General features: G+C 70.8%; 54 protein-coding genes (1 of these 54 running past the window's edge). 30 read left to right on the plus strand and 24 right to left on the minus strand.

From position 1 onward, the window contains the following. Positions 1-36: 36 nt before the first annotated feature. Together CQ045_RS17490 and CQ045_RS17495 are read right to left on the minus strand one after the other, a co-directional pair. Positions 37-1,521, minus strand: coding sequence for an APC family permease (locus CQ045_RS17490; protein WP_105726085.1), 1,485 nt, complete (start codon positions 1,519-1,521; stop codon positions 37-39). 232 nt (positions 1,522-1,753) lie between these two features. Beyond that, on the minus strand, positions 1,754-2,359 hold the full coding sequence (locus CQ045_RS17495; protein ID WP_105726087.1) for an NUDIX hydrolase family protein: 606 nt from the start codon (positions 2,357-2,359) through the stop codon (positions 1,754-1,756). 39 nt (positions 2,360-2,398) lie between these two features. Between CQ045_RS17495 and CQ045_RS17500 the strand changes: the two genes are divergently transcribed. After that, on the plus strand, positions 2,399-3,088 hold the full coding sequence (locus CQ045_RS17500; protein WP_105726089.1) for an alpha/beta hydrolase: 690 nt from the start codon (positions 2,399-2,401) through the stop codon (positions 3,086-3,088). A 72-nt stretch (positions 3,089-3,160) separates the two neighbouring features. Here the strand turns inward: CQ045_RS17500 and CQ045_RS17505 are convergent, their stop codons facing one another. Then, positions 3,161-4,915: a siderophore-interacting protein gene (locus CQ045_RS17505; RefSeq protein WP_105726091.1), complete on the minus strand. Its 1,755-nt coding sequence runs from the start codon at positions 4,913-4,915 to the stop codon at positions 3,161-3,163. Position 4,916: 1 nt separating this feature from the next. Further along, positions 4,917-5,909, minus strand: coding sequence for an ABC transporter substrate-binding protein (locus CQ045_RS17510; RefSeq protein WP_105726093.1), 993 nt, complete (start codon positions 5,907-5,909; stop codon positions 4,917-4,919). A gap of 157 nt (positions 5,910-6,066) precedes the next feature. On the opposite strand from CQ045_RS17510, the gene CQ045_RS17515 reads away from it, so the two are divergent. The 8 genes from CQ045_RS17515 (at position 6,067) to CQ045_RS17550 (ending at position 17,959) form a co-directional block, all read left to right on the plus strand. Next, positions 6,067-6,810 carry an AraC family transcriptional regulator gene (locus CQ045_RS17515; RefSeq protein ID WP_219844455.1) on the plus strand — a complete coding sequence of 248 codons (744 nt, stop codon included), beginning with the start codon at positions 6,067-6,069 and terminating at the stop codon, positions 6,808-6,810. Between the two features lie 55 nt (positions 6,811-6,865). After that, a complete protein-coding gene (locus CQ045_RS17520) occupies positions 6,866-7,915 on the plus strand; it encodes an iron chelate uptake ABC transporter family permease subunit (RefSeq protein ID WP_105726097.1) in 1,050 nt (349 codons plus the stop codon). Next, positions 7,912-8,961, plus strand: coding sequence for an iron chelate uptake ABC transporter family permease subunit (locus tag CQ045_RS17525; RefSeq protein ID WP_105726099.1), 1,050 nt, complete (start codon positions 7,912-7,914; stop codon positions 8,959-8,961). Before CQ045_RS17520 ends, CQ045_RS17525 begins: the two co-directional genes overlap by 4 nt. Then, positions 8,958-9,731, plus strand: coding sequence for an ABC transporter ATP-binding protein (locus CQ045_RS17530; protein ID WP_105726101.1), 774 nt, complete (start codon positions 8,958-8,960; stop codon positions 9,729-9,731). The genes CQ045_RS17525 and CQ045_RS17530 overlap by 4 nt, the downstream gene beginning before the upstream one ends. Before the next feature lie 243 nt (positions 9,732-9,974). Beyond that, positions 9,975-11,666 (plus strand): ABC-F family ATP-binding cassette domain-containing protein, encoded by a 1,692-nt coding sequence (locus tag CQ045_RS17535; protein ID WP_105726103.1) that lies wholly within the window; start codon positions 9,975-9,977, stop codon positions 11,664-11,666. A gap of 38 nt (positions 11,667-11,704) precedes the next feature. Continuing rightward, positions 11,705-16,309: an ATP-dependent helicase gene (locus CQ045_RS17540; protein WP_105726188.1), complete on the plus strand. Its 4,605-nt coding sequence runs from the start codon at positions 11,705-11,707 to the stop codon at positions 16,307-16,309. A 22-nt stretch (positions 16,310-16,331) separates the two neighbouring features. Next, the gene (locus CQ045_RS17545) at positions 16,332-17,186 is read left to right on the plus strand and encodes an EI24 domain-containing protein (protein WP_105726105.1); all 855 of its coding nucleotides are present in this window, start codon (positions 16,332-16,334) and stop codon (positions 17,184-17,186) included. Next, positions 17,186-17,959: a DNA-formamidopyrimidine glycosylase family protein gene (locus CQ045_RS17550; RefSeq protein WP_105726107.1), complete on the plus strand. Its 774-nt coding sequence runs from the start codon at positions 17,186-17,188 to the stop codon at positions 17,957-17,959. The genes CQ045_RS17545 and CQ045_RS17550 overlap by 1 nt, the downstream gene beginning before the upstream one ends. Positions 17,960-17,987: 28 nt before the next feature. Here CQ045_RS17550 and CQ045_RS17555 read toward each other — a convergent pair whose 3' ends face one another. Continuing rightward, positions 17,988-18,683: a YafY family protein gene (locus CQ045_RS17555; protein ID WP_105726190.1), complete on the minus strand. Its 696-nt coding sequence runs from the start codon at positions 18,681-18,683 to the stop codon at positions 17,988-17,990. 73 nt (positions 18,684-18,756) lie between these two features. On the opposite strand from CQ045_RS17555, the gene CQ045_RS17560 reads away from it, so the two are divergent. Then, entirely contained in the window at positions 18,757-19,497 is a 741-nt protein-coding gene (locus CQ045_RS17560; protein WP_105726110.1) for an alpha/beta fold hydrolase, read from the plus strand. Positions 19,498-19,677: 180 nt separating this feature from the next. After that, a complete protein-coding gene (locus CQ045_RS17565; protein WP_017829277.1) occupies positions 19,678-20,085 on the plus strand; it encodes a DapH/DapD/GlmU-related protein in 408 nt (135 codons plus the stop codon). A 38-nt stretch (positions 20,086-20,123) separates the two neighbouring features. Here the strand turns inward: CQ045_RS17565 and CQ045_RS17570 are convergent, their stop codons facing one another. Then, the gene (locus tag CQ045_RS17570; RefSeq protein WP_105726112.1) at positions 20,124-20,783 is read right to left on the minus strand and encodes a response regulator transcription factor; all 660 of its coding nucleotides are present in this window, start codon (positions 20,781-20,783) and stop codon (positions 20,124-20,126) included. Continuing rightward, the gene (locus CQ045_RS17575) at positions 20,776-21,984 is read right to left on the minus strand and encodes an ATP-binding protein (RefSeq protein WP_105726114.1); all 1,209 of its coding nucleotides are present in this window, start codon (positions 21,982-21,984) and stop codon (positions 20,776-20,778) included. The genes CQ045_RS17570 and CQ045_RS17575 overlap by 8 nt, the downstream gene beginning before the upstream one ends. 114 nt (positions 21,985-22,098) lie before the next feature. On the opposite strand from CQ045_RS17575, the gene CQ045_RS17580 reads away from it, so the two are divergent. Genes CQ045_RS17580 through CQ045_RS17595 form a run of 4 tightly spaced genes read left to right on the plus strand, consistent with a single transcriptional unit; the run spans position 22,099 to position 25,529 of the window. Further along, entirely contained in the window at positions 22,099-23,721 is a 1,623-nt protein-coding gene (locus CQ045_RS17580; protein WP_105726116.1) for a PspC domain-containing protein, read from the plus strand. After that, complete coding sequence (locus CQ045_RS17585; protein WP_105726118.1) at positions 23,718-24,026, plus strand: hypothetical protein; 309 nt, start codon at positions 23,718-23,720, stop codon at positions 24,024-24,026. Before CQ045_RS17580 ends, CQ045_RS17585 begins: the two co-directional genes overlap by 4 nt. Before the next feature lie 10 nt (positions 24,027-24,036). Next, positions 24,037-24,777, plus strand: coding sequence for a LysR substrate-binding domain-containing protein (locus CQ045_RS17590; RefSeq protein ID WP_105726120.1), 741 nt, complete (start codon positions 24,037-24,039; stop codon positions 24,775-24,777). Between the two features lie 35 nt (positions 24,778-24,812). Beyond that, positions 24,813-25,529 (plus strand): GMP synthase, encoded by a 717-nt coding sequence (locus CQ045_RS17595; protein ID WP_105726122.1) that lies wholly within the window; start codon positions 24,813-24,815, stop codon positions 25,527-25,529. A gap of 2 nt (positions 25,530-25,531) precedes the next feature. Here the strand turns inward: CQ045_RS17595 and CQ045_RS17600 are convergent, their stop codons facing one another. Together CQ045_RS17600 and CQ045_RS17605 are read right to left on the minus strand one after the other, a co-directional pair. Beyond that, positions 25,532-26,002 carry a glutaminase gene (locus tag CQ045_RS17600; protein WP_105726124.1) on the minus strand — a complete coding sequence of 157 codons (471 nt, stop codon included), beginning with the start codon at positions 26,000-26,002 and terminating at the stop codon, positions 25,532-25,534. Next, positions 25,999-27,213: a cation:proton antiporter gene (locus CQ045_RS17605; protein ID WP_105726126.1), complete on the minus strand. Its 1,215-nt coding sequence runs from the start codon at positions 27,211-27,213 to the stop codon at positions 25,999-26,001. Before CQ045_RS17605 ends, CQ045_RS17600 begins: the two co-directional genes overlap by 4 nt. An 86-nt stretch (positions 27,214-27,299) precedes the next feature. Here CQ045_RS17605 and purU point away from each other — a divergent pair, with 86 nt between their 5' ends. Continuing rightward, positions 27,300-28,151, plus strand: a complete 852-nt coding sequence (gene purU, locus CQ045_RS17610) for a formyltetrahydrofolate deformylase (protein ID WP_105726128.1) — start codon at positions 27,300-27,302, stop codon at positions 28,149-28,151. Here purU and CQ045_RS17615 read toward each other — a convergent pair. After that, complete coding sequence (locus tag CQ045_RS17615) at positions 28,148-29,194, minus strand: nitronate monooxygenase family protein (RefSeq protein WP_105726130.1); 1,047 nt, start codon at positions 29,192-29,194, stop codon at positions 28,148-28,150. The two genes, purU and CQ045_RS17615, sit on opposite strands and share 4 nt — an antisense overlap. A gap of 99 nt (positions 29,195-29,293) precedes the next feature. Here CQ045_RS17615 and CQ045_RS17620 point away from each other — a divergent pair, with 99 nt between their 5' ends. Together CQ045_RS17620 and CQ045_RS17625 are read left to right on the plus strand one after the other, a co-directional pair. After that, complete coding sequence (locus tag CQ045_RS17620; RefSeq protein WP_105726132.1) at positions 29,294-29,566, plus strand: DUF6412 domain-containing protein; 273 nt, start codon at positions 29,294-29,296, stop codon at positions 29,564-29,566. A gap of 63 nt (positions 29,567-29,629) precedes the next feature. After that, complete coding sequence (locus CQ045_RS17625; RefSeq protein ID WP_105726134.1) at positions 29,630-30,409, plus strand: membrane protein insertase YidC; 780 nt, start codon at positions 29,630-29,632, stop codon at positions 30,407-30,409. Here CQ045_RS17625 and CQ045_RS17630 read toward each other — a convergent pair. The 3 genes from CQ045_RS17630 to CQ045_RS17640 all read right to left on the minus strand — a co-directional run bounded on the left by CQ045_RS17630 (position 30,381) and on the right by CQ045_RS17640 (position 32,662). Beyond that, on the minus strand, positions 30,381-31,298 hold the full coding sequence (locus CQ045_RS17630; RefSeq protein ID WP_105726136.1) for a DMT family transporter: 918 nt from the start codon (positions 31,296-31,298) through the stop codon (positions 30,381-30,383). The genes CQ045_RS17625 and CQ045_RS17630 overlap by 29 nt on opposite strands. A gap of 50 nt (positions 31,299-31,348) precedes the next feature. Then, complete coding sequence (locus CQ045_RS17635; protein ID WP_105726138.1) at positions 31,349-32,233, minus strand: SDR family oxidoreductase; 885 nt, start codon at positions 32,231-32,233, stop codon at positions 31,349-31,351. 81 nt (positions 32,234-32,314) lie between these two features. After that, positions 32,315-32,662 (minus strand): ATP-dependent DNA ligase, encoded by a 348-nt coding sequence (locus CQ045_RS17640; protein ID WP_105726140.1) that lies wholly within the window; start codon positions 32,660-32,662, stop codon positions 32,315-32,317. A gap of 190 nt (positions 32,663-32,852) precedes the next feature. Here CQ045_RS17640 and CQ045_RS17645 point away from each other — a divergent pair, with 190 nt between their 5' ends. From CQ045_RS17645 to CQ045_RS17655, 3 genes are read left to right on the plus strand one after another with little or no spacing between them, the layout of a single operon-like run. Continuing rightward, the gene (locus CQ045_RS17645) at positions 32,853-33,332 is read left to right on the plus strand and encodes a hypothetical protein (RefSeq protein ID WP_105726142.1); all 480 of its coding nucleotides are present in this window, start codon (positions 32,853-32,855) and stop codon (positions 33,330-33,332) included. Beyond that, positions 33,329-33,742, plus strand: a complete 414-nt coding sequence (locus tag CQ045_RS17650) for a CBS domain-containing protein (protein ID WP_105726144.1) — start codon at positions 33,329-33,331, stop codon at positions 33,740-33,742. The genes CQ045_RS17645 and CQ045_RS17650 overlap by 4 nt, the downstream gene beginning before the upstream one ends. Beyond that, on the plus strand, positions 33,739-34,245 hold the full coding sequence (locus CQ045_RS17655; protein ID WP_258131148.1) for a CinA family protein: 507 nt from the start codon (positions 33,739-33,741) through the stop codon (positions 34,243-34,245). Before CQ045_RS17650 ends, CQ045_RS17655 begins: the two co-directional genes overlap by 4 nt. Before the next feature lie 20 nt (positions 34,246-34,265). Here CQ045_RS17655 and CQ045_RS17660 read toward each other — a convergent pair whose 3' ends face one another. From CQ045_RS17660 to CQ045_RS17685, 6 genes are all read right to left on the minus strand, one after another. Next, complete coding sequence (locus CQ045_RS17660; protein WP_105726146.1) at positions 34,266-35,354, minus strand: alcohol dehydrogenase catalytic domain-containing protein; 1,089 nt, start codon at positions 35,352-35,354, stop codon at positions 34,266-34,268. Between the two features lie 10 nt (positions 35,355-35,364). Continuing rightward, positions 35,365-36,072, minus strand: a complete 708-nt coding sequence (locus CQ045_RS17665) for an HAD family hydrolase (RefSeq protein ID WP_105726149.1) — start codon at positions 36,070-36,072, stop codon at positions 35,365-35,367. Continuing rightward, positions 36,069-37,202 (minus strand): TIGR03364 family FAD-dependent oxidoreductase, encoded by a 1,134-nt coding sequence (locus CQ045_RS17670; RefSeq protein ID WP_105726151.1) that lies wholly within the window; start codon positions 37,200-37,202, stop codon positions 36,069-36,071. The genes CQ045_RS17665 and CQ045_RS17670 overlap by 4 nt, the downstream gene beginning before the upstream one ends. Continuing rightward, entirely contained in the window at positions 37,199-38,974 is a 1,776-nt protein-coding gene (gene phnE, locus CQ045_RS17675; RefSeq protein ID WP_105726153.1) for a phosphonate ABC transporter, permease protein PhnE, read from the minus strand. The genes CQ045_RS17670 and phnE overlap by 4 nt, the downstream gene beginning before the upstream one ends. Then, positions 38,971-39,801 (minus strand): phosphonate ABC transporter ATP-binding protein, encoded by an 831-nt coding sequence (gene phnC, locus CQ045_RS17680; RefSeq protein WP_105726155.1) that lies wholly within the window; start codon positions 39,799-39,801, stop codon positions 38,971-38,973. The genes phnE and phnC overlap by 4 nt, the downstream gene beginning before the upstream one ends. Positions 39,802-39,910: 109 nt before the next feature. Beyond that, a complete protein-coding gene (locus CQ045_RS17685) occupies positions 39,911-40,840 on the minus strand; it encodes a phosphate/phosphite/phosphonate ABC transporter substrate-binding protein (protein ID WP_105726157.1) in 930 nt (309 codons plus the stop codon). 170 nt (positions 40,841-41,010) lie between these two features. Between CQ045_RS17685 and CQ045_RS17690 the strand changes: the two genes are divergently transcribed. Next, the gene (locus CQ045_RS17690) at positions 41,011-41,754 is read left to right on the plus strand and encodes a GntR family transcriptional regulator (RefSeq protein WP_258131150.1); all 744 of its coding nucleotides are present in this window, start codon (positions 41,011-41,013) and stop codon (positions 41,752-41,754) included. A 281-nt stretch (positions 41,755-42,035) separates the two neighbouring features. Here CQ045_RS17690 and CQ045_RS17695 read toward each other — a convergent pair whose 3' ends face one another. Further along, the gene (locus tag CQ045_RS17695) at positions 42,036-43,178 is read right to left on the minus strand and encodes a sensor histidine kinase (protein WP_105726161.1); all 1,143 of its coding nucleotides are present in this window, start codon (positions 43,176-43,178) and stop codon (positions 42,036-42,038) included. A 226-nt stretch (positions 43,179-43,404) separates the two neighbouring features. On the opposite strand from CQ045_RS17695, the gene CQ045_RS17700 reads away from it, so the two are divergent. Beyond that, positions 43,405-44,061, plus strand: a complete 657-nt coding sequence (locus CQ045_RS17700) for a response regulator transcription factor (protein ID WP_258131151.1) — start codon at positions 43,405-43,407, stop codon at positions 44,059-44,061. Here the strand turns inward: CQ045_RS17700 and CQ045_RS17705 are convergent, their stop codons facing one another. After that, entirely contained in the window at positions 44,062-44,925 is an 864-nt protein-coding gene (locus CQ045_RS17705; protein WP_105726163.1) for an EamA family transporter, read from the minus strand. A 268-nt stretch (positions 44,926-45,193) separates the two neighbouring features. On the opposite strand from CQ045_RS17705, the gene CQ045_RS17710 reads away from it, so the two are divergent. The 3 genes from CQ045_RS17710 (at position 45,194) to CQ045_RS17720 (ending at position 48,541) form a co-directional block, all read left to right on the plus strand. Further along, a complete protein-coding gene (locus CQ045_RS17710) occupies positions 45,194-46,477 on the plus strand; it encodes a M18 family aminopeptidase (protein ID WP_105726165.1) in 1,284 nt (427 codons plus the stop codon). Positions 46,478-46,544: 67 nt separating this feature from the next. Beyond that, a complete protein-coding gene (locus CQ045_RS17715) occupies positions 46,545-47,987 on the plus strand; it encodes a cytosine permease (RefSeq protein ID WP_105726167.1) in 1,443 nt (480 codons plus the stop codon). Beyond that, positions 47,984-48,541 (plus strand): cysteine hydrolase family protein, encoded by a 558-nt coding sequence (locus tag CQ045_RS17720; protein ID WP_105726169.1) that lies wholly within the window; start codon positions 47,984-47,986, stop codon positions 48,539-48,541. Before CQ045_RS17715 ends, CQ045_RS17720 begins: the two co-directional genes overlap by 4 nt. A gap of 93 nt (positions 48,542-48,634) precedes the next feature. Here CQ045_RS17720 and CQ045_RS17725 read toward each other — a convergent pair whose 3' ends face one another. After that, positions 48,635-49,345, minus strand: a complete 711-nt coding sequence (locus tag CQ045_RS17725; RefSeq protein WP_105726171.1) for an MBL fold metallo-hydrolase — start codon at positions 49,343-49,345, stop codon at positions 48,635-48,637. Between the two features lie 81 nt (positions 49,346-49,426). Between CQ045_RS17725 and CQ045_RS17730 the strand changes: the two genes are divergently transcribed. Both CQ045_RS17730 and CQ045_RS17735 read left to right on the plus strand, forming a co-directional pair. After that, complete coding sequence (locus CQ045_RS17730; RefSeq protein WP_105726173.1) at positions 49,427-49,951, plus strand: TetR/AcrR family transcriptional regulator; 525 nt, start codon at positions 49,427-49,429, stop codon at positions 49,949-49,951. 56 nt (positions 49,952-50,007) lie between these two features. Beyond that, positions 50,008-51,063 carry an alpha/beta hydrolase gene (locus CQ045_RS17735; protein ID WP_105726175.1) on the plus strand — a complete coding sequence of 352 codons (1,056 nt, stop codon included), beginning with the start codon at positions 50,008-50,010 and terminating at the stop codon, positions 51,061-51,063. A 40-nt stretch (positions 51,064-51,103) separates the two neighbouring features. Here the strand turns inward: CQ045_RS17735 and CQ045_RS17740 are convergent, their stop codons facing one another. Further along, positions 51,104-52,477 (minus strand): pyridoxal-dependent decarboxylase, encoded by a 1,374-nt coding sequence (locus CQ045_RS17740; protein WP_105726178.1) that lies wholly within the window; start codon positions 52,475-52,477, stop codon positions 51,104-51,106. A 10-nt stretch (positions 52,478-52,487) separates the two neighbouring features. Next, complete coding sequence (locus CQ045_RS17745) at positions 52,488-53,180, minus strand: TetR/AcrR family transcriptional regulator (RefSeq protein ID WP_105726180.1); 693 nt, start codon at positions 53,178-53,180, stop codon at positions 52,488-52,490. A gap of 65 nt (positions 53,181-53,245) precedes the next feature. On the opposite strand from CQ045_RS17745, the gene CQ045_RS17750 reads away from it, so the two are divergent. Then, positions 53,246-54,286 carry an agmatine/peptidylarginine deiminase gene (locus CQ045_RS17750; RefSeq protein ID WP_105726182.1) on the plus strand — a complete coding sequence of 347 codons (1,041 nt, stop codon included), beginning with the start codon at positions 53,246-53,248 and terminating at the stop codon, positions 54,284-54,286. 37 nt (positions 54,287-54,323) lie between these two features. Beyond that, positions 54,324-56,018 carry the 5' portion of an amidase gene (locus CQ045_RS17755; protein ID WP_105726184.1) on the plus strand. 18 nt of this gene lie beyond the right edge of the window, so only the first 1,695 of its 1,713 coding nucleotides appear in the window; its start codon is at positions 54,324-54,326; its stop codon lies beyond the right edge, outside the window.

Raw genomic sequence — 56,018 nt, forward strand, 5'->3', positions numbered from 1 at the left:
ATGTCCATCCTTCTTGTGCGGGGCGGGTGGCGAGGGTCAGGCGTTCTCGTCGAATCGGCGCACGATCTGGGCGTACGCCTCCGGTGCCTTCGCCCGCATGACCGCGGCCTGCACGAGGCCGATCACGGGGGCGATGACCACGACCCCGACCAGGGTGATGCTGATCGGGCCCCAGGCGGGATTCCCCTCGGCATCGACGTCGCTCACGAGCAGCGGGAAGTTCGCCGCGATGAGCACGGCGGACACGGCGAGGCCGAGGAAGCCGAGGATCGGTGCGATGACGGTGTGCCAGGGGCTGCGCAGCACCCGGGTGCGGGCGAAGTAGACCACGACGGAGAGGCACGTGACCGCCATCAGGATCACGATCGCGAGCGTCCCGATGCCGGCGAACCAGGAGAAGATGTTCTCCGGCGCGAAGCCGATCAGCGCGAGCACGATGATCGCGATGCCCGAGGTCGCCACCTGCACGATCGATGCGACGTGGGGCGAGCCGTGCTGCGCGTGGACGGTGCCGACGCGGTCGGGCAGCACCCGCGCGTTGGCCATGGCGTGGTGGTAACGGGTCAGCACGTTGTGCAGCGACAGCACGGCGGCGAACATGCTCCCGAGGAACAGCACCGCGACGGCGATCGAGCCGACCGGGCCGAGGTACTGCTCCGTGACGCGGGTGATCAGCGTGGTGGGGTCGGCGGCGGCCTCCTCGATGATCGCGCCCTCGCCGACGCCGACCACGATGGCCCAGGCGGCGAAGGCGTAGAAGACGCCGATCACGATCGCGGACGCGTAGGTGGCGCGCGGGATCGTGCGCTCGGGCGTGCGCACCTCGTCGCGGTAGACGACGGTCGACTCGAAGCCGATGAAGCTCGCGATCGCGAACATGAGGCCGAGGGCGGGGGCACCGGAGAGGACGTTCTGCAGCAGGAACGACCCGAAGGTCACTCCCTCCGCGCCGCCGGTGACGAGGATGACGACCCCCAGCAGCACCACGATGCCGATCTCGGCGAGCAGCACGACCACGAGGACGCGCGAGCTGAGTTCGATCTGCCGGTAGCCGAGCGCGCCGACGAGGGCCACGGAGGCGAGGGTGAGCAGCCACCACGGGATCTCGGGTCCGCCGAGGAGGACGATGCTCGAGCTGATCGTCGCGCCCAGGTAGGAGAACACCGCGATCTGCACGGTCGTGTAGCAGACGAGGGCGAGGTAGGCGGTGGCGAGACCGGGCGTGCGGCCGAGCCCGTGGGTCGCGAACACGAAGAACGATCCCGCCTTGGGCAGGAAGCGGCTCATCGCCGTGAGACCCACCGAGAACAGCAGCAGGATCACGGTGGCCACGAGGAACATGACCGGGAATCCGATGCCGTTGCCGACGAGGTAGCCGATGGGCACGAGCCCGCCGACGACCGTGAGCGGAGCCGCTGCCGCGATCACCATGAAGGTGACGGACACCGCCCCGAGGTTCCCGCGGAGATTGCGTTCCTGCGGTGCTGCCGTGCTGCGCGACGTCGTTGTCGAAGCATCCATGTCGAAGCATCCTTTTGCCGATTGGACTAATGGTCTACTTTCTAGCCCATTACCTTCGACGGCGCAAGAGTCGGGCTCGAAACCCGCTTGCCGACCCGGACTCTTGCGTGCGAACCGGCCCCCTACGACCGTGCACGAAGGGGTGGTTCGCACGCACGGAGACGGGTCGACGCCCGGACGGGCGAGCCGGAGCCGGAGCGGGAGCCGGAGCAGGAGCGACGACGGGACGCGACTAGCGCAGGAGACCGAGGTACGCGAGAGCCTGCCGGATGAGGGTGCCGCGGCCGTTCTCCATCTCGGCGGCGACCGCATCGGACCCGGCGGCCTCCGGAGAGAACCAGGTGACCTCGAGGGCGTCCTGGCGCGGTTCGCACGTGCCGGTGACCGGCACGACGAAGGCCAGCGACACGGCGTGCTGCCGGTCGTCGTGGAACGCGCTCACGCCCGGGATCGGGAAGTACTCGGCCACCGTGAAGGGCAGCGGCTGCGGCGGGAGCAGCGGGAAGGCCATCGGCCCGAGATCGTTCTCGACGTGCCGGAAGAGGGCGTCGCGGATGGTCTCGCCGAAGCGGACACGACCCGACACGATCGTGCGCGTCATCTCGCCCATCGGCGTGGAACGCAGGAGGATGCCGATCTCGATCACCTGTCCTGACCCGTCGGTGCGCACCGGGATCGCCTCGACGTAGAGCATCGGCAGTCGACGCCGTGCCTCTTCGAGCTCGAAGTCGCTCAGCCAGCCGGGGTTCGCATCGGGTACGGGGCGGTTCGAGTCCGGGAAGTCACCGAGACCATCGTCGTCGGGCTCCGGATCAGGATCAGGTGTGCGGACCGCCATGTGTCCTTTCTACCAGCCGCCTCCCCCGACCGACACCGGATGCACGTCGGCCGTCCCTGGCAGGATGACGGTGTGAGCGAGAACCTGACGATCGACGACACCGCGACCAGATGGTCGTCCCCCGACCGCGGAGGGATGCCGCTGCTGGTGCTGCTGCACGGCTACGGCGCCGACGAGCACGATCTGTTCGGGCTGGTCCCGCACCTCCCCGAGGGCATCGCCGTGGCGTCCGTCGCCGCTCCTCTCGCACCTCCGTGGCCGATGCCCGGCCGCTCCTGGTACGCGATCGACGGGCTCGACGGACGCAGCCCCGAGGCCGTGACGGTCGCCGCCGAGGCACTCCTGCGCTGGCTCGACGCCGCGGCGGGCGACGCCCCCTCGGTCGCGCTGCTCGGCTTCTCTCAGGGCGCCGCGGTGTCCCTGCAGGCGCTGAGGCTCGCCCCCGAGCGCTTCGGCGCGGTCGCGGCGCTCAGCGGATACGCGGCACCGGGCGAACTGCCGAACGACGACGCGCTGGCCGAACTGCGGCCGCCCGTGTTCTGGGGAAGAGGGACGCACGACGACGTCATCCCGCCCGAGCTCGTCGCACACACCGCGCAGTGGCTGCCCGGGCACTCCGACCTGTCGGGCCGCGTCTACACCGGACTCACCCACAGCATCTCCGAGGAGGAGCTGACCGACGTGCACCGGTTCCTCACGAAGTGGATCGACGGGATCGCGAAGGGCTGAGCCGGTCCGGCGTTCGGCGGCAGCACCGCTGCGCACCCTCCGAGGAGCGCGGTGCCGCCGCCGAGACCGTGTTCAGGACCGGACGAGGACGGTCGCCTCGATCCCCCAGCCGAGGGGTTCCGCGCGCTCCCACGTCCATCCCGCAGCCGCGGCCAGTTCGCCCAGCCGCTCACTGGAGCGGAACGGCGCACCGGTCATCGCGAAGCCGACGATCCGGTGCTCCTCGGCGTCGGGACTGAGCGCATCGGGCCTGCTGGACTCGAGCAGGAGCAGGCGCGACGTGCACGACGCGAGCTCCTGGAGGAGCCCGACCGCCTCGGCATCGGTCCGGTGCCCGAGGGCGAGAGCGAGCACGGCGATCTCGACCGGGCGGCCGTCCCAGACGGTCGCGGCCCCACCCGCGTCCTCGACGATCGCGTCGCGCACGAGACCGTGCTCGTGGAGCGCGACGTCGATGCCGTCCCGTCCGCCGTCCTCGAATGCACCCACGACCGCAGGAGCACCCGGGCCCACGACGAGCACGCCGGACACGTCGTCCCACATCGGGTCCGCCACGAAGCCGTCGAGCAGGTAGGCGAGGCGGCTCGCGTCCTCCACGAGTTCCTCGACGTGCAGCCCCTCGGTCTGCGCCTGCGCCGCGAGGGTCTCCCCGCGTGCCCGCTGCCACGGCGAGACGCCATCGCGCAGAGCGTGATCGAGATCGCGCAGCGCCAGCACGGCCTCCGCCTCCAGGCCGTCGAACTCCTCACGGTGATGCTCTTCGAGCAGCTCCTCCCCGAAGCGCCCGAGCGCGAGGGCGTCGGCATCGCCGGCGATCACCTCGGCGGAGGTGAGGATGCCGCGCAGCGCCTCCAGCGACCGGGGAGCCACCCCGAGTCTCGCCGCCAGCGTCGACAGCGGGAGCGGACCGTCGGCGAGGGCGTCCACCACACCCAGCCGGACGGCCGCCCTGACGACGAGCCACGGCACGGGAGACGCCGGCTCGACCACCGGAGGAACCTCCGGCGCCGAGGCGTCGTCCCCCGCCGACACGGTCTCCGCATGCCAGTAGCCGGTGATGTTCAGGCGGTCCTTCGCGAGCCCCCGCTCGCGCTGCAGGAAGCGGCGCACCGGCAGCAGCGCGCGACTCTCCGCGGCCGCCCAGGCATAGCCCTCACCGTCGGCCGGAAGCGCGAGACCGCGGACGGCCTCCTCCAGCGCCGCCGCGTCGCCCCCTGGCGCCGTCACCCAGGTGACCGTGTCGCCGGGACGCACGTTCAGCTCCTGCCGAGCGGCGGCGTCCTCGACCAGCACCAGCACGTGCGCCGCCGCATCGATCGGACGCTCGTCGAGGAACCGCCCGACCGCGGGCAGGCCCGTCTCATCCGCGATCAAAACGATCCAGTCGAGGCCCTCGGGAAGCCGCAGCGAGGACTTCGGCCCGACGAAGCACAGCTCGTCGCCGATCGCGGCCGACTGCGCCCAGGATGCTGCGGGCCCGTCGCCGTGCAGCACGAAGTCGAGCGCCATCTCGCCGGCGTCTGCATCCACCCACCGCGGCGTGTAGTCCCGGGCGAGCCGGTTCTCGGCGGCGGTCCATTCGATGCCGTGCGGCAGCTGGATCGGCAGCGCCGAATCGAGATCGCCGTCCGCGGCGAAGATCAGCTTGATGTGGTCGTCGAAACCCGGGGCCGCGAAGGCCCGGTGGGTGTGCCCGTCGACGGTGGTCTCCCCGAGCCCCTCTCCGCCGACGACGATGCGCCGCATCCGAGGAGTGACCTCCTCGATGCGGCGCACCGTCACGCGGCGCACGACCAGCGGATGCGAGGTGAATGCGCGCTGTGCCATCTCAGCCGAACAGCTCCTCGATGATGTCGAGCAGAGCCAGCGCCTCGTCGTAGTCGCCACGGGCGACCCAGTACGGCAGCACGTACGCGGCATCGTTCTGGAACGCCGGGAGCGCGGCGAGGACCGGGTTCTCGGACAGGGCGTCGATGTCGCCGATGTCGGTGTTGAAGCCGGTGATGAACACGGTGGGCTGGGTGATGACCTGGCCGACCTGCTCGGTCGACAGCTCGAACGAGTCGCCACCCGGGGTGTAGGGCTCGTAGTCGCCCTCGCCGAAGATCGGCGCCGGCTCGATGCCGACCGCCTCGAAGACGACGGGAAGGCCCATGTCCTCGCGGGCGACGTACACCGTGCCGTCGGGGAGGATCGAGAGGAACGCGGAGGGAGCGGTCGGGACCGTGATGTTCGCGGCCACTTCGTCCACGCGGTCCTCGTAGGCGGCGAGCGCCTCGTCGTAGACCTCGCCCTTGCCGAAGACGTCGTCGGCCAGGAACGAGTACTGGTCCTGCCAGGTCGCCTTGTCGCCGCTGACCAGAACGGTGGGCGCGATGTCGCTGAGGTCGTCGTAGGCGTCGGTGGCGAGGAAGAGCGGGAAGCCGATGCCTCCGCCGACGATCAGGTCGGGCTCGAGCGCGAGGATCGCCTCGAGGTCGAAGCCGTCACCGCTCCAGGTGATGAACTCGGTGCCCTGCTTCTCGGCATCCTCGGCCCAGAAGTCGGAGTACGACGCCTCGTAGCCGAAGTCCTCCGAGGTCACCGCGGCGACCGGCACGTCGAGGTCGTAGAGGTAACCCGCGAGTGCGTAGTTCAGCACCACGACCTTCTGCGGGTCGGCCGGGACGGTGACGTCGCCCTGCTCGGTGGCGACGACGCGGGTCGTCGCCTCTTCGGACGCGCCGGCTCCCGACTCGGGGGCGGGTTCGGCGGCGCACGACGCCAGGGCGAACAGGGCGACCACGGGGAGCGCGGCGAGAAGACGGACGGATCTGGACATGGAGAGACCTCAGGGATCGACGGATGCGGGATGACCCGACGGGCACGCGGCGGACAGCGCAGCTCGGGTAAGGTAAGGCTATTCTCACTAACCGGTCGAATCGTGACGCATGCGACATCGACACGGACGGATACGACATGTCTCGGAGGGGAACAGCGTGCCATCCACCGCTCTCGCCGGCACCGTCCCGGAGAACTCGATCCGCTTCCTCGGGCACGACACGCACGAGCATGACGAGCCGCACGTCGTCTACGTGGTGACCGGGGCCGCGGTGCTGACCGTCGACGGCGTCGACATCCCGCTCCGCAGGCATGAGGCCGCCTGGCTGCAGCCGCATGTCCCGCACGCGGTCCGGGTCCGTGAAGGCGGGACGGTGCTGGGCCCGATCCTCGAGGACGCCGCATCGCCCTCGACGCGCGTCCGCGTGCTCGGCGTGGTGCCCGCGCTCGTCGACGTCATGACCACGGCGCTCGTCGCGGCCCCCAGCACCGACGAGCAGATCCTGCCGTTCCGCCGCGCGATCGCCCGGGTGCTGCAGACCGTGTCGCGCCCCTATTTCCCGGTCGTGTACCCCGAGCATCCGGCCGCCCGGCGTCTCGCGAAAGATGCCCTGCGCCTGCCGCTCCCCCTCGACGAGCTGTCGGCACGCCATCGGATGAGCGCGCGTCAGGTGCAGCGCATCTTCGTCACGGAGACGGGGTGGTCGTTCTCGCGCTGGCGGGGTCGGGCCCGCATGAACGCGGCCGTCGCGCACCTGGTCGGTGGCGGCGACCTCACGGCTGCGGCACGGCTGTCGGGCTTCAGCACCAGGGCGGGCCTCGTGAAGGCCCTCAGCCGGGAGACCGGGATCCCCTCCGGCCGCCTCACCGCCGATGCCCGCGGCGCCCTGGCCGACTCCTGAACCGCACGGCGCGACCGCCGGAAGCTGTTAGCGTTTCGGCGTCCAGAGGAGCCCCATGACCACCGCCACGCGCACCGATCCGGCCACCGGAGCCGGCGTTCGGCAGACGCGCACCCGGCGTCGCGTGCTCGGGCTCGTCCTCTCCCTGCTGCTCCTCGCGACCCTCTGCGTGCTGAGCGTGGTCGTGGGTTCGGCCGCGCTGCCGCTCGACGTGGTCTGGCAGGCGTTCGTGGCACCGGACGGATCGGTGAGCCAGGTCACGGTCACCAGCGCGCGGGTCGACCGCACGGTCCTCGGCATCCTCGTGGGCGCCGCGCTCGGAGTCTCGGGGGCGCTCATCCAGGCTCTCACGCGGAACCCGCTCGCCGACCCCGGCATCCTCGGGGTGAACGCCGGAGCGGGCTTCGCGGTCACGCTCGCGGTGGCCTTCCTCGGGATCACCCGGATCGACCAGTACCTGCCGTTCGCGTTCGTCGGAGCCATCGCGGCCTCCGCCCTCGTCTACCTCGCCGCCGGCGCCGGTCGCGGTGCGGGGTCCCCGGTGCGCCTGACCCTGGTCGGCGTGGCGTTCGCGGCCGTGCTCACGGGCTTCTCGCACACTCTCGCCCTGATCGACACCGAGACGTTCGACCGGATGCGCTTCTGGGGGGCGGGCACGCTCGCCGACCGTCCGAGCGGCACGATCGACGCGGTCCTCCTGCCGATCGCGGTCGGCCTCCTGATCGCGGCGTTCTGCGTGCGTCCGCTCAACGCCCTCGCGCTGGGCGAGGACACCGCGCGGGCCGTCGGCGTCCGGCTCGGCGTCGCGCGGGTCGCGATCATCCTGGCCGTCGCCCTCCTGTGCGGTGCGGCGACGGCGGCCGTCGGCCCCCTCGTGTTCGTCGGACTGGTCGTCCCCCACGCCGTGCGCTGGATCACCGGACCCGACTGGATCTGGATCACGCTGTACTCCGCCGTGCTCGCGCCGGCTCTGGTGCTCGGCGCCGACATCCTCGGCCGGATCCTCGTGATCCCCGCCGAGCTGCAGGTCGGCGTGATGCTGCCGCTGATCGGCGCTCCGGTGCTCATCGCCCTCGTCCGCGGTCGGAAGGCGAAGGCCCTGTGAGCGCGACCCTCGTCCTGCGCGCGGGCCCGCTCTCGGTGCGCACCACCCGACGGATGCTGCTCGTGTGCGCGGCGCTCGCCGCTCTCGCCCTCGGCCTCGCCGTCTGGGCGATGACGCTCGGCAGCTACGGCGTGAGCGCCGGAGAGGTGATCGGCGCATTCCTCGGGCAGTCCGAGGGCGCGGTGCGCAAGGTCGTCCTCGAATGGCGGGCGCCCCGGGTCGTCGCGGCACTCCTGTTCGGAGCGGCGCTGGGCATCTCGGGCAGCATCTTCCAGTCCCTCACCCGCAACCCCCTCGGCAGCCCGGACGTGATCGGGTTCAGCACCGGCTCGTACTCGGGCGTGATCCTGATGATGCTGACCGGCGCGACCGGGTACGCCGCCTACGCGGCCGGGGCGCTGATCGGCGGAGTGCTCACCGCGGCGATCGTCTACCTGCTGGCATTCCGCCGCGGGATGCAGGGCTTCCGCCTCATCATCGTCGGCATCGCGATGGGCGCGCTCCTGCAGTCCCTGAACACCTGGTTCAGCACCAGCGCCGACGTCGACCTGGCGCTGCGCGCGGCCGTCTGGGGCGCAGGATCCCTCGCGGCGGTCGACTGGACCACTCTCGGGTTCGCCGCGATCGCGATCGGCGCGGTGCTGCTGTGTGCCCCGGCCGCTCAGCGACGGATGCGGCGGCTCGAGCTGGGCGACGACGCCGCGGCCATGCTCGGCATCCCGCTCGAACGCACGCGCGGAATGCTCATGGTGCTCGGTGTCGCCGCGATCGCCGCGGTGACCGCCGCCGCGGGACCGATCGCCTTCGTCGCCCTGGCCGCCCCGCAGATCGGGCAGCGGCTGACCGGACGAGGCACCTCGGTCGACCTCGTCGGCGCCGCACTGACCGGGTCGGTGCTGCTGCTCGTCGCGGATGTGATCGCCCAGCATGCCATCCCCGACGTGACCCTGCCGACCGGTGCCGTGACGATCTGCATCGGCGGCCTCTATCTGCTCGTGCTGCTCATGCGCGAGAGCAGACGCTTCACCGGAGGAGGACGACGATGACACGACTCGCGACCGAGGAGCTGCGCGCGGGCTACGGCGGCCGAGGGGTGCTCGACGGCCTCGACGTGCGCATCCCCGACGGCGAGCTCACCGTGATCGTCGGGCCGAACGCCTGCGGCAAGTCGACGCTGCTGCGCGCGCTCGCCCGACTGCTGCCCGCCACCGGAGGGCGCGTGCTCCTGGACGGCGGGGACATCACGCGACTGTCGACGAAGGAGGTGGCGCGGCGGATGGGACTGCTGCCGCAGAGCCCGCTCGCCCCGGAGGGCATCACGGTCGCCGACCTCGTCGGACGCGGCCGCTACCCGCATCAGAGCGTGCTCTCCAGCTGGTCGGTCGAGGACGAACGCGCGGTCGCGGAGGCCATGGCGGCCACGAACGTCACCGACCTCGCCGAGCGCAACGTCGACGAGCTCTCCGGCGGTCAGCGCCAGCGTGCCTGGATCGCGATGGCGCTGGCCCAGGAGACCCCGATCCTGCTGTTGGACGAGCCGACGACGTTCCTCGACATCGGGCACCAGATCGAGGTGCTCGAACTCGTCACCCGCCTGCACCGGGAAGGGCGCACGGTCGTCGTGGTGCTGCACGACATCAATCAGGCCGCCCGCTACGCATCGCACCTGATCGCGATGAAGGACGGGCGCATCGTCGCCGAGGGCGCACCGCGCGACATCGTCGATGCACCGCTGCTCACCGAGCTGTTCGACCTGAAGGCGAGGGTGATCGCCGACCCCGACACCGGGGCGCCCGTCGTGCTGCCCGGCCGCTGAGCCCCGGCCGCGACACGCCCGGGGTTGCGAACCCCCGACACGCCCGGGTATCGTCGGGGAGTCCTGTCCGCCGTGTCTGGAAGTCCTTTGATCTGATCCGTCGCCTCCGCGCTCTTCTTCCCGCGCGCTGACCCGACGATCGCCGACTCCACGGCAGACCCACTCCTCCGCATCCTGTGACGCGTGTCACGGCCCGGCAGGGGCTCGGTGTCAGTGCACCCTCGCACTCGACAGGAGACACCCATGTCAACTCCCTCCACCCTTCACGCGTCGGTCACCCTCGACCGGCTCACGTTCACCTGGCCCGACGGTTCGACCGCCCTCGACGGGGTGTCCGGGGCGTTCGGCTCCGGACGCACCGGACTCGTCGGACGCAACGGCGCCGGCAAGTCGACGCTGCTGCGGCTGATGGCCGGCGAACTCGAACCGACATCGGGCGTCGTCACGGCATCCGGCGAGGTCGCGTACCTCCCGCAGCAGCTGACGCTCGACGTCGACCGCCGCGTCGCCGAGCTCCTCGGGGTCTCCGCGGCGCTCGACGGCGTGCGGGCGATCGCCGCGGGCGACGTCGACCCCGCCCACTTCGATGCGGTCGGCGACGACTGGGACATCGAGGCGCGCGCCCAGGCCTCCCTCGCTGAAGCCGGCCTCGCTCCGGAGTTCCTCGACCGCAGCGTCGGCGAGCTCTCCGGAGGAGAAGCCGTGCTCGTCGCGATCGCCGGCATCCGCCTGCGCCGCGCGCCGATCACGCTCCTCGACGAGCCGACGAACAACCTCGACCGCGACGCCAGAGCGAAGCTCGCGGCGATGGTGCGCGCCTGGAAGGGCACGCTCATCGTCGTCAGTCACGACCTGTCGCTGCTGGAGCTGATGGACGACACCGCCGAGCTGTACGCCCAGGCGCTGAGCGTGTTCGGTGGTCCGTACTCCGAGTGGCGCGCCTGGCTGGACGCGGAGCAGGATGCCGCGAAGCAGGCCGAGGTCGCCGCCGCCCAGGTGCTCCGCAAGGAGAAGCGCCAGCGGATCGAGGCCGAGGTCAAACTCGCGCATCGCGCCCGCACGGCGAAGAAGGCCGAGATCGAGAAGCGGGTGCCGAAGATCATCGCGCACGGCCGCAAGATGGCGGCCGAGGTGTCGGCGGGCAGGCTCCGCACCGAGGTCGGCGCCAAGGAGGAGGCCGCGCACGCCGCGCGCGAGGAGGCCGGCCGCCGCGTGCGCTCCGACTCCTCGATGAAGATCGAGCTCCCCGATCCGCAGGTGTCCCGCAGCCGCCGGATCGCGACGGTCGGAGACGAGGAGCGGTCCTGGGTGGTCCAGGGTCCGGAGCGTGTGGCTCTGATCGGCCGGAACGGCGCCGGCAAGACGACGCTGCTGGAACGGTTGGTCGCCGACGGTGGTCACACCTCCTCAGAGACGACGACCGATGCCCTGAGAAGCGGCTCTTCGGCCGATGTCGCCGAAGACTTCACGAGTCCTGCACGGCCGACCCTGCGCATCGAGGCCCACACCGACCAGATCGGCTACCTCCCGCAGCGGGTCGACGGACTCGTCGAGGAGCGGTCGGTGTTCGAGAACATCGCGACCGCGGCTCCCCAGGTCCCGGAGAAGGAGCTGCGCAACCGGCTCGCCCGGTTCCTGATCCGCGGGGCGACGGCGGAGCGTCCGGTGTCCGCGCTCTCCGGCGGCGAGCGCTTCCGGGTCGCGCTGGCGAAGCTGCTGCTCTCGGATCCCGCCCCGCACCTCGTGGTGCTCGACGAGCCGACGAACAACCTCGACGTCGACACGGTCGACCAGCTGGTCGAGGCGCTGCGCGCGTACCGGGGCGCCGTGCTCGTGGTGAGCCACGACGACGCGTTCCTGCGCCGACTCGACCTCGATCTCACCCTCGAGATCGACGGCGAAGGTGCTCTGCAGGAGGTCTCGCTGGGATCGTGACGCGCCCCGATGTCCCCGGCCTCGACGAAGATGGAGGGATGAGCGACGTGCTCGAACGCTTCACCCCCGCCACGCAGGACTGGTTCCGGGGTGCGTTCCCCGCGCCCACGCCCGCGCAGGCGGGTGCGTGGGACGCGATCTCGGCCGGCAAGCACGCGCTGGTGGTGGCTCCGACCGGTTCCGGAAAGACGCTCTCGGCCTTCCTCTGGGCGATCGACAGCGTGTTCCGCGAGCGCATGGCCGAGACCGCCCCGCCCGCGAAGGGCGAGCCGCGCACACGCATCCTCTACATCTCCCCGCTGAAGGCCCTCGGCGTCGACGTCGAGCGCAATCTGCGGTCTCCGCTGATCGGCATCGGGCAGTCGGCCAGACGGCTGGGCGTGCCCGCCCCCGCGGTGACGGTCGGCGTGCGCTCGGGCGACACGACGTCGAGCGACAGGCGCAAGCTCGTGTCCGACCCGCCCGACATCCTCATCACGACCCCCGAGTCGCTGTACCTCATGCTCACGAGCCGCGCGGGCGAGACCCTGCGCGGCGTGCACACCGTCATCATCGACGAGGTGCACGCGGTCGCGGCGACCAAACGCGGCGCGCATCTCGCCGTCAGCCTGGAGCGCCTCGATGCCCTGCGCCGACTCAACGGCATCGAGACCCCGGCCCAGCGGATCGGCCTCTCGGCCACGGTCCGACCCATCGACGAGGTGGCGCGGTTCCTCGGCGGCTCGGCACCGGTCGAGATCGTCGCGCCGCCCGCGTCGAAGACCTTCGAGCTGGGGGTCGTCGTCCCCATGGACGACATGACCAACCCGCCACCGCCGCCGGGAGTGCCGGGGGAGGCGGCGGATGCGGAGTACAGCGAGGTCACCGGATCCGTCTGGCCGCACGTCGAGGAGGCGATCGTCGACCGCATCCTGCAGAACAACTCGACCATCGTCTTCGCCAACTCGCGCCGCCTGGCGGAGCGGCTCACCGGCCGCCTGAACGAGATCTACTCCGAGCGCATCGGCGTCGAGCTGCCCGCGGCGACCGTCCCCGCGGCGATGATGGCGCAGGCCGGAGCGACCGCAGGCGCCGATCCCGTGCTCGCCAAGGCGCACCACGGCTCGGTGTCGAAGGAGCAGCGCGCCCAGGTCGAGGAGGAGCTCAAATCGGGCGTTCTGCGCTGCGTCGTCGCGACGAGCAGCCTCGAACTCGGGATCGATATGGGCGCCGTCGATCTGGTGATCCAGGTCGAGGCTCCGCCCTCGGCGGCATCAGGCCTGCAGCGCGTCGGGCGGGCCGGGCACCAGGTGGGCGAGATCAGTCGCGCCGCCCTCTTCCCGAAGCACCGCGGCGACGTGCTGCACACCGCGATCGTGACCGAGCGGATGCTGGCGGGCAAGATCGAGGCGATCCAGGTGCCGCGCAATCCGCTCGACATCCTCGCCCAGCAGACGGTCGCCGCGAGCGCTCTCGGAGCGATCAGCGTCGAGGAGTGGTTCGAGACCGTCCGGCGGTCCGCGCCGTTCCAGGCTCTTCCCCGCTCCGCCTACGAGGCGACGCTCGACCTGCTGGCCGGGCGCTTCCCGTCCGACGAGTTCGCCGAGCTGCGGCCGAGACTCGTGTGGGATCGTGACGCGGGCACGCTGACCGGACGCCCCGGAGCACAGCGCATCGCGGTGACCAGCGGTGGCACCATCCCGGACCGCGGCCTGTTCGGGGTGTTCGTCGCCGGCGAGACGACCGGTGCACGGGTGGGCGAGCTCGACGAGGAGATGGTCTACGAGTCGCGGGTCGGCGACGTGTTCACCCTCGGCACCACCAGCTGGCGGATCGCCGAGATCACCCATGACCGCGTCAACGTGATCCCCGCATACGGCCAGCCGGGGAAGGTGCCGTTCTGGCACGGCGACGGCATCGGCCGCCCGTTCGAACTCGGCGAGGCTCTCGGGGCCTTCTCCCGCGAGGTGTCGGCGGCCCCACCCGAGAAGGCCGCCCAGCGACTGATCGATGCGGGTCTCGACGAGCAGGCGCGGGCGAACCTCATGGCCCACCTGACCGAGCAGCGCGAAGCGACCGGCACACTGCCGACCGACCGCACGCTGACGGTCGAGCGCGGCCGCGACGAGGTCGGCGACTGGCGCGTGATCCTGCATTCCCCGTACGGCATGAAGGTGCACGCGCCGTGGGCCCTGGCGATCAATGCCCGGGTGCGCGAGCGCCTCGGCGTCGAGGGATCGGCGGTCGCGAGCGACGACGGCATCATCGTGCGCATCCCGGATGCCGAGGCCGAGCCGCCCGGAGCCGAGCTGTTCGTGTTCGCCCCGGAAGAGCTCGAGCACGTGGTCACCCAGGAGGTGGGCGGCTCCGCGCTGTTCGCCTCCCGGTTCCGCGAGTGCGCGGCGCGAGCACTGCTCATGCCGCGCATGAACCCCAACAAGCGCACGCCCCTCTGGCAGCAGCGGCAGCGGTCGGCGCAGCTGCTCGAGGTCGCCCGGCGGCATCCGACGTTCCCCGTGATCCTGGAGACGCTGCGCGAAGTGCTGCAGGACGTCTACGACCTCCCCTCGCTGCGCAAGCTCGCGACCTCGATCGCCGACCGCCGCATCCGCCTCGTCGAGACCGAGCCCGGACAGCCGTCGCCCTACGCCCGCGACCTGCTGTTCGGCTACGTCGGCGCGTTCATGTACGAGGGAGATTCCCCGCTCGCCGAGCGCCGGGCGGCCGCGCTGTCGGTCGACCCCGCCCTGCTCGGAGAACTGCTGGGCACGGTCGAGCTCCGCGAGCTTCTCGACCCCGACGTCATCGCCCAGTTCGAGCGTGAGGCGCAGCGCCTCGACCCCGACCGTCGCGCGCGGGGCCTCGAAGGGGTCGCCGACCTGCTGCGGATGCTCGGGCCGCTCGACGCCGACGAGGTCGCCGCCCGTCTCGATCCGACGAGCGTGTCCGAAGCGGAGTCGGAGTCCGTCGACACCGCGACCGCCGACGCCCTGCTGAACGACCTGATCACGGCCCGGCGCGCGATTCCGGTGACGATCGGCGGCGTGAGCCGGGTGGCCGCGATCGAAGACGCGGGCCGACTGCGCGACGCGCTCGGCGTCGCGCTCCCCACGGGCATTCCGGTGGCGTTCCTCGAACCGCTGGCCGACCCGCTGGGAGACCTCGTCGCCCGCCACGCCCGCACGCACGGCCCGTTCACGACCGATGCTGTCGCCACTCGATTCGGGCTCGGCGCCGCGGTCGCCCGCCACACCCTCCAGCGGCTGGAGAACGCGGGCCGACTCACGAGCGGCTACTTCCTGCCCGAGGCCGCCGGCAGCGGCGACGCGATCGAGTGGTGCGACAGCGAGGTGCTGCGCCGCCTGCGGATGCGGTCGCTCGCGGCGATCCGCGGATCGGTGGAGCCGGTCTCCCCCGAGGCGTATGCGCGCTTCCTGCCGGACTGGCAGCACATCGGTCGGCCGTTGGAGGGCGTCGACGGCGTCCTCACCGTGATCGAGCAGTTCGCCGGAGTGCCGATCCCGGCGAGCGCGTGGGAATCGCTGGTCCTGCCGTCGCGGGTGCGCGACTACTCCCCCGCGATGCTCGACGAGCTCACGGCGGCGGGCGAGGTCATCTGGTCGGGCCATGGCACGCTTCCGGGGCGCGATGGCTGGGTGTCGCTGCATCCCGCCGACCTCGCCCCGTTCACCCTTCCGGAGCGGGATGCCGAGATCGCGTCCGACTCGTTGGAGTCGCGCATCCTCATCGCCCTCGACGTCGGCGGCGCGTACTTCGCCGCGCAGCTCAAAGACATGGCGGCGGCCGAGAACGAGCAGTCCGTGCTCGAGGCACTGTGGTCGCTGACGTGGTCGGGCTACGTGACGAACGACACTTTCGGCCCGATCCGCTCGCTCCTCGCCGGCGGTTCGCAGGCCCACAAGGTCAAGCGCCGGGCACCCCGCGCCCGCACCTACCGCGGCGTATCGTTCACCGGTTCCGCGGCTCCACGGCCGACGTCGATCGGCGGACGCTGGTCGCTGCTGCCCGCGCTCGAGACGGATGCCGCCCGCCGGGCGACCGTCACCGCCGGTCTCCTGCTCGACCGCTACGGCGTCGTCACCCGCGGCGCCGTGCAGGCCGAGGGCGTCCCCGGCGGCTTCGCCCAGGCATACCGGGTGCTCGCCGGGTTCGAGGAGGCGGGCCACTGCCGCCGCGGCTACGTGATCGAGAAGCTCGGAGCCGCGCAGTTCGCCGCCTCCGGCACGGTCGATCGCCTGCGCACCTATGCCGGACTCGCCGACCCGCCGCCGCGGACAGCGGTGACCCTCGCCGCCACCGACCCCGCGAATCCCTACGGCGCCGCCCTCGGCTGGCCCAAGCTCGAGGGGGTGTCTCATCGCCCGGGCCGGAAGGCCGGCGGCCTCGTCGTCCTGGTCGACGGCACCCTCGTGCTCTCGCTGGAGCGCGGCGGCCGCACCGTGCTGTCGTTCAGCGACGACGGCGAGGTGCTGCGCGCCGCGGCATCCGACCTCGCGGCCACCGCACGCGCGCGCCGCCTCGATACTCTGACCGTCGAGAAGATCAACGGCGAGGGCGTGTACGGCACCGAGCTCGCGCTCGCCCTGCAGGAAGCCGGCTTCGTGGCTACTCCGCGCGGGTACACGCTTCGCAAGGTGGTCTGATCGTGCGCCTACGCTGGAAGCCATGATCCGAGAGTTCGCCGCCGGCATCCGCACCCTGCTGCGCGGATTCGGGCTGTGGCGCACGCGCCCGGGTCTCATGGCACTGGGGCTGATCCCCGCGGTCATCGCGGTCGTCGTGCTCGCCGCGCTGCTCGTCCCGCTGGTCATCGGCATGCCGTCGCTGTCCACCTGGCTCACGCCGTTCGCCGACGGCTGGCTCGAGCCGTGGCGCGGGCTGCTGCGCGCCGCGGTGAGCCTCGTCGTCGTCGCTGCCGCTCTGGCTCTCGCCAGCGTGGTCTTCAGCGCGCTGACCCTGACCATCGGCGACCCGTTCTATCAGCGCATCTGGCACGCGGTGGAGGTCGACCTCGGCTCGCCCCCGCCCGCCGACGGCGGCAGCTTCTGGACCACTCTCGGCGAGGGGCTCCGGCTGGTCCTCCTCGGCATCCTCATCGCCGTCTCCGTCCTCCTGATCGGCCTCATCCCCGGCGTCGGCGGCTTCCTGGGCGCGGTCGCCGGTGTCGTCCTGACCGGCCGGCTGCTGGCTCGCGAGCTCACCGGCCGCTCCTTCGACGCGCGCGATCTGAGCCCCGCCGATCGCTCCGCGTTGTTCTCGGGCAGCCGCGCACGGGTGCTCGGCTTCGGCGTCGCGACGCAGCTCTGCTTCCTGATCCCCGGCGGAGCGGTAGCGGTCATGCCGGCCGCCGTCGCCGGCAGCACGATGCTCGCGCGCGACCTGCTCGCGCGCAGCGGCGCAACCGCAACCGCAACCGCAACGTCGGGAGCACTGGCGACTCCTCCGCCGCCGCCACCGCACGCCCAGCCGTCGCGACTTCCGCCGCCCCCGCATCTCGGGGCGGGACCGGGAGTCTCCTGATGCCCGAGGGAGATACCGTCTTCCGCACCGCGCATCGCCTCGACGAGGCGCTCGCGGGCGCCGACGTCACCCGTTTCGATCTTCGCGTCCCCCGGTTCGCGACGTTCGACCTGACCGGGCAGCCCGTGCACGGTGTCGTCCCGCGCGGCAAGCATCTGCTCATGCGCATCGGCGACAGCACGCTGCATTCGCATCTGCGCATGGACGGCGCCTGGTTCACCTACCGGCACGGGGAGAAGTGGCGGCATCCGGCCTTCAAGGTGCGCGCGATCGTGGGCACGACGCAGCGCGAGGCCGTCGGCGTCGACATCGCCGAGATCGAGGTCGTGCCCACCCGAGACGAGGATCAGCTCGTCGGCTACCTGGGTCCCGATCCGCTCGCGGACGACTGGGATGCGGCCGAGGCCCTCCGACGACTCGGAGCCGACACCCGCAGCATCCACGTCGCCCTCCTCGATCAGCGCAACGTCGCAGGGTTCGGCAACGAGTACGCAGCAGAACTCCTGTTCCTACGGGGGATCCTGCCGACCCGGCCGACGCCGGAGGTCGACGTGGCCGCCCTCCTCGACCTCGGAGTGCGCACCATCCGAGCCAACCGCGACCGCCGCCACCGCACCTTCACCGGCATCGATCGTCCGGGCCAGGGCACCTGGGTCTACGGCCGCGCCGGACGCCCGTGCCGCCGCTGCGGAACCCTCATCCGGCGCGGCGAGCAGGGCGCCGACCCGACGCGCGAGCGCGTCACGTTCTGGTGCCCGGTCTGTCAGCGCTGAGTATCGGGGCAGGAACGGCGCGAGTCGTTCACCCGCCGACCTGTACCGGGCGGGCATTCACCGGCGGGGTCCCGACCTCCTGCACGGTATGACCGCTGCATGCGGTGTTGGTCATGCGGGCCTGCTCGATTCGTGACACGACGAACCAGCGCATCGCGTCGCGCAGGAGGCACCAGCCGACCAGGTACCATCGGCCGTTCGTGGAGGCGAACATCACGGGCTCGACCTCGCGCGCGGTCGTGGCACCGGCGAGGGAGGTGTACCGGATCCTGATCGTCCGCTGCTCGGCCATCGCCTCCTCGAGGACCGACCGGACGGCGCGGGAGGAAGTCGGCGATCCATCGACCCAGACGCGGCGCCCCAGGTCGGCGGCCCTCTCCCGCGTGCGGGGATCGAGCACATCCATGATCTTCTGCACCCCGGCCGATGCCAGGTCGGCGTAGGGAGCGTCGGACGCTGCCGAGACGGCCGCCAGGAGCGCCACGGCCTGCGCGGGCGACAGGGTGATGGGCGGCAGGGATGCACTCGAGGCCAACCCGTATCCACCACCGGGTCCCGGGCGCGACCACACCGCCGCGCCGCTGCTCGTCAGCGCCGCGAGATCTCGCTTGACAGTCCTCACCGACACCTCGAACTCCCTGGCGAGGCGTTCAGCCGTACATCCGCGGGTGCCGCTGCGGCGCAGCATCTCCGTCAGGGCATGGAGTCGCTCGGCCCGCTTCACCGCACGCACCTCGTTGAATTCATGACAGAAATAGTGCCATACAGCTGTCCGGAGCGGCTGCGAGCATCGAGACATGACGACAGAGACTCGGAATCCGACCATCATCCTGATCGCGGGCCACTGGCTCGGCGCCTGGGCCTGGGAGGAGGTACAGGAGGTCCTGACAGCCGGGGGCCAGAACGCCATCGCGATGACACTCCCCGGCCTCGACCCAGACGATCCCGAGCGATCGTCCCGGACCCTCGACGATCAGGCCGCGGCGATCGAAGAGGCCATGGCACGCGCGGGAGCCTCGGCGGAGCGGCCCGTGTTGCTCGTGGGCCACAGCGGGGCCAACGCTCCGCTCAGCATCGTCCTCGACCGGCATCCGGAGCGCGTCCGCCGGATCGTCTGGGTCGACTCCGGACCCGTCGCACCGGGAAGCGTCTTCGCACAGGAGCTCCCTGACACGGTGGAAGAGCTGCCCTTGCCGCCGTTCGAGGTCCTCGGCGAGCAGGCCAGCCTCGAAGGTCTGACGGCGGAGATGCTCGAGCGCTTCCGTGCCCGAGCCGTCCCCGAGCCCGGGCCGGTGCTCCGGCAGCCCGTCGAGCTCACGAACGACGCGCGCCGCCGAGTCCCCACCACCCTGGTCTGCTGCTCCATCCCCAGCGCGCAGCTCTTGGAGCTCGCCCGCGCCGGGCATCCCATGTTCGCCGAGGTCGACGCCCTCGATGATCTCGAGGTCATCGACCTCCCGACCGGGCATTGGCCGATGTGGAGCCGTCCTGAGGATCTCGCGAAGGCGATCGGTTCTGCGGCTTCGCGCGCCGACTGATGCGCGCAACTGCGCCTCGTTGAAGCCCTATCGGGTTTTCGTCGGACCTCCATGAGGATGGTACGAGCTGATTGCTCCGGCGGGAGGCAGAGCGCGCTCCCTACATCCATCCGCGGGAATGAATCCGCCCCTGCCGTGGTTGTTGATATATCCGGAGAACTCCGGAGCACGGGAGGAATCGTGGGTAAGAACTACGTCGACATCGAGAACGACCAGGGCGCGACGCTGCGGTACCGCAAGCACGCGAACGGTCGGGGTCTCGTCGCGCATGGCGCGAAGGTGCACCCCAAGGCGCACATCGAGGCGGGTGCCTATATCGAACCGGGAGCGCGCGTCGGCGCCGGGGCCACCATCGCCCGCGGCGCCTGGATCGACGAGGACGCGGTGATCGGCGAGGGCGCCTTCGTGGACGCGCATGCGCATGTCGGTCACGGCGCGGCGATCGGTGATCACGCGTACGTCGGCGTCCGCACCGACATCGGCGCCGGAGCACGCATCGTGCGCGGCGCCCGGATCGGCGACGACGAGACGGTCGCGGCCGGACTCACCATCGCGACGGACCAGAAGGGCCTCTGGCTCGCGGCCTGACCGCCCCACACTCGACCTGAGCGGGTCGCGTGGCCCGACTACAGCAGTCGTCGCTCCGACGCCCAGGCCGTGAGTTCGTGCCGCGATGAGAGCTGCAGCTTGCGCAGCACGGATGACACGTGGGTCTCGACCGTCTTGATCGAGATGAACAGCTCGGAGGCGACCTCTTTGTAGGCGTAGCCGCGGGCGATCAGACGCATGACCTCCTGCTCGCGCGCCGAGAGCCGGTCGAGTTCATCCGTCGCGGTCGCGGTCTCGCCGGCGACGGCCCCGAACGCGTCGAGCACGAAGCCGGCGAGCCGGGGTGAGAACACCGCATCGCCGTCGGCCACGGCATGCACGGCCTTGCTGACCTCGATGCCGGACGATCCCTTGGTGATGTAGCCGCGCGCACCGGCACGGATCACCCGCACCACATCGGCCGCCGCATCCGACACGCTCAGCGCGAGGAATCGTGCGGTGGTCGGCGCCGAGCCGCGGATCACGGCCTCCCCGCCTGCCGCGTCGTCGCCGCTTCCACCCGGCAGATGCACGTCGAGCAGCACCACATCGGGCTGCGTCGCGCCGATCACCGCGATGGCGGACGGCACATCCGCCGCCTCGCCCACCACGTCCACGCTCGCATCGAGGTCGGCCCGCAGACCGGAGCGGAAGATCGAATGGTCGTCGACGATCACGACGCGGATGCTGTCAGCCACGGTTCTCCTCCCGGGTGGACATGATGCTCAGATGCACCTCGGTGCCGTTCTCGTCGCTGCGGACGCCTCCAGAGCCGCCGGCGCGGCGCATCCGGCCGATGATCGACTCCCGCACCCCGAGGCGGTCGCTCGGCACGTCGTCGAGCGAGAACCCGGCACCGCGGTCGCGGATGAACACGTCGACGCCGTTCGCGCTGCCCTCGATGTACACCGAGATCTCGCCGCCGGCGTGCCGGGCCGCGTTCAGGATCGCCTCGCGGGCCGCGGCCGCCAGCTCGCCACTCGCCCGCTCGGCGGAGAGGCCGGCCGAGACCACGTCGATGCGCACGGGATAGTCGAGCTCGAGTGCCCCCGCGTAGTCGCGCAGGTCGGTCGGGAGGTCGCTGTCGGCCGGGGCGTCGCCGTCGTACAGCCACGCCCGCAGCTCGCGCTCCTGGGCCCGTGCGAGCCGCGCGGCCTCGCTGGAGGCGCCGGCCCTGTTCTGGATGAGGGCGAGCGTCTGCAGCACCGAGTCGTGCAGGTGCGCGGCCATCTGACTGCGCTGCTCCTCGCGGATGCGGCGCACCCGCTCACCGGAGAGCTCGCGCCAGCGGGGTATCAGCGCCGATGAGGCCACGGCGGCGAGCCCGGCGAGCGGGAGGAGCACCAGCGCCACTCCCGACCGGGCGACGGGCCAGGAGAGCAGCACCGTGAACAGCAGTGCCAGCAGCAGGATCGAGACCACCCGCACGGTCATCGTGTGGCGCGGTCCGCGGGCCGTATCCGTGCGGTCGATGAGGGTGGCCCAGAGCCCGGCGCCGGTCGCGAACGCGGTCGCGCCGCCCACCACGATGGCGGCCAGGTCCGGCGGGATCGACCCGCTCAGCCAGTCGCTGCCCCCACGCCAGACCAGGACGACGAGCATCCCTACAGCGGCCGGAGCGAGCAGCAGCCAGGCCACCGGCATCCGCCTCGTCGGTGCGCTCTCGCCCTCGGCCCACGGTGTGAAGACCCAACACCAGGCGTAGAGCAGGATGCCGGCGCCACCGCACAGGGTGAGCGCGATGAACAGCGCCCGTACCAGCCCCACGCGCACGCCGAGGTGACGCGCGAGACCAGCGCTCACACCGGCCACCAGACAGTCGCGGTCGCGGGTCAGCGGCGGGCGCGGCGGCGCCGCCACGCGCGAAGGCCGCGCAGAAGCGTGCGCCGAAGAGGACATGACGCCATCCAATCATCCGTGTGCCCGCTCCGGGTCCTCCCCGGCGCAGAATCAGGGGTCGCTCAGGGGTTCCCCCCATGGCAGGGCACCACCCGCTGCCGCCAGGATCGAAGCATGACGATTCCGACTGCGCCACCGCCCCCCGCCGACCACGCCGCTCCGGCCAGCGGCACTCCGGGCACCGGCATCCCTCGCGGAGCCGAACGCTTCCTCCTCTGGGTCGCCGGCCTCGGCGTCGCCCGGACCGAGGGGTGGCTCGGCGGTGTCTCGGCGGGCATCGCCGCACGGCTGCGCATCGACCCGCTGATCGTCCGCGGCGTCCTCGTGGTCGCGGCCCTCTTCGGCCTGCCGGTCATCTTCCTCTACGCCGCGGCCTGGGCGCTGCTGCCGGATGTCGACGGCCGCGTGCACGTCCGCGATCTGCTCCGTCGCGACTACCAGCCGGTGCAGTGGGGCATCCTCGCGATGGCCGTCATCGGCCTGTTCCCGACCGCTCCGCTCGCGGGCCGCCTCTTCGGCCTCGGCTACGACGGCTGGTCGGCCCTGTCTCTCCTGAGTTGGATCGTCGGCCTCGTGCTCGTCGCCGTCCTCCTCATCCTGATCGTGCGTGCTGCGAGCCGCACCCCGGGTGCTTCCGCGCCGGATCTGCCGATGGCTTCCGCAGATCCGGCGGCCCCGGCCGCGTCCGTCACCCTCGGCGGTTCGGGTACCGCCGAGGGGACGGACGCCACACCCGCGGACGGCGCGTACGCTGCGACGGATGCGGACACCGTGGTCGCGGACACCCCTGCCCCGACCGACCTCACCCCCGCCGATGCACCGCCTCTCGATCCCGCTGCGACCGCGGCGATTCCGCCCGCACCTCCCGCACCCCTGCCTCCAGGGTCGCAGGACCCCGCGGCCCTCGAGGCCTGGCGCGCCCAGCACGCCGCCTGGAAGGAACAGGATCAGGCCTGGCGACGTCAGCAGCAGGACGTCGAGCGCGCCGCCCGCGACCAGCTGCGCCGCGAACGTCAGGCCGAGGCCGCCGTGTTCGCCGCCGAGGCCGCCGAGCGTCGCCGCATCCGCCGCGCATCGAACCCGAGGGCCGGCTTCGCGTTCGCCGCGACCATCCTCGGTCTCGCGATCATCACGGGCGCGGCGGTCGGTCTCGTCGCGGGTGGCGAAGTCGTCGGCACAGCCCTCGGACTGCTCGCGGCCGCCCTCATCCTGGCGCTCGGGATGATCGTCGCCGGAGCGTTCCGCCGACGCAGCGGCTTCCTGGCATTCATCACCGTGCTCACGCTGGTGGGCGGGCTCGTCGTCGGCGGGTTCTCCTCCCTGCAGGGGGTCACCTTCGGCTGGGCGTCGATCACGAACAATCGCGCGGAGCACATCCGCCAGCCGTTCGGCGATCTCTCCCTGACGCTGTATCAGCATGACGACGCGCCCCGGCCGATCGTCGTCGAGAAGGGTTCCGGAGCGACGTACATCTACGTGGATCCGGGCGTCCAGCTGCAGCTGCGCGCCACCGTCGACACGGCGAACGTCACCTGGACCCGCGTCGACGGCGAAGACGGCACCATCCTCGATTCGGGCGACTGGTCGGCGACACGGCGCGACGGAGAATCCCTCGTGGTGGAGAACATCTCCGCCGAGGGCGCGTCCACGACCACGATCCAGCCCGTCACCATCGATCAGAACAGCGGCGAGATCTCGATCACCGTCGCCGAGCCCACGAAGGAAGACCAGCGATGAGCACGCCCACGATCACCGAGACGACCACCCGTCCCCGCACCCGCTGGGCGGCCATCATCTGGGGACTGCTGTTCGCGACCATCGCCGCCGTCGCGCTCGGCCAGCTCGCCGACGCGACCCGTCGGGAGACGATCGCGGACGCACTGATGACCATGACCCCCACGACGACCACCGCGATCGTCCTGCTCACCGCCGGGGTGCTGCTGCTCGTCGGCGGGGCAGCGGGACTCATCCGCCGTGCGCAGCGGAAGCTGGCGGCGGCGGCCGATGACCGGCGAGAGGTGCCGGGCCCGCTCGCCGAGTAGCCTTGTCCGCATGGCGAATCAGGGAAGACGGCCCGCGAAGGGCGCAGGCCGCGGCACACCCGTACGCCGGAACAAGGCTGCTCCTGCCGAGCGGTTCCCCCCGCAGAAGCCCAAGAAGAAGACGGCCAAGGTCGTCTTCGACGCCCCTCAGCCCAAGCCCGACGAGCCGCGCACCTTCCGACTCGGAGCCGTGCCGGGTGCGACCCCGGGCAAGTGGATCGACGCCTGGAAGCAGCGGATGCCGCGGGTGCCGCTCGAACTCGTCCCCATCGAGGCCGCCACGCAGCGCGCCGCGCTCGACGATGTCGACGCGGCGCTCGTGCGTCTGCCTCTCACGGATGACTCCCTGCACATCATCCCCCTGTACGACGAGGTCCCGGTGGTCGTCGCCGCGGCGGACTCGCACCTGATGACGGTCGATGAGCTCACCGGCGCCGACCTGGAGGGCGAGGTCCTGATCGGGCTGACCGACGACGTGCTCGGTCCGCTCGCTCTGCCCGGCACGACGCCGGCCCGCATCGCCTCACTTCCGACCGATCAGGCGATCGCGACCGCGGCATCCGGTATCGGCATCGTGATCGTCCCGATGTCGCTCGCCCGGATGCACCACCGCAAGGATGCCGACCACCGCGCCCTCGCCGACGGACCGACTTCGACCGTCGCCCTCGTCTGGCCGCGCGAGCGCACCACGCCCGACGTCGAGACCTTCGTCGGCATCGTCCGCGGGCGCACCGCCAACTCCTCCCGGTGACCGGCGGCGTTCGTCGCGCTCGTTAGAATCTCCTGATGGCCTCGCTCCTCTACGTCTGCGTGCGTCCCGAGCTCGGGGCGGCGGATGCCGAGCACGCCTCGTTCCGGCGAGCCCTCGGCGTCGACGTGGTCGATCGGCTCGACCTGCTGCAGACGCCGCTCGACATCGCGCGCGTGCGCGGGTACGACGGGGTCGTCGTCGGCGGTTCGCCGTACAACGTCTCCGACACGGTGAAGTCCGCGGAGCAGCTGCGCGTCGAGGCCGACCTGCGCACGCTGGCCGACGCGGCGATGGCCGCCGAAGTCGCGGTGTTCTTCACGTGCTTCAGCATCGGCGTCGTGACCCGCATGCTCGGCGGCGAGGTCGTGACCGACATGCCGGAGCCCGCGAGCGCCACCGTGATCGACGTGACCGAAGCCGGCGCCGCCGACCCGGTGTTCGGCCCCAGCGGCTCCGCGCTCACCGTCTTCACCGCCCACAAGGAGAGCGCGGCGAGCACCCCGCCCGAAGCCGTGCTGCTGGCGACCAACGCCGCCTGCCCGGTGCAGGCCTACCGCGTGGGCAGCCACCTCTACGCAGCGCAGTTCCACCCCGAGCCCACTCCGCGGGACTTCGCCGACCGGATGACGTTCTACCGCACCACCGGCTACTTCGACCCCGACGAGTTCGATGCGGTGCAGCGGCAGGTGCTCGCCGCATCCGTGACCGAGGGCGCGGCGCTCCTGCGTCGGTTCGCGCAGACGTTCGCCTGAGCTCAGCTCGCCGCCGAGTCGCGCAGCAGCGTCACACGCTCACGCAGGTATGCCTCCAGCGGCATGAATCCGCCTGCCGTGCTCCATCGCACCGACGGCACTGCGTCGACCAAGGCCAGCGGACCGGACGAGCCACCGGCATCCACCGCATCCACGTCGATCACGCTCCACCCGACGTGCACCACCTCGCCCTCGCCGAAGCCGCCGCGCAGAGCCTCGGCCCGGCGTTCGGCACGCTCGCGCGCCGACTCGGCCGTGTAACCGCGGCGCCCGGGGTCGGCCGCCCGAAGCACCTCGGCCGTGGCCAGGGCGTGCGTCTCGGTGAGCAGCAGAACGCCCAGGTGCCAGGCCTCGCCCACTCGCACGATGCGGCGGCCGCGCCAGCGGGAGTCGCGCTGCTCCCCCAGACCCTCTTTCGGCGCATCCCTGAGGTCGTGGACCGCCTGGGTCAGCAGAGCGGATGCCGTGGTCACAGCTCCCCCTGCAGTGATTCGCGGGCGCGCTGGGGACCGACGACCTCTTCGCGATCCCCGCGGAGGGTCATGCCGATCAGCGGGTACAGCAGCACCGACAGCATGCCGGCGCCGACGAGGGCTGCCGCCGTACCGGTGTCGAGCATGTCCTGGTCGACGCCGATCGCGGTGACCGCGACGATGATCGGGAGTCCGGTCGCGGCGAGGAGTCCGAGCGCCGCACGGTCGCGGATGCTCATCCCCGCCGGCGCCGACAGCTGCGCGGCCGACCCGCGGATCACGAGCAGGGCGATGAGGAAGATCGGCACCAGCGCCAGCGCAGCGGGAGATGCGAGCAGCGCCTGCAGGTCGAACGTGACACCGGTGTAGAGGAAGAAGATCGGCACCAGGAAACCGAACGCGATGGCCTCGATCTTGCTCTCGACCTGCTCCGCGGATTCCTTCGGCGCACGCGACATGATGATGCGCCAGACCGCACCGGCCACGAACGCCCCCAGCAGCATGTCGAGGTCCAGCATCACGCTGAGCCCGACGAGGGCCGCGATGAGGAGGATCACGAACCGCACCCCGAACTGATCGGAGGTGTGCAGCGTGGCGAGGACGATGCGATGCAGACGCCCATGCGGCATGCGGTGCGCCAGCAGCACGGCGACTCCCGCCAGCGCCACGAAGGTCAGGAGGACGGCCGTGGCGATCGGGGTGGTCCGCGTGCTCAGGAAGATCGAGATCGCGATCAGCGGCAGGAACTCGCCGACCGCCCCGATCACGCTGATCGCCCGGCCGAACGGCGTGTCCAGCTCGCGCGCGTCGCGGAGGATCGGCATCAGGGTGCCCAGCGCCGTCGAGCTGAGGGCGATCCCGATGACCACCATCCCCTCGCCGGGCGCGAAGAAGAAGCCGAGGCCGATCCCCAGCAGAACGCTGAGCAGCCACCCGAGCGAGGCCCGGGCGAGGGGCTTGCCCGCGACCATCTTGAAGTCGATCTCGGTGCCGGCGACGAAGAACAGCAGTGCCAGGCCGAAGTCGCTGAGCTTCTCCAGCAGGGGCCCCGGCTCGACCCAGCCGAGGACGGCAGGACCGACGAGGATGCCGAGCACGAGCTCGAACACGACGATCGGGACCCGCACCACGGGGCGCACGCCGCGGGCGAGCAGGGGCGCGGCGACCGCCAGCAGGGGGATCAGCACCAGGCCGAGGTCGCTCGCTTCCACGAGTCTCAGAGTAGCGAGTCGCCTTCCGCGATTCGCCCCCGGTGTGCATCCACGGCAGAATCGATGCACACCCTCGAGGAGCCCCCATGTCTCAGCCCGATACCGCCCGCCTGCTGATCGCCTGCGACGACCAGCCCGGCATCGTCGCCGCTGTCGCCGGTGTGCTCGCCCAGCACGGCGCGAACATCATCTCGCTCGACCAGCACTCGACCGATTCCGAGGGCGGACGCTTCTTCCAGCGCACCGTGATCCACCTCGACGGTCTGTCCGCCGCGCGCCCGGCCCTCGAGGCGGACATCGCGGCCGTGGCCGAGCGCTTCGGCATGGAGTGGTCGCTCCACGACGTCGCCCGGCGCAAGCGCGTGGCCATCTTCGTGTCGAAGTACGACCACTGCCTGATGGAGCTGCTGTGGCGCACGCAGCGCGGACAGCTCGACATCGACGTCACGATGGTCGTCTCCAACCACCCCGACCTGGCCGAGTCGGTCCGATCGTTCGGCGTGCCGTTCGTGCACATCCCCTCCGGCGACAAGGCGGCGATGGAGGAGCGCCAGCTGGAGCTGCTGCGCGGCAACGTCGACCTCGTCGTGCTCGCCCGCTACATGCAGATCCTCACGGACGACTTCATCACCCGCCTCGAAGCACCGGTGATCAACATCCACCACTCGTTCCTGCCGGCGTTCATCGGTGCCAACCCGTACGCGCGGGCCAAGGATCGCGGCGTCAAGCTGATCGGCGCGACCGCGCACTACGCGACGGCCGACCTCGACGAGGGACCGATCATCGAGCAGGACGTCACGCGCGTGACCCACTCGGAGTCGGCGGCCGAGCTGCAGAGCCGCGGCGCCGACGTGGAGCGTCTGGTGCTCGCCCGCGCCGTGCAATGGCATGCCGAGGACCGCGTGATCGTGCACGGCAAGTCCACCGTCATCCTCTAGCGCTCGGTCGGAACCCCCGCGACCAGGTCGGCGAACACCTCGGCCGCGGTCTCGTGACGGACGAGCGGGGCGGCCTGACCCATCCACAGCGACTGCAGCTCGCCGAGGTTCTGCTGCCCGGCCGCGGCGCGGAAGCGGCCGGTGAGCCAGTTCTGCATCGGGAAAGGCGCGATCGTGCCGCTCGCCTCGATCGCCCGCACAGCCCGATTGCGCGTGCCGCGCGCCAGCCGTCCGCTCATCGCCCGCGTGAGCACGGTCTCGTCGGCCGCGGTCGAGCGGATCGCGTCGCGGTGCGCCTGGTTCGCGGCCGACTCCGCCGTGGCGAGGAACGCCGTGCCGACCTGCACGCCGGAAGCCCCCAGCGCGAACGCCGCAGCCACGCCCCGCCGATCGGCGATCCCGCCCGCCGCGATCACGGGCACCTCGACCGCATCGACCACCTGCGGCACCAGGGCGAACGTCCCGACCAGCGACTCTTCGGCGGGACGCAGGAACGACACCCGGTGGCCGGCGGCCTCAGCCCCGGTCGCGACCACCGCATCCGCTCCCGCATCGGCGAGCGCGACCGCCTCCGCCACGGTGGTCGCCGTGCCGACGATGCGGACGCTGCGGCGGCGCGCCTCTTCGACGACCGCAGCGGACGGCACGCCGAACACCACGCTGAGCACCGCGGGCGCGATCTCCCAGATCGCCTCGAGCTGCTCCTCGAGCGGCGGGTTGTACCGCTCCGGCCGCGCGGGCACGTCGACACCGACGGCCTCGTAGAAGGGCTGCAGCGCCTGCGCGAAGATCGTGTGCTGCGGATTCGGCTCGACCTCGTCGCCCGTGGGCAGCCAGATGTTCACCGCGAACGGTCGGTCGGTCAGCGCCCGGAGCTCGGCCCCGGTCGCGCGGATGCGGTCTCCGTCGTAGCCGTACAGACCGAACGAGCCGAGTCCCCCCGCGTTGCTCACCGCGGCGGTGAGGGCGGTCGAGGAGAGCCCGCCGAACGGGCCGAGGATGATCGGATGCTCGATCCCGAGCAGGGCGCGAAGGTCACTCATGCTTCGACGTTACGCCCGCGGCGCACACTCGGGGCCGGCCACGACGGCCGGATCCGCTGACCCCGGTGCTACCCTCGCTGGAGAGAGGGGAGCGCGCACATGAGCGAGTGGTTCGGGCAGATGCTGAGCTTCGTCGCGACCGCGCTCGGGCTCGTCTCGATGCCGGACGCCGCAGCCCTCGGGCTCGCGATCGCGCTCCTCGCCGTGACCGCGCTCACGCTCGCGATCGTGTTGAGCGTGCGCCCCGAGGCCACCGCAGGCGCCCCGCATCCGTTGCGGGCGATCGATGTCGGCACCCTCCTCACGCAGAGCGATCCTGATGCTGCCGGGCATCCACGCCCTCGGGCGCCGGGAGTCGCGACCGCCGCGTAGTCCGTTCACACGGGATTACGCGGCTTTCGCCGACCCTTCCCGACGTCACGAACGGACACTCCCTTGGACATCTTCGCCTTCCCTCCTCTCGCCGCGCTCCTGAACGCCGCCTACGGCGCTCTGGCCGGCCTCTCCGACCTCCTCACCCCGATCGCCGGGGCCTCCGCCGCCGCCCTCGCCGTCGTGCTCGTCACCCTGTCGGTGCGGGCGCTGCTCATCCCCGTCGGCATCTCGCAGGCCAAGGCCGAGCAGACCAGGGCGCGCCTCGCGCCGAAGCTGCGCGAACTGCAGCGCCGCCACAAGAAGAACCCCGAGCGCCTGCAGAAAGAGATGATGGCGCTGTACAAGGCCGAGAACACCTCGCCGTTCGCGGGCATGCTCCCGGTGCTGGCACAGGCGCCGGTGGTCGGCATCCTCTACACGCTGTTCCTCCGCCCGGAGATCGCCGGTCACCCGAACGACCTCCTCACGCACGACCTGTTCGGCGCTCCGCTGGGCACGAGCCTGGTGTCCGCACTCTTCGGCGGCACCGCGACCCCGGCCACGTTCCTGGTGTTCGGCGTGCTGCTCGCCGTGATGATCGCGGTCGCCGAGGTCACCCGCCGGGTGTTCCGCCCGACGCCGGTCGAGGGCGACGACTCTCCGATGAACTCCCCCACGATGCTGCGGGTCCTGTCGTCCCTGCACTACCTGACGGCGGTGTTCGCGGCCTTCGTGCCGCTCGCCGCGGCGCTGTACCTCACGGTCACGGTGGTGTGGACGCTCGTGCAGCGCATCATCCTGCGTCGGCGGTTCCCGCTGCCGAACCCGGCCGTCAGTCGGGCAGCGGTATCGGGGCGGTGAAAGGGCCGGAGGGGCCGTCGTCGCGGCGGTCCCTCCGCACGCCCAGCGTCGTCCCCACGCTCGCGGCGATCACGAGGGCGACGGCCAGCATCCGCAGCGGCGTCGCGTCCTGCCCCAGGATCAGCCATCCGGCGAGGGTGGCGAACGCGGGTTCGAGGCTCAGCAGCACGCCGAACACGCGCTGCGGGAGGCGGCGCAGGGCAGCGAGCTCGAAGCTGTACGGGATCACCGACGACAGCACCGCGGTGATCGCCGCGAGCAGCAGCAGCTGCGGATCCATCGCCACCGTCGACGCTGCCGGGATGCCGACCGGGATGAGCAGCACCGCGGCCACGAGGAGTCCCATCGCCAGACCGCTGTTGCCGGGGATGAGGGCGCCGACGCGGGCGCTCATCCGGATGTACATGACCCAGAAGCCGGCGGCGATGAGGATGAACACGACGCCGAGGGGGTCGAGCGGCTCGGCGCCGATCAGGCCGTCGATGCCCAGCACGACCATGCCGAGGAGGGCGACGCCCACCCACGCGGCATCCGCGAGTCGACGAGTCAGGACGGCGGCGAGCACGAGCGGACCGAGGAACTCGATCGCGACGGCAGGACCCAGTGGGATGCGGTCGATCGCGGCGTAGAAGAAGCCGTTCATCGCGGCGAGGGAGACGCCGAAGAGCACCGCGGCGAGCCACTGCGGGCGGGTCCACTTCCCGGGCTTCGGCCGGACGATGACGACGAGCAGGATCGCGGCGATCGCGACGCGCAGCGACGTCACTCCCCAGGGGCCGAGCACCGGGAAGAGCTGGGCCGCCACCGCCGCGCCGAACGGGAGCGACAGGCACGACCCGATGACGAGTGCGACGCCCACGAGGGGACCGGAGGCGGCGGGCTTCTGCACCAGACAAGCTTAGGCGGCGACCCCCGTCGGAGCCGCCGCCCGACCTCGGCTCAGAGGGCCTTGCCGCCCGTGACCGCGATGACCGATCCGGAGGTGTACGAGGACTCGGCCGATGCCAGATACACGTACGCTCCGGCGAGCTCGGCCGGCTGTCCTGCGCGCCCGAGCGGAGTGTCCTCGCCGAAGGTCGCGAGTCGCTCGGCATCCCACCCGGTGGCGGGGATCAGCGGCGTCCAGATCGGGCCCGGCGCGACGGCGTTGACCCGGATGCCCCGGGGCCCCGCCTCTTCGGCGAGCGCCTTCACGAACGCCACCTGGGCGGCCTTCGTCATGGCGTAGTCGATCAGCCCTGGCGACGGGTTGTAGGCCTGGACGGATGCGGTCACGATGATGCTCGCGCCGGGCCCGAGGTCGGGATAGGCCGCTCGTGCCGAGAACAGCAGGCCCGCGAGGTTCGTGTCGAACACGCGGCGCATCCGCTCGGTCTCGAGGGTCTCGAAGCCGTCGATGTCGTGCTGATAGCCGGCGTTGAGCACGAGCACGTCGAGCCCGCCGAGCTCGCTCCTCGTCCTCGCCACGATCTCGGTCGCGAACGCCTCGTCGCGCAGATCTCCCGCGAAGCCGACTCCGGTGGCACCGGTCTCGCGGACCAGGGCGAGCGTGTCCTCCGCGTCATCCTGTTCCTCGGGCATGTGCGCGATGGCGACATCCGCCCCCTCACGTGCGAAAGCGATCGCGACCGCTCTTCCGATGCCCGAGTCGCCACCCGTGATCAGCGCACGGCGCCCTTCGAGACGACCGTGTCCGACGTAGGTCTGCTCACCGTGGTCGGGCACCGGTCGGGTCTGCTCGGTCAGTCCGGGCTGATCCTGGTGCTGGGCGGGGAACCCCTCTTCGCGGTGCGCGTGCCGGGGGTCGGGTGCGGTGTCGGTCATGGCCGATCCTCCTCGTCGTCGGTGTGACACCACACTCGCCGACGCGCCCCTCCCCCCGTCAGGGGGTTGACATCGTCGCGGCTACACCGGAGGCGTGACCGGGACCTCTCCGGTGCCGGGCTCCTCGCCCGCCTCGGCCGGTTCGGGCACGAGGTAGAGGCCGCTCGGGGCGTTCGCGGTGAAGGCGAGAGCTTCGATCCAGGCCCGGTTGATGGAGGGCTGGCGGCTCCCGAAGTACTTGAAGACGAGGGAGCTGCCGGGCTGGATCCACACGGTCGTGCGACCGCCGCCGACGCTCGCGTCCTCACGCCAGCTGAAGGGGAAGGGCTCCCCGCGCCGCAGCTTGGCGGTGATGACGAGTTGAAGGTGGGTGAGGGCACGATCCTCGATCTCGGTCTTCACGCCGCCTTCGTAGACGAACTTTCCCATGGGTGTTGCTCCTTAGTCGCTGCCTGGCCGAGACGACGGCTTCGCCCTATTCTCGCGCACTCCGCGACGGTATATCTCCTCTCCCCGGGCGCAGCCGCGGATGCCGGGTCGGGCCGCCGAAGTCAACCCCCTCGGCGGAGCAGTCGGCGCAGGCTTAGCCTCGGGTCACTCGACTCGAGGAGGCAGTGCCATGAATGACCGACACATCGACGATCGCCCCGACGAGGGCTACACGCCGGGGACCACGCACGCGGAATGGGGTGCCGGGAACCCGCGGCTGCGCATCACCCGAGACGACGAACGCACCGAGTTCGCGATCGAGGACGACGTGGTGCGGATCGGTGCGGCCGAGGGCAACGAGCTGCGTCTCGCGGACACCGACCCCGTGCACGCCACGATCACGCACGACGATCGCGACGAGTACGTGCTGACGATGCACGGCGAAGGCGAGACCAACGCGAGCCTGGGCGTGGACGCCACCCACGCCGACAAGGATTCCGAGACGCTCCGCACCGGCGCCCACTTCACGGCAGGACCCTGGACGCTCGTGTTCGCGCGCGACGAGTTCGCCGACCACGGGCGCCCGTTCGGAGGACGCGCGGGCGGCGAGTACTCCGACCAGCCGCTGCAGCCGCCTCGTCCGGACTACGACGAAGGGGAAGAGCGATGACCACGACCCGTGACCTCATGACCCCGAGTCCGCGCTGCATCGGCGTGAACGACTCGTTGCGCATCGCCGCATCCGTCATGGCGGATCTCGGTGTCGGAGCGCTGCCGATCTGCGGTGAGGACAGCAAGCTCAAGGGGATGCTCACGGATCGCGACATCGTGGTCGGCGCGATCGCCCTCGGCATGGATCCGGAGACCACGCCGGCCGAGGCGCTGGCGAAGGGCACGCCCATCACCGTGGACGCGGACGACGATATCCGGGTCGCGCTCGATCGGATGCAGGAGAACCAGGTGCGGCGGCTGCCCGTGATCGCCGATCGTCGGTTGGTCGGGATCGTCAGTCAGGCGGACATCGCCCGCTCGCTGTCCGCGGCGACGACGGGCAAGACGGTGGAGAGCATCTCCCGGTGAGCCTGAACGACGGCATCGAGCGATTGAGCGAACTCGCCCGCACGCGACGGCTGCGCGTCGGAGTGGCGGAGTCGCTGACGTCCGGCCGCCTCGCGAACACGGTCGGTGCCGGTGAGGACGCCTCCGAATGGTTCGCCGGTGGCATCGTGGCCTACCTGACCGACGTGAAGGAGCGCGTTCTCGGGCTGACTCCCGGGACGGATCCGTGCTCCGCCGCGTGCGCCGAGCAGCTCGCGGTCGGAGCCCGCAGCCTCTTCGACGCCGACCTGTGCGTATCGACCACGGGCATCGGCGGTCCCGAGGCCCAGGGCGGACACCCCGCCGGAACGGTCTACCTGGGTTGGGCCACGGCCGAGGACGTCGGCCATCGGCGACTCGCGCTGACCGGCGACCCCGAGGAGGTCCTGACGGCGAGCGTGGAGGCCGCCGTCCGCCTGCTCGCCTTCCACGCGGAGGGCCTCCGCCCGCTCGGACCCCGACGCGGCCAGGAGAGCGCCGAGTAGGCAGGGGTCCGCGGGGACGCTCAGCGTCCCGGGATCAGCCCCACCCGAAGCGGGGCTCCGGGCGCTGCGGCCTCGACCAGGGCGGCATCGATGTCCTGCAGCGCTCGCACCGAGCCGACCGCGTCCGCGAACGGATAGGCGCGGCCGCGACCGGCGAGGAACGCGACCGCCTCCGCGAGTTCGTCCCCGGTGTAGTTGTGGATGCCGGCGACGGTGACCAGCCGTCGGACGATGCTCTCGGCGTCGAGAGGCACGGGATCGGCGGGGAAGACACTGCCGACCAGCACGACGATGCCGCCGACGGCCACGCCCGCCAGGGCTTCGCGCACCGCATGCCCCGAGGCCTCGATGACGACATCGGGATCCCGGTCGAGCTCTCCCGCGCCGAACCGCGCGACGAGCGCACGTCGGTCGGGGTTGGGGTCGAGCACCTCGACCGCGGCCCCCTGCTCGGCGGCGATGGCCGCAGCGGTCAGCCCGACCAGACCCGCGCCGTGGATCCGCACGGCCGCACCATCCAGATCCCGGTCCCGCGCCGCACGTGCCACCGCCGCCCACGCCGTGGCGGTCGCGCACCCCGCAGGAGCGAGGACGGATGCCGGCAGCGCCTCGGGGACGCGCACGATGGCGGTGCCCTCGCGCAGCTGCACGTGGCTGGCGAACGCCCCCGTGAGGTCGCCGTGCGCACCGACGCGGTCGTGTCCGTACTTGCCCAGGTTGCGGCATTTCTGCGGCATCCCCTGCACGCAGCGGTCGCAGCCGGCGCACGAGACCGTCACCGACCAGACCACGCGGTCGCCGATGCGCAGCGGTGCGCCGTCGACCGCGTTCGCCCCGGCATCGCCGGTCGCGATCACGCGTCCCACGCTCTCATGGCCCAGCACCAGGGGCACCGGGGCGGAGCGTCGTCCCTGCACGGTGTGCACGTCGGAGCCGCAGATGGTCGACATCTCGGTCGCCACCAGCACGTCGCCGTCGGCGAGCGCCACCCCGGGGACGGCGATCGTCTCGTGCGGGTGGCCCTCGCCGATCCAGACCATCGCGGTGGCCGACGGGCGCAGCGCGACGTCCCTCCGGTGGCCGGGGGGACGGATCAGCAGCGTTCCCATGTCGCGCGCCTCAGGACGTCACGACGAGAGGAAGCAGCTCGCGCTGGGAGAGGACCCCGCGCAATGCGGTGATGTCGTTGCACACCGCGTCCGCTCCGGCGGCGCTCAGTGCCGGGCGATCGTGCGCGCCGCTGAGGACCCCCACGACGAACCCGGCTCCGGCCCGACGCCCGGACTCGATGTCGCTGACCGTGTCGCCGACGACGGCCACCGCGTCGACCGAGGAGGTCTGCGTGCGCAGCAGGGCCGTGAGCACGAGATCGGGGGCGGGGCGGCCGCGGCCGGCGTCGACGGGCGACAGCGCGAGGTCGATCAGCCCCTTCCACCCGAGGCCGTCGATCAGGGCGTCCCGGGTCACCGGGGCGAACCCCGTGGTGAGGACGACGGTGAGTCCTGCATCCTTCAACCCCTGGATGGCGTCGGCCGCACCGGGGATCTCGGTGACACCCTGTTCGGCGACGATCTCGGCGTACGCCCCCTCGAAGGCGGCGGTGGCACGGGCGGCCGCATCGGCGTCGCCGCCGGAGAGGTGAGTGAAGACGTCGATCTTCGACTGCCCCATGGTCACGCGGACGTGGTCGAGAGCCTCGGCCCAGGGCATCCGATCCGCGACGCCGGTGCGCTCGGCGGCCCGCTGGAAGGCCTGTTCCACGACGCCGTCGTCGAGCACCGTGGTTCCCGCCATGTCGAGGACGGCGAGTTCGAGAGGAGTGGTCATGATGTTCCTTCCGTTGCCGCCCATCCGAAGGCGGCGGTGAGATTCTCTTCGGCGAGCCCGAGGCCCGTGGTCATCCCGATGCCGGTCGTCGCTGCGAGCACCAGCGTGCCCTCGATGCTGCGATCGACGAGGAACTCCCCCGGGCCCTTGGCGTACACGCCCTGCCAGCGCTCGAGCACCCGGGGCACCGGCATGTCGAAGAGCGCCTCGGCTTCCGCGAGGAACGCCCCGAACGCGGCCTCGGGTTGGAACGGGGCAGGGCTCGTCGCCGAGGCGTGGGAGTCGCCGATGATCAGGGTCCCGTCCGGCAGCTGCGTGTACATCTGATTGAGGTCGAGGGCGGCGAGGTCCGGCCGCTCGGTGTGCAGGCGCTCCCGCAGCACGCTCGCCTCCGGACCCGCGAACCGCCCGTAGCGCACGAGCGACCAGCCCGTCAGGAGCGGCGCCGCGAGCGGATGCCGGAGCGTCACCGCCGCGCGCATCATGTCGAGCGCGCACCGGACGACTCCGTGGCGTTCGGCCACCTCGGGCAGCAGCTGGTCGATGTCGTGATTGACCGCGACGACCACGCTCCTGCAGGAGATCGGACCGCGGGTCGTGTCGACCCGACCCGTCCCCACCGCGGTCACCGAGGTGCGGAACCGGAACTCGACGCCCTGCGCCGCGAGGTGGCGGACGATCGCGGAAGCCGCGGACCGCGGATCGGTCTGCAGGTCGGGCTCGATGCGCGCGCCGCCGACGAGGCCCTCGGTGCGCAGCGGAGCGAGGCGGAGGAGTTCCGCGGCATCCAGCATCCGGATGCCGCCGTCGCGGGCCGCCGCCTCGAGCACCGCGAGTTCGTCGTCGTGCCGGGCTGCGACGAGCGTGCCGGACTCCCGAATCCAGAAGCCCGCGTCCCTGGCCAGCCGCAGCCAGAGGTCCCGCGAGGCGTCGGCGTAGCGTCGCGCCTCGCCGCCCTGCGCGCCGATGCAGAGGTGGCCGAAGTTCCGGATCGTGGCCCCGAGGGGAGCATCCGCGCGGTCGATCACGGTCACGCGCAGCCCACGACGGACCGCCGCATACGCCGCACCGAGACCGATGATCCCGGATCCGACGACCACGACGTCGGCCGTGCCGGGAGAGCGGTTCATCGGAACACCTTCCGCATCCACATCGCGAGGCCTTCCACGATGAGCACGGTGGCGAGGATCATCAGGACGATCGCCGTCACGGTCTCGTAGCGCGAGCCCTGGCTGGCGTTGAGCAGGTAGTACCCGACACCTCCGCCGCCGACGATCCCGAGGATCGTGGCCGCCCGGATGTTCGTGTCGAGCATGTAGAAGCTGTGTCCGATCAGCGCCTGCATCCCCTGCGGCACGGTGGCCGACGTGTAGGTCTGCAGACGGGTCGCGCCGACGGCCCGCAGCGCGCGCTCGGGCCCCCGGTCGACCTCTTCGAACGAGTCGGCGATGAGCTTCCCGAGCAGTCCGATGCCTCCGATGGCGAGGGCGATGACGCCCGCCTGCGCGCCGAGACCCGTGATGACCACGAGCACGATCGCGAGGATCAGCTCGGGGATGCCGCGGATGCCGACGAGCAGCAGTCGCGCCGTCCCTCGTGCTCCGGAGCTCGGGGCGACGTTGCGCGCCGCGAGCGAGCCCAGGACGAGCGACGGCAGCAGCGTCAGCACCGTCGCGGCGAGCGCGATCGCCACGGTCTCGCGCATCGCCTGGAACATCGCGCTCGCGTCGTAGTTGCCGAACGACGGCGGCCAGAATCGCGCCGCGACCTCGGGCAGCTTGGCCCAGAAGGTGAACAGGTCCATCCAGTTGATCTGGCTGACCACGATGCTGCCGATCACCACGAGCACCGCGACGACGCCGGCGATCGTGTGCCGCACGCGCTGCGCGGTCCACGGACGGTGCACGGCGGTCTGCGGGCTGGCGGCCCAGGCCGGCCGTGCGCTCGATGCCGCCGCGGTGTGCGCCGCCAGGCGCGGGTGCAGCATCCGGTCCATCCAGGACCGTGTGTGCTTCTGCTCTCCGAGCATCGCGCCGCGGACCATGCTGGAGACGATCTCCATCGCGATGCAGAGGATGAAGATCACCAGCGCGATGCCGAGGCCCTTGCCGTAGTTCAGCGACTTGAACGCGTACGACATCTCGAGGCCGAGGCCGGCGACGCCGACGTAGCCGAGCACGACGCTGCCGCGCAGATTGATGTCGTTGCGGTGCAGCACGGTGGCCACCCAGCTGGGCAGCACCTGCGGCAGGATGCCGGCCGTGAACTCCTGCATCTTCGAGCCGCCGGCGGCGCGGATCGCGAGACGAGGGCCTTCGTCGATCTGCTCGATCGCGTCGGCGAACATCTTCGAGATCATGCCGATCGAATGGATGCCGATCGCGAGGATGCCGGGAAGCGTGCCGAGCGAGAACATCAGCACGAACGCCATCGCGAGCACCACGTCGGGCAGCGCCCGGGTCAGGACGCCGATGAAGCGCGCGGCGGCGCGCCAGCCGTTCCCCGGTGTGGTGTTGGACGCGGCGAGGTAGGCGATCGGCACCGACAGCACGGCGGCGAGCAGGGTGCCGACCAGCACGAGCCCCACGGTCAGCGCGATCAACCAGGCGAGGTCGACCGGTTCGGGAAACGACAGCCCGCCGACGCGCGCCATGAAGTTCTCGGCGTTGCCCCAGCTCCGCACCATCGCCGGGATCGAGATGTCCACGTCGCGGACGGCGAGGATGCCGAGGACGACGAGGGCCACGAGGGTGAGGGATGCCGCGATCCGCTCCGGCGAGATCGGGCGCTTCGGGGCGCGCTCCGCGACAGGACGGCTGCGGGGGGCCGACGACCCACCGCCCCGCGGCCCGGAGCCACCGCCCTGGGTCGCTGCGCCCGTCGAGGCGTCGAGCGCCGTCATGATGCCGCCACCTGTGCGGCGGCCTCGACGAGCTCTTCCGCCACCGCCCGGATCTCAGCGGTCGTCGTGGCGACGCGGCCGTAGATCTCCATGACCTCGGCCTTGGTGAGATCGTCCGTCGGGGTGTCCAGCACCACTTCGCCGTGACGCAGTCCGACGATCCGGTCGGCCCAGCTGATCGCGAGATCGACCTGGTGCAGGCTGCACACGACCGTGAGGCCCTCGTCGGCGGCGATCTCGCGGATCAGCGCCATGACCTGTTCGCTCGACTCCGGGTCGAGCGACGCGACCGGCTCATCGGCGAGCAGGATGTCCGGCTTCTGCATGAGGGCGCGGGCGATGGCGACGCGCTGCTGCTGCCCGCCCGAGAGGGTGTCGCTGCGCTGGTAGGCGCGGTCGAGCAGTCCGACGCGGTCGAGGTGCTCGAGGGCGGTGAGCTTCTTGCCCCGGGAGTAGCCCCAGAGCCCGAGGCGAGGGCCGCGCACGCCGGACAGCGAGCCGGTGAGCACATTCTCGAGCACGGTCAGCGAGGGCACGAGCTCGAACTGCTGGAAGATGAAGCCGACGCGGCTGCGGAGATTCCGCAATGCCCGCCCCCTCAGCGCCGGGACCTGCGACCCGAGCACCTCGACGGAGCCGGATGTCGGGATCTCGAGGCCGTCGAGGTGACGCAGCAACGTCGACTTCCCTGAGCCGGAGAGGCCGAGGAGCACGACGATCTCGCCGCGGGAGACCTCGAGCGAGGCCTCCTTCAGCGCGGTGGTCTTCCCGAAGGTCTTCGTCACGCCGTCGAGGCGGATGAGGGCGTCGGATGCCGAGGCGGTCATGTCGTAGCTCCTGTGATGTGGTGTGTCCTGCGGTGGGGCCCTCCGTCTCGCCCGCTCGAGGCGGACGAGACGAAGGGCACCGGGTGAGACGAGGGGGGTCAGACCGGGCTCAGCCCTGGCACTGCTCCGCCTCGGTCTCCTTGCAGATGTCGCGGATCAGGTCGTAGTACGCGTCGTCGACCGGCTTCGTGGCGTAGAAGACGCTGCGGAACGAGTCGCTGTCGGCGCTGTCGATGCCCGCGGCGATGATGTCGTCGATGGTGACCTCGGAGAGCCCGTCGATGAGCTTCTTCGAGATGTCATCCGGAAGGCTCGAGGAGTACACGAGCGGGGCGCCCGGGACCATCGTCTCGTCGATGACCTTCACCTTGTCCGACTTCTCGACCTCGGAGTCCTCGGCGAAGCCCGCCTCGCACTCGACGCCCTCGCCGACCTTGGTGACGCTCACGTCGTGCTTGCCCGCGAACACCGGGGTGATGTCGGCCTGGGGGTCGATGCCGGCCTCGAGCAGGTTGTACGACGGGAACAGGTATCCCGACGTCGAGGACGGGTCGACGAAGCAGACCTTCTTGCCCGCGAAGTCCTCGAGGCTCTTGATGTCGCTGCCGACGGGCACGATCGCCTGCGAGAAGTAGCCGGGCTCCTGGCCCTCTTCGGTGACGATGGAGGAGATCGGGGTGAGCTTGGCGCCGTTGTTCGTGGCGGTGACGTAGGTGAAGCCCGAGAACGACGCGACGTCGACCTTGCCGGCGACGGCGGCCTCGATCAGGGCCGCGTAGTCGGTGGACTCGTGATACTCGACGGTCTTGCCGGTGAGGTCGGCGATGTAGTCCATGAGCGGCTGGTAGTTCGTCTCGGTGTCGACCGAGTCGGGGACGACGCCGAAGACGAGCGTGTTCTCGTCGACCGCGAAGCCGCTCGCGGCAGACGACTCATCGGCGCCGGGCGTGCCGGTGGCCTCGGCGGAGCCGGAACAGGCGGCGAGGCCGAGTGCGAGGAGCGCGACGCCGGCGAGGGCGGGGAGAGCGCGAAGCTTCATGAGGACCTTTCGGAGGTGTGAGGGGTGATCCACGGAAGACTCTCGCAGGTGACGAGCCGAGATATGTACCTAACTCGGAAGAGTTCAGGGCCCGTTCACCCGGCATTCGCCTGGATGAACACCCTCGGAACGCGGTCGCGACCGACGGCGTGACGAAGTAATGTACCTATGTGGCTGAAGCTGTGTACACCCAGATCGCCGACGACCTCCGTGCGCAGATCGCCGCGGGCGGACTGCGTCCCGGCGACGACGTCCCGACCGAGGCGGAGCTGGCCGACAAGTGGCACACGTCTCGCGGTCCGATCCGCAACGCTCTGGCCGCCCTGCGCGGTGAGGGTCTGATCGAGACGAGTCGCGGACGGCCGGCGCGCGTGGTCGCCCGCAAGGCGAATCAGGCGGTCGACGTATCGGTGCCGTTCACCCGCTGGGCACGCGAACTCGGCGTCACCCCCGGCGCACAGACGCAGGAGCTGAGCCTGCGCCGCGCCGGCGACATGGCCGCATCGCTCGGAGTGGAGACGGACGACACGATCGTCAGCGTCGTGCGATTGCGCCTTCTGGACGGAAGACCGACGATGCTCGAGCGCCTCAACTACACCGCGGTGGCGGGACGGCGGCTCTTCGAGGTCGACCTCGACGAGGTCTCGATCACGGAGTACCTGTCGTCGGTCGGACACCCGATCGTCACCCTGCAGCATGTGATCGACGCCGTCGCCGCCGACGAGCAGGATGCCGCGCTGCTGCGCGTACCTCGCGGCACGCCCATCCTGCGGCTCACCCGCACCTCTCGCGATGCGCAGGGGCGGATCTTCGAGGCTTCGGAGGATCGGTACCTGAGCGAGGTGGTGCGCTTCACGGTCGCGGCATCCGGAATCTCGACCGACGGCCACTACATGCGGGCGGTCGGCGGGTAACGGGGCACGGGGGCGGCCGCCCCGGTCGGAGAACGAAGGACCGGAGAACGAGGGACCGGAGAATCGGCCCTTAACGCAGAAGGCGATCGCGAGCGCGCAAAGTTTTTCAGAAGCCAGAAAGACCGCGCCCGCGATCGCAGCGCTGGGGACGCTTTATCTGGGGAGCCTCCAGGTTATGGCGAAGCGCAAACCCTTTTGAAGAGTCGAACGTCGAGACTCTTCTAGACTTTCGTCTAGGGTCTCGCGGAGGTCGAAAAGGTCTGCTCACACACTCTAGGGCATCAGACGACCGGGAGACGGGCCGACACGACCCAGAATCCGTCGACCTCGCCGGCGCTGAACTCGCCGCTCGCCCCCATGACCCGCTCGGCCATGCGGCCGAGTCCGGTACGACTGGAGGAGAGCTCGCGGCGGGGCGTGGTCGGGAGAGGGCTGCGAAGCGTGAGGTGTGCGATCTCATCGGTGACCAGGAGCTGGATCTGCACCTCGCCCTGGCCGGCGTACTTGAGGATGTTCGTGGCGGACTCGCGCACGATGCGCGCGAGGACGATCTCGACCGCCCGGGGGATGCGTTCGTCTTGCGGGTCTCCTTCGCGGGCCACGGAGTGACCTGCGGATTCGAACTCGCTCTGCGCCTCGTCGATCGCGGCCGCGAGGTCGCCCGTCTGGACGCTGGACGATTGCGGTCCGTCGTCGGCGAGCTCGATCACGAAACGGAGATCGGTCATCGCCTTGCGCGCAGCGACGCGGATCGCCTCCTGCGAGTCGGTGCTCGTCTGGGGGTCTTCGAGCATCTGCACATGCAGCGCCACCACCGTGAGGTGGTGCGCGATGCTGTCATGCAGCTCGCCGGCGATCCATCGTCGTTCGGCGAGAACGGCCTGACGTTCCTGCTCGGCTCTTTCCTCGAGTTCGCGTTCGAGGCGACTGCCCCGAGCGAAGGCGAGCCGCAGGGCGAACCCGACAGCTCCCGCCAGCGTCGCGAAGATGAGGTAGATGCCCACGTTGACGGGGACGGTGGAGTCCCCGAAGGCGATGATCGCCGATGACAGGAGGAAGCCCCCTATGTACGACAGGATCAGCGAGGTCCACCCGAGCCTCATGACCAACGCAGCAGCGACTGCGGCGGTGATCAGCACCTGGGTTTCCGTTCCCGTCAGGAACGACAACCCGAAGACGAGGCCCATCGCGCATGTCGCGATGAGGGGGGACCAGAGGTAGAGGGCAAGCACTGCAGTGGATGCGATGCTCACCACGGAGGTGATGGGGTTCCCACCAGGGGTGGTGAAAAGCCCGAGGACGTCGAGGGCGATGATGACGGAAACGATGACCAGAACGGCGATGCGCTCGATCGCGCTGAGCCGTTCGCCTCGACCCAGCCGCAGAAACTCCCGAGACTCCCGGGGTGACTGGTCTAAGGCCATGGTTCATTATCTCCTATTCGCCAGGTACTCTAGCGGTAGAGACCAATGAGCTTGCCAACCTGCTGCCAGAAAGACATAACGTTCACCTCCATTTTGTAGTCGTTCGTCGATGTCTGTATTCATCTTCTCGGCGATCTCCGCAGCGCACATCAGCCTCAAGTCCAGAGCTTTTTAGCCAAAGGTCTATATGCGGAGGGTGAGGCGTCCACGCCGTTAGGCTTCCCCCATGCAGGAAATCCGTGTCGTGATCGTCGACGACGATCCACTGGTCCGATCGGCGTTGTCGCACTTCGTCTCCCGCGACCCCGAGATCACGGTGATCGCCCAGGCAGAGGACGGCGTCGAGGCGATCGCCGTCGTCGAGCGCGAGCAGCCGGACGTCGTGATGATGGACGTGCAGATGCCCGAGATGGACGGCATCGAGGCGACCGGAGTGATCGCCGAGCGCTGGCCCCACGTCCGCGTACTCGCGGTGACGACGCTCGATGGAAGCGACACGGTGCTCCCGATGCTGAGCGCCGGGGCCTCCGGCTACCTGCTCAAGGACTCCAGTGCCGAGGACATCGTCACCGGCGTGCGAGAGGTGCACAGCGGCGCCAGCTCGCTGTCTCCCCGCATCGCGTCGATGCTCATCAAGCACGTGCGGGACTCCACCCCCGTCGCCACGGATGCGGACGCTCTCGAGCCGCTCACCGAGCGCGAGGCGGAAGTGCTCCAGTGCCTCGCGCAGGGCATGTCCAACGCGGAGATCGCCAAGACGCTCATCGTCTCGGAGGGCACGGTGAAGGCTCACCTCGGGCGCATGATGTCGAAGTGGCACCTGCGCGACCGCGTGCAGATCCTCGTCACGGCTGCGCACGCGGGCCTCGTCAGCTTCCGCTGATCAGAGCGCGAGCAGCACGATCCCGGCGACGACGACGAGCGACGCCCCGATCCGCCACCCTGGCCGCGACTCCCGCAGCACGAGCACCCCGAACAGGCTCACGAGTACGACGCTCACCTCGCGCAACGGCGCGACCAGCGCCACCGGAGCGATCTGGATGGCCGTCAGCACCAGGATGTACGACAGCGGAGACAGGATGCCGAAGGCGAGGATGCGGCGCCACTGCGTACGGCCGAGCGCCCGGACCGCACTCCACCGACGACGCACCGCGAGCGAGTAGAACGGCACCTGCAACAGTGTCGTACCGACCATGAAGGCGACCGGCGAGAGGTTCCACGTGCGCACGGCGTGCGCATCCCAGATCGTGTAGATCGCGATGGCGACCCCCGTGAGCAGACCGAAGACGATGCCGGGGTCGATGCGGCGGGCTCGCCCTCCGCGCCCCCGGTCGACGAGACCGATCGCCACGACGCCGACGATCACGGCCGCGACGCCGATGAGAGCCACGAACGAGGGGCGCTCCCCCAGGAGAAGCACGGCGACGATCACGGAGAGGAACGGCCCCGTGCCGCGGGCGGTGGCGTAGACGGTGGAGAGGTTCCCCTCGCGGTATCCCCGCTGCAGGACCGCCATGTAGCCGACGTGCAACACTGCGGAGACGGCGACGCCGAGCGCGAAGGAGCCCAGGTCGTCGGTGCCGAGTCCGCCCGTGAACGGCACGACGCCGATCCACACGAGGGTGCTGCCGACGGCTCCCCACCAGAGGAAGGGAGCGCCCGCCCGGCTGATGCCGTGGGCGACGATGTTCCACGAGGCATGGGCGATCGCCGCACCGAAGACCAGGACGAACGCGAACGCGGACATGACGAGACCCTTCCGTCCGACGCGCGGCGCGACGAACAGGGTCCTCCGGGCTTTTGTCCTGTCAGATGACGGCCCTCCTGCGGAGGAGAGCCGTGGCGCCGCTCGGACCAGACGGGCGCGAACCCCGGAACCCTAGGCGCTATCGGGACCACCCTAACCCGCCAGGATGAACAGCCGGGAAACGAGCTCGGCGCGCTCAGCGGGCGCGGGATCGAGCGGAGACCGCGACTACGCTCGAAGGACCGCCGCCCTCAAGGAAGGTCCCGACATGCCCGTCACCCCGGTCGCCCTCGCCCACGCCGAGGACCTCGCCGACTTCGTCGCCGCCTCGCCCTCGAGCTACCACGCGGCGGCCGAGGTCGCCCGACGCCTGGAAGACGCCGGGTTCACGCGGCTGCGGGAAGAGGACTCCTGGCCGGCACCCGCCGGCGGCCGCTACGTGATCGTGCGCGACGGAGCGGCGATCGCCTGGACCGTGCCGACGGATGCCACGGCGACCACTCCCGTCCAGATCTTCGGCGCGCACACCGACTCCCCCGGCTTCAAGCTCAAGCCGCAGCCCACGACCGGCTCCCGGGGCTGGCTGCAGGCGGCCGTCGAGGTCTACGGCGGGCCGTTGCTGAACTCCTGGCTCGACCGCGAGCTGCGCCTGGCCGGACGCCTCGCCCTCGCGGACGGCCGCGTGGTGCTCGCCGACACCGGGGCCCTGCTGCGCCTTCCCCAGCTCGCGATCCACCTCGACCGCGGCGTGAACAACGGACTGTCCCTCGACAAGCAGGTCGAGACGCAGCCGGTGTGGGGTCTCGGCGACCCGAGCGAGGCCGACATCCTCGCCGAACTCGCTTCCTCCGCCGACGTGTCGGCCTCGGACATCCGCGGCTACGACGTCGTGGTCGCCGACACCGCCCGCGGCGCCGTGTTCGGCAAGGACAGCGCGTTCTTCGCCTCGGGCCGCCTCGACGACCTCGCGTCGGTGCACGCCGGCCTGGTCGCTCTCGCGACGCACGACCCGGCTGCGGGAGGACCGATCGCCGTGCTCGCCGCCTTCGACCACGAGGAGCTCGGTTCGGAATCGCGTTCAGGTGCCGCCGGGCCGTTCCTGGAAGACGTGCTCGAGCGCCTGTACGCCGGACTCGGAGCGGACGGATCCGCGCGGCGCCAGGCGTACGCGTCGTCGTGGTGCCTGTCGAGCGATGTCGGCCACTCCGTGCATCCCAACTACGCCGCCAAGCACGACCCCGTCGTGCAGCCGGTGCTCGGCTCGGGTCCGATCCTCAAGCTCAACGCCAACCAGCGGTATGCGACGGATGCCGTCGGCACCGCGTCCTGGCGGAACTGGTGCCACCGCGCGGGAGTCGCGACGCAGGAGTTCGTGTCGAACAACAGCGTGCCCTGCGGGTCGACGATCGGCCCGATCACCGCGACCCGGCTCGGCATCCGCACGGTCGACGTCGGCATCCCGATCCTGTCGATGCACTCCGCGCGCGAACTCGCCGGCGTTTCGGACCTGCACGACCTCGCCCGCACCGCGCAGTCGTTCTTCGCCGGCTGATCTCCTCGGCGACGTTCCGCTCCCCGAACTCCGCCCGATGGCACCCCGGCAGTGCCAGGATGTCAGCATGACGGACATCAAGCCGGGCCTCATCGAGCGTGCAGGCATCGAGATCATCCCCGAATCGGAGCGCACCGCGAAGCCGCGCGACCTCTTCTGGCCGTGGTTCGCGGCCAACGTGTCGGTGTTCGGAATGTCGTACGGGTCATTCGTGCTCGGCTTCGGCATCTCGTTCTGGCAGGCGACCCTGGTGTCGGTCATCGGCATCGTGGTGTCGTTCCTGCTCTGCGGGCTGATCGCGATCGCCGGCAAGCGCGGCTCGGCGCCCACCATGGTGCTCTCGCGCGCCGCCTTCGGCGTGCAGGGCCAGAAGATTCCCGGCATCGTCTCGTGGCTGACCTCGATCGGGTGGGAGACCTTCCTCGCGATCATGGCCGTGCTCGCCACCGCGACCGTGATCACGCAGCTCGGCGGCGACGGCGACAGCGTGTGGCTGCGCATCATCGCGACCGTGATCGTCGCGGCGCTCATCGTCACGGCATCCGTGCTCGGCTATCACACGATCATGAAGCTGCAGTCGGTGCTGACCTGGATCACGGGTGTCGTCACGGTGCTCTACATCATCCTCGCGGCACCGCAGATCGACTTCGCCGCCGTGCTGGCCCGCCCCGACGGGGGCATCGGCCAGGTCATCGGCGCGCTCGTCATGGTGATGACCGGGTTCGGGCTCGGCTGGATCAACATCGCCGCCGACTGGTCGCGGTATCAGAAGCGCACGGCATCCGATGGGGCCATCGTCGCCTGGAACACGATCGGCGGCTCGGTCGCGCCCGTGATCCTCGTGGTGTTCGGTCTGCTGCTGGGCGGCTCGAACGAAGACCTCATGAACGCGATCGCCGCCGACCCGATCGGCGCCCTCGCGTCGATCCTGCCGGTGTGGGTCCTCGTGCCGTTCCTCCTCACGGCAGTCCTCGCCCTCGTCTCGGGTGCCGTGCTCGGCATCTACTCCTCGGGCCTGACGCTGCTCAGCCTCGGCATCCGGATCCCCCGCCCGTCCGCGGCGGCGATCGACGGCGTGATCCTCACGATCGGCACGATCTTCGTGGTGTTCTTCGCGACCGACTTCCTGGGGCCCTTCCAGAGCTTCCTGATCACGCTCGGCGTGCCGCTCGCGTCGTGGGCCGGCATCCTGATCGCCGACATCCTGCGCCGGAAGAAGGACTACGACGAAGAAGCGCTGTTCGACCAGAACGGGCGCTACGGCGCCTGGGACTGGACCTCGATCGGCACCATGGTCGTCACCAGCGTGATCGGCTGGGGCCTGGTGCTCAACGGCTTCGCCGAGGATGCACCCTGGAACAACTGGCAGGGCTATCTGCTGTTCCTGGTCGGCGGCGCGGACGGCGACTGGGCCTATGCGAACCTCGGCGTCTTCTTCGCGCTGGTGCTGTCGTTCCTCGTGACGTACTTCGCGAGGGCCGGAAAGATCCGGCGGCAGGAGGGCGTGTGACCGATCACGCGCTCGACGACGCCTGGCTCGTCGTGGTCGATCCGCAGGCGATCTTCGCCTCGCCCGACTCCGCGTGGGGCTCGCCGTTCTTCACCGCGGCGATGCCGCGCATCCGCGCCCTGGCCGAGGCGTTCGGCGACCGGGTGCTGGTGACGCGGTGGATGCCGACCGCCGACCGGTCGACATCGTGGGGCGACTACTTCGCCGCCTGGCCCTTCGCCGATCAGCCGCCGAGCGCCCCGCTGTTCGACCTGGTGCCGGATGCGGCCGGGCTGTCGCGCCACCCGACCCTCGATCTGCCGACCTTCGGCAAGTGGGGCCCCGAGCTCGAGGCGATCGTCGGACACGGCGCGCATGTCGTGCTGGCCGGGGTGTCGACGGACTGCTGCGTGATCTCGACCGCCCTCGCCGCGGCGGACGCCGGCGCCCACCTCACGATCGCCGCCGACGCCTGCGCCGGGTCGACCGCCGAGAACCATGCGGCCGCCCTGCACGTGATGGGTCTCTATCCCCCGCAGATCACCATCAGCGACACGGCGAGCATCCTCGCCTGACGAAAAGTCGAACGGATGACGATCCGCCGACGGACTCCGCCAGATCGATCAGGCGATCATCCGGAGCTCGGCGAATCGTCCGACGTCTGTCGGTCAGGCCGAGGCCCGCACGGCGGCGGCGATGTCGGACGGGGAGCCGCGCCAGGGGGCTCCGTGGCCCGGCAGCACCCAGGACGCGGAGACGGCGGCGAGCCGGTCGAGCGAGTCGATGGCCTCGGCGGGCTCATCCGTGAACGGTGCCGGCTGAGCGCCCGTGCGCCCGGTGAGCACATGCCGCGTGGTCAGCGCATCACCGACGAACGCGGCATCGACGGCGGGCACGTGCACCGCGATGCTCCCGGGCGAGTGCCCCGGCATCCCGATCACGACCGGAGCGCCCGGGAGGTCGAGCACCGCACCGTCCGCCACCTCGATCACCTCGGAGACGTGCGCCGTGCGCAGGGCGTTCTTGCGGATGCCGTAGGCGAAGAACCCGAGCGTCGGCCCGAGCCTGGCGGGACCCATGGGCGTCTTGGGCTTCTCCCCGGTGCGCACGCGGTGGGCGTCGTCCGCGTGGATGAAAACCGGGACACCGGCCTCTCGGCGCAGGCGCTCCGCGAACCCGATGTGGTCGCTGTCGCCGTGCGTCAGGACGAGGCCACGGATGTCCGACATCGGCCGTCCGAGCTCCGCGAGCTCGCGCCGCAGGTCGTGCCAGTGGCCGGGCAGGCCCGCATCGATCAGGGTGATGCCCTCGGGAAGGTCGACGAGGTACGAGGCGACGATGTCGTTGCCCAGGCGATGCAGATGCGGTGCGAGCTTCATGGCGGATCCTCTCGGGATGATTGCGATGGCTACGTTACGTAGCTATCATGGCTATTGTCAATAGCCATGCAGGAGGACGCGATGCCGACACCCGAACGCACATCCGCCGCGGAGATCGTCGAGGCCGGGCGCGAGATCCTCGAGATCGCCGGCCCCGCGGGGCTCACGATGCAGGCCGTCGCCGAGCGCGTCGGAGTCCGCGCCCCCTCGCTGTACAAGCGTGTCCGCGACCGCGACGCCCTGCACGCCGCCGTCGCCGCCGCCTCGATCGATGCGCTCACCGACCGGCTCGAAGCCGCGGGGGACGACATCGGCGCGCTGGCCCACGCTTATCGCGGCTTCGCGCAGGAGCATCCGGAGGGCTTCCGGATCATGTTCACGATCTCGGCCCCGCACGACGCGCTGGAACGCTCGGCCGCACCGCTCATCCGCGCCGCCGCCGCACTGGTCGGCGACGACGACGCGCTCGACGCCGCCCGCCTCTTCACCGCGTGGGCGACGGGGTTCCTGCAGATGGAGCTCTCCGGAGCGTTCCGCCTCGGCGGCGACGTCGACCGGGCATTCGACTACGGCCTGCATCGACTGACCGCCGGGCTCGCCGGCTGATCCGGATCTCGTCGGCGCCGACCGGAATACGGCACACTGATCGGTGGGAGGGGTCCATGAACATCGACGCGCACGCCGAAGAGTCCGCACACCCGAAGAAGGCCCGTCGGCCCTGGCACCGGACGAAGGTCGCGCTCGGGATCGTCGTCGCCGTCGCCGCCGTGGTCGCGATCGTCGGAGCACTCACGCCGTGGCCCTCGGCCATGGTCATCCGAGCCGTGTTCACCAAGGGCGGGAACGACACCGCCGCCGAGATGGACAAGCACGTCCCCGACACGGAGCTCTCCGTGCAGAAGGATGTCGCCTACGGCGACGACGGCGCGGACACCACGATGGACGTCTTCCGCCCGGCATCCGCCGACGGCCCCCTGCCGACCGTCGTGTGGATCCACGGCGGCGCCTGGATCTCGGGGGCGAAGGAGAACGTCGACCCGTACATGCGCATCCTCGCCGCCGAGGGATACACGACCATCGCCGTGAACTACACGATCGGCCCGGAGGGCGTGTATCCGCTCGCCGTCCACCAGCTGGATGCCGCCCTCGCCTACATCGACGAGCACGCCGAGGAGCTGGGCGTCGACGCCGACCAGATCGTGCTCGCCGGCGACTCCGCCGGCGGACAGCTCGCCAGCCAGATGGCGACCCTGATCACGAGCCCGGACTACGCCGAGATCATGGACATCACGCCCTCGCTCAAGGCCGACCAGCTGGTGGCGACCATCCTCAACTGCGGTGTCTACGACCTGTCGGCGCTCGCCCAGCTCGACGGCATCGCGGGATGGGGATTCAAGTCGGCCATGTGGGCGTACTCGGGCACGAAGACCTGGGCGGAGGACTCCACCGGCGCCACGATGTCGACCATCGACTGGGTCACCGAGGACTTCCCGACCACCTACATCTCCGGCGGCAACGGCGACGGACTCACCTGGCTGCAGTCCATCCCGATGGCGAAGCGCCTCGACGAGCTCGGCGTCGACGTGACGACGCAGTTCTGGCCGGCACCGCACGAGCCCCAGCTTCCGCACGAGTACCAGTTCCACCTGGACATGCCCGACGCGCAGACCGCCCTGCAGAAGACCATCGACTTCCTCGACGCGCACACCACGCGCTGAGTCGGCGCGGCGCACCGACGCCCGCGAGGCGGACCCCGGACTACTTCATCGTGTCGAGGATGCCGACGAGGTCTTCGAACGTGGTCAGGGGGTTCAGGATCGCGAAGCGCGTGTTCGGGCGTCCGGCGTGGGAGCTGGGCACGACGAACGCACGCTGCGAATCGAGCAGGGCAGCCGACCAGCGGTCGTAGTCGGCGCGCTCCCACCCCTCCCGCTCGAACACCACGATCGACAGCTGCGGGTCGCGCACCAGGCGCAGCTCGGGACGACGGGCGATCTCGTCGGCGATCCGTCGCGTCAGCGTGAGCCCGGCGCTCACGGCCTCGCGGTACGCAGTGACCCCGTACGTCGCGACCGAGAACCACAGGGGCAGGCCGCGCGGGCGACGGGTGAGCTGGATCGAGTAGTCCGAGGGGCTGAACTCGTCGACGTCGGTCAGGATGTCGAGGTACTCGGCGTGCTGCGTGTGGGCGCGGCGCCCGCTGTCGGGGTCGCGGTAGATCAGGGCGCAGCAGTCGAAGGGCGCGAACAGCCACTTGTGCGGATCGACGATCACCGAGTCGGCGCGCTCGACGCCCTCGAAGAGATGCCGCGCCTCGGGGGCCAGCATGGCGGTGAGGCCGTACGCGCCGTCGATGTGCAGCCAGAAGTCGAACTCGTCCTTGAGGGCGGCGATGCCTCTGATGTCGTCGACGATCCCGAAGTTGGTCGAGCCACCGGTCGCGACCACCGCGCAGATCTCGTCACCGTGCTCGAGGAGGGCTTCGCGCACGCCCTCCGCACGCAGGACGCCGTCGTCGCCCGCAGGGACCAGCAGCACGTCGGCATCCATCACCTTCGCGGCCGATTTGTTCGAGGAGTGCGCCTCGACGCTGCACAGGATCTTCCACCGGGTCGGCAGCTCCCTGCCCGCCGCGACCAGACGGGCCTTCGCCGCCTCGCGCGCCGCGACCAGCGCCGACAGGTTGCCGATCGTGCCACCCTGCACGAACACCCCGCCCGCGGTCTCGGGCAGCCCGAACTCGCTCGCGAGCCACGACAGCACCTCGTTCTCGGCGTGCACGGCACCCGCACCTTCGAGCCAGCTGCCGCCGTAGAGCCCGGACGCCGACACGACCAGGTCGAACGCGATCGCGGCCATGGTCGGCGCGGTCGGGATGAACGACAGATACAGCGGGTGGCTCGTGGTCAGGCACGCCGGAGCGAGGACATGCTCGAACACGCTGAGAGCGCGCGCGGCACCGAGTCCGGCATCGGTGACCGTGGGCCCGACGAGGCGGTTCAGCTCCGCCTCGGACTGGGGCTTGTCGAGCGGCACGTCGGCGGCGAGCATGCGTCGACGCGAGTAGTCGAGCACGGCGTCGACGATCGCGGTCGATTCGGGCGAGGCCGCGTGCATGCGCACAGCATCCATGGGCGTTCCTTTACTTGTCATCGGATCGGGCGTCTGCGGATCGGGAATCGGTGGCGAACGTCTCGGCGGCGAGGGCATCGGGCGTCGCGCTGTCGAGCACGGCCGAGAGGGCGCGTCGGGCGAGGTCGGCCCGGTCGCGGGGCGCCCATTTCACGAGAGAGTGCGCGTTCATGCCGTCGACCATCGCGAGCAGCAGCCAGGCGGCGGTGTCTGCGCGGCCGGCAGCGATCGCCCCCGTCGCGGCGGTACGGGCGAAGATCTGCTCGAGGGCGCTCTGCCACCCGTCCATCTCCTGTCGCACACGAGCGGCGAGTGCATCGTTGCGGGCACCGAGCGCCCAGGCCTGCACCCAGATGAGGGTCACGTCGTCGCGGTCGGCCTCGAGGAGCGTCTCGATCAGGCGCAGGAGGCCGGCACGGATGTCGTCGGCGTCGTGGAAGTCGGTGTCGTCGAACGCGGCGATCACCTCGTCGCGCTCGGCCGCCACGATGATCCCGAAGACGTCGGCGACGAACGTGTCCATCCCCGGCCGGTAGTGCGCCACGAGCGCGGGGGTGACCCCGACGCGGGCTGCGACCGCCCGCACGGTGAGACTCTCGAGTCCGCTCTCGCGGGCGAGGCCGATCGCGCCGTCGAGGATCGAGTGATCGCGCTCCTCGGGCGACATCCGGCGAGCGGCCGTACCTGTTGACGTGGTCTTCATCAGGGGTTACCGTAACACCTGTTGATCGCATGTTCAATAGAAGCGGCAACAGCGAGGAGAACGCGATGAGCTGGCGCATGCCGACCGAGACCGCACGTCACGAGCGCACCTGGATGGCGTTCCCGGCCGAGGGCGAGACTCTCGGCGCCACCGACGCCGCGCGCGAGGAGGGGTACGCCACCTGGACCGCCGTCGCCCATGCGGTCGCCGAGTTCGAGCCCGTGTCGATGCTGGTCGACCCGAGCGAGGTCGCGAGGGCCCGGCGCATGCTCAGCGGCAGCATCGAGGTCATCGAAGCACCGGTCGACGAGTTCTGGATGCGCGATTCCGGGCCGACGTTCGTGGTCGACGACGAGCGGCCGGGAGTGCTCGGCGCAGTCGACTGGATCTTCAACGGCTGGGGGGCGCCGGAATGGGCCGAGTGGCGCAAGGCCGCTCAGCATGCGCGGGTCGTCGCGGGCGCCGTCGGGGCGGAGCTCGTGAGCTCGACGCTCGTGAACGAGGGCGGGGGCATCCACGTCGATGGCGAGGGCACCGTGCTGCTCACCGAGACCGTGCAGCTCGACCCCCGACGCAACCCCTACGCCGACAAGCAGCGGGTCGAGGCCGAGATGGCCCGCACGATCGGCGCGACCACGGCCGTGTGGCTCCCCCGCGGGCTCACCCGCGACTACGACGACTTCGGCACGAACGGCCACGTCGACATCGTCGCCACCATCGTCGCGCCGGGGCGCCTGCTGCTGCACGACCAGCAGAATCCCGACCACCCCGACCATGCCGTCACACGCGAGCTGCGCACCCTGCTCTCGGAGCAGACCGATGCCGCCGGCCGCCGCTTCGAGGTGATCGGCCTGCCCGCTCCCTCCACGCTGACCGATGATGAGGGCCCCGTCGACTGGAGCTACGTCAACCACCTCGTCACGAACGACGGCGTGGTGGCGTGCGGTTTCGGCGACGAGAAGGCGGATGCCGCGGCGCGCGGGATCCTCGCCGATGCCTACCCCGGACGCCGGGTCGTCACGGTCGATGCGCGCCCGCTGTTCGACCGCGGCGGTGGGATCCACTGCATCACCCAGCAGCAGCCGGCGCTCGCCTCCGGTCGGTGAGCGAGCCCAGCGAGACGAAGCGCCTCGAGGAGAACCCATGAATGTGCACGAAGCGTCCATCGCCGACCTGCGGCACGCGCTCGACACCGGCGAGACGACCGCGGTCGAACTCGTCGACGCCTACCTCGCCCGCATCGCCGCCTTCGACGCCCCCGGCACGAAGACCGCACTGAACGCCGTCGTCGTCGCCAACCCGGAAGCGCGGAGCGAGGCCGCGGCATCCGATGCACGCCGCGCCCACGGCGAGATCCTCGGCCCTCTCGACGGCATCCCGTACACGGCCAAGGACAGCTACCTGGTGCGCGGGCTCACCGCCGCTGCAGGGAGTCCGGCGTTCGCGCAGCTCGTGGCCCAGCACGATGCCTTCACGATCGAGCGGCTGCGCGCGGGTGGGGCGATCTGCCTCGGGCTGACGAACATGCCCCCGATGGCGAACGGCGGCATGCAGCGCGGCGTCTACGGCCGAGCCGAGAGCCCGTACGACGCCGAGTTCCTCACGGCACCGTTCGCCTCCGGTTCCTCGAACGGTTCGGGCACGGCGACCGCCGCGAGCTTCGCGGCCTTCGGCCTCGGCGAGGAGACCTGGTCGTCGGGCCGCGGCCCCGCGACGAACAACGCGCTGTGCGCGTACACGCCCTCACGCGGAGTGATCTCCACCCGCGGCAACTGGCCTCTCGTGCCGACCATGGACGTGGTCGTCCCGCACACCCGCACCATGGCCGACCTGCTCGAGGTGCTCGACGTGATCGTCGCCGACGACGCCGAGACCCGCGGCGACTTCTGGCGGGCGCAGCCGTGGGTCGAGCTGCCCGCCGCCTCCGCCGTCCGGCCCGAGTCGTATCCCGCACTCGCGGCGGGGACGGCGCATGCCCTCGTCGGCGCACGCATCGGCATCCCCCGCATGTACATCGACGCAGATCCGGATGCCGGCAGCGGCGAGAACCCGGGCATCGGCGGGCCCACCGGTCAGCGCATCGACACGCGGGCGAGCATCATCGAGCGCTGGGAGGCGGCACGCCGCGACCTCACTGCCGCGGGAGCGACCGTCATCGAGGTCGACTTCCCCGTCGTGTCGAACTACGAGGGCGACCGGCCCGGCGCCCCCACCATCACGACCCGCGGCCTGGTGTCGCCCGAGTACCTGCACCGCGAGATCGTCGACCTCTCGGCGTGGGCGTGGGAGGACTTCCTGCGGGCGAACGGCGACCCGGCGCTGCAGTCGCTCGCCGAGGTCGACGGAGCCACGATCTTCCCGCATCCGGAGGGCGCGCTCCCCGATCGCTACGCCGGTTTCGACGACGACATCGCCGAGTATCCGGAGTGGGTGCGCCGCCATCCCGACGCCTCGTTCACGGACATGCCCGAGCTCGAAGGCGGGCTGCGCGGGCTGGAGGAGACCCGTCGCCGTGACCTCGAAGTGTGGATGGACGTCCTGCGTCTCGACGCCGTGGTCTTCCCCGCGGTGGCCGATGTGGGGCCGGCCGACATGGACGTGAACCCGGAATCCGCCGACCTCGGCTGGCGCAACGGCGTCTGGATCACGAACGGCAACCTCGCGGTGCGCCACCTCGGCATCCCGACGGTCACCGTGCCGATGGGCCTCATGAGCGACATCGGCATGCCGATCGGCCTGACGTTCGCCGGGCGGGCCTACGACGATACGAGGCTGCTCCGGTTCGCCGCAGCATTCGAAGCGGCAGGCGCTCCGGGAACCCGTCGCGTCTCGCCGCCG

Origin of the sequence: Microbacterium sp. MYb66 (assembly GCF_002979435.1) — a bacterium.
GTDB lineage: Bacteria > Actinomycetota > Actinomycetes > Actinomycetales > Microbacteriaceae > Microbacterium.

What these genes read in the sequence shown, in the direction of transcription:
- CQ045_RS17490 (WP_105726085.1), bottom strand. Translation starts at nt 1,521, where the DNA reads ATGGATGCTTCGACAACGACGTCGCGCAGCACGGCAGCACCGCAGGAA.
- CQ045_RS17495 (WP_105726087.1), bottom strand. Translation starts at nt 2,359, where the DNA reads ATGGCGGTCCGCACACCTGATCCTGATCCGGAGCCCGACGACGATGGT.
- CQ045_RS17500 (WP_105726089.1), top strand. Translation starts at nt 2,399, where the DNA reads ATGCACGTCGGCCGTCCCTGGCAGGATGACGGTGTGAGCGAGAACCTG.
- CQ045_RS17505 (WP_105726091.1), bottom strand. Translation starts at nt 4,915, where the DNA reads ATGGCACAGCGCGCATTCACCTCGCATCCGCTGGTCGTGCGCCGCGTG.
- CQ045_RS17510 (WP_105726093.1), bottom strand. Translation starts at nt 5,909, where the DNA reads ATGTCCAGATCCGTCCGTCTTCTCGCCGCGCTCCCCGTGGTCGCCCTG.
- CQ045_RS17520 (WP_105726097.1), top strand. Translation starts at nt 6,866, where the DNA reads ATGACCACCGCCACGCGCACCGATCCGGCCACCGGAGCCGGCGTTCGG.
- CQ045_RS17530 (WP_105726101.1), top strand. Translation starts at nt 8,958, where the DNA reads ATGACACGACTCGCGACCGAGGAGCTGCGCGCGGGCTACGGCGGCCGA.
- CQ045_RS17535 (WP_105726103.1), top strand. Translation starts at nt 9,975, where the DNA reads ATGTCAACTCCCTCCACCCTTCACGCGTCGGTCACCCTCGACCGGCTC.
- CQ045_RS17540 (WP_105726188.1), top strand. Translation starts at nt 11,705, where the DNA reads ATGAGCGACGTGCTCGAACGCTTCACCCCCGCCACGCAGGACTGGTTC.
- CQ045_RS17545 (WP_105726105.1), top strand. Translation starts at nt 16,332, where the DNA reads ATGATCCGAGAGTTCGCCGCCGGCATCCGCACCCTGCTGCGCGGATTC.
- CQ045_RS17550 (WP_105726107.1), top strand. Translation starts at nt 17,186, where the DNA reads ATGCCCGAGGGAGATACCGTCTTCCGCACCGCGCATCGCCTCGACGAG.
- CQ045_RS17560 (WP_105726110.1), top strand. Translation starts at nt 18,757, where the DNA reads ATGACGACAGAGACTCGGAATCCGACCATCATCCTGATCGCGGGCCAC.
- CQ045_RS17575 (WP_105726114.1), bottom strand. Translation starts at nt 21,984, where the DNA reads ATGTCCTCTTCGGCGCACGCTTCTGCGCGGCCTTCGCGCGTGGCGGCG.
- CQ045_RS17580 (WP_105726116.1), top strand. Translation starts at nt 22,099, where the DNA reads ATGACGATTCCGACTGCGCCACCGCCCCCCGCCGACCACGCCGCTCCG.
- CQ045_RS17585 (WP_105726118.1), top strand. Translation starts at nt 23,718, where the DNA reads ATGAGCACGCCCACGATCACCGAGACGACCACCCGTCCCCGCACCCGC.
- CQ045_RS17590 (WP_105726120.1), top strand. Translation starts at nt 24,037, where the DNA reads ATGGCGAATCAGGGAAGACGGCCCGCGAAGGGCGCAGGCCGCGGCACA.
- CQ045_RS17595 (WP_105726122.1), top strand. Translation starts at nt 24,813, where the DNA reads ATGGCCTCGCTCCTCTACGTCTGCGTGCGTCCCGAGCTCGGGGCGGCG.
- purU (WP_105726128.1), top strand. Translation starts at nt 27,300, where the DNA reads ATGTCTCAGCCCGATACCGCCCGCCTGCTGATCGCCTGCGACGACCAG.
- CQ045_RS17615 (WP_105726130.1), bottom strand. Translation starts at nt 29,194, where the DNA reads ATGAGTGACCTTCGCGCCCTGCTCGGGATCGAGCATCCGATCATCCTC.
- CQ045_RS17620 (WP_105726132.1), top strand. Translation starts at nt 29,294, where the DNA reads ATGAGCGAGTGGTTCGGGCAGATGCTGAGCTTCGTCGCGACCGCGCTC.
- CQ045_RS17635 (WP_105726138.1), bottom strand. Translation starts at nt 32,233, where the DNA reads ATGACCGACACCGCACCCGACCCCCGGCACGCGCACCGCGAAGAGGGG.
- CQ045_RS17640 (WP_105726140.1), bottom strand. Translation starts at nt 32,662, where the DNA reads ATGGGAAAGTTCGTCTACGAAGGCGGCGTGAAGACCGAGATCGAGGAT.
- CQ045_RS17645 (WP_105726142.1), top strand. Translation starts at nt 32,853, where the DNA reads ATGAATGACCGACACATCGACGATCGCCCCGACGAGGGCTACACGCCG.
- CQ045_RS17650 (WP_105726144.1), top strand. Translation starts at nt 33,329, where the DNA reads ATGACCACGACCCGTGACCTCATGACCCCGAGTCCGCGCTGCATCGGC.
- CQ045_RS17660 (WP_105726146.1), bottom strand. Translation starts at nt 35,354, where the DNA reads ATGGGAACGCTGCTGATCCGTCCCCCCGGCCACCGGAGGGACGTCGCG.
- CQ045_RS17665 (WP_105726149.1), bottom strand. Translation starts at nt 36,072, where the DNA reads ATGACCACTCCTCTCGAACTCGCCGTCCTCGACATGGCGGGAACCACG.
- CQ045_RS17670 (WP_105726151.1), bottom strand. Translation starts at nt 37,202, where the DNA reads ATGAACCGCTCTCCCGGCACGGCCGACGTCGTGGTCGTCGGATCCGGG.
- phnE (WP_105726153.1), bottom strand. Translation starts at nt 38,974, where the DNA reads ATGACGGCGCTCGACGCCTCGACGGGCGCAGCGACCCAGGGCGGTGGC.
- phnC (WP_105726155.1), bottom strand. Translation starts at nt 39,801, where the DNA reads ATGACCGCCTCGGCATCCGACGCCCTCATCCGCCTCGACGGCGTGACG.
- CQ045_RS17685 (WP_105726157.1), bottom strand. Translation starts at nt 40,840, where the DNA reads ATGAAGCTTCGCGCTCTCCCCGCCCTCGCCGGCGTCGCGCTCCTCGCA.
- CQ045_RS17695 (WP_105726161.1), bottom strand. Translation starts at nt 43,178, where the DNA reads ATGGCCTTAGACCAGTCACCCCGGGAGTCTCGGGAGTTTCTGCGGCTG.
- CQ045_RS17700 (WP_258131151.1), top strand. Translation starts at nt 43,405, where the DNA reads ATGCAGGAAATCCGTGTCGTGATCGTCGACGACGATCCACTGGTCCGA.
- CQ045_RS17705 (WP_105726163.1), bottom strand. Translation starts at nt 44,925, where the DNA reads ATGTCCGCGTTCGCGTTCGTCCTGGTCTTCGGTGCGGCGATCGCCCAT.
- CQ045_RS17710 (WP_105726165.1), top strand. Translation starts at nt 45,194, where the DNA reads ATGCCCGTCACCCCGGTCGCCCTCGCCCACGCCGAGGACCTCGCCGAC.
- CQ045_RS17715 (WP_105726167.1), top strand. Translation starts at nt 46,545, where the DNA reads ATGACGGACATCAAGCCGGGCCTCATCGAGCGTGCAGGCATCGAGATC.
- CQ045_RS17725 (WP_105726171.1), bottom strand. Translation starts at nt 49,345, where the DNA reads ATGAAGCTCGCACCGCATCTGCATCGCCTGGGCAACGACATCGTCGCC.
- CQ045_RS17730 (WP_105726173.1), top strand. Translation starts at nt 49,427, where the DNA reads ATGCCGACACCCGAACGCACATCCGCCGCGGAGATCGTCGAGGCCGGG.
- CQ045_RS17735 (WP_105726175.1), top strand. Translation starts at nt 50,008, where the DNA reads ATGAACATCGACGCGCACGCCGAAGAGTCCGCACACCCGAAGAAGGCC.
- CQ045_RS17740 (WP_105726178.1), bottom strand. Translation starts at nt 52,477, where the DNA reads ATGGATGCTGTGCGCATGCACGCGGCCTCGCCCGAATCGACCGCGATC.
- CQ045_RS17745 (WP_105726180.1), bottom strand. Translation starts at nt 53,180, where the DNA reads ATGAAGACCACGTCAACAGGTACGGCCGCTCGCCGGATGTCGCCCGAG.
- CQ045_RS17750 (WP_105726182.1), top strand. Translation starts at nt 53,246, where the DNA reads ATGAGCTGGCGCATGCCGACCGAGACCGCACGTCACGAGCGCACCTGG.